The 57,671-nt window shown below is 43.3% G+C and carries 45 protein-coding genes and 1 pseudogene (2 of these 46 cut by a window edge); 31 read left to right on the top strand and 15 right to left on the bottom strand.

Annotated features, from left to right (window positions below; genetic code table 11):
- Positions 1–656 (bottom strand): peptide chain release factor 2 gene (gene prfB, locus M2137_RS05430; protein ID WP_280765447.1). Its coding sequence is split into 2 segments (ribosomal slippage): positions 1–592 and positions 594–656, totalling 1,122 coding nucleotides (it extends 467 nt beyond the left edge of the window); the frame shifts between segments, so codons are not numbered across the junction.
- A 438-nt stretch (positions 657–1,094) separates the two neighbouring features.
- Here prfB and M2137_RS05435 point away from each other — a divergent pair.
- Genes M2137_RS05435 through gldN form a run of 5 tightly spaced genes read left to right on the top strand, consistent with a single transcriptional unit; the run spans position 1,095 to position 7,237 of the window.
- Complete coding sequence (locus tag M2137_RS05435; RefSeq protein WP_280765448.1) at positions 1,095–2,042, top strand: type IX secretion system membrane protein PorP/SprF; 948 nt, start codon at positions 1,095–1,097, stop codon at positions 2,040–2,042.
- Between the two features lie 3 nt (positions 2,043–2,045).
- Positions 2,046–3,476 (top strand): SUMF1/EgtB/PvdO family nonheme iron enzyme, encoded by a 1,431-nt coding sequence (locus tag M2137_RS05440; RefSeq protein ID WP_280765449.1) that lies wholly within the window; start codon positions 2,046–2,048, stop codon positions 3,474–3,476.
- A 28-nt stretch (positions 3,477–3,504) separates the two neighbouring features.
- Positions 3,505–4,596, top strand: coding sequence for a gliding motility protein GldL (gldL, locus tag M2137_RS05445; protein ID WP_280765450.1), 1,092 nt, complete (start codon positions 3,505–3,507; stop codon positions 4,594–4,596).
- Positions 4,597–4,601: 5 nt separating this feature from the next.
- A complete protein-coding gene (gene gldM, locus M2137_RS05450; RefSeq protein WP_280765451.1) occupies positions 4,602–6,167 on the top strand; it encodes a gliding motility protein GldM in 1,566 nt (521 codons plus the stop codon).
- Between the two features lie 14 nt (positions 6,168–6,181).
- Entirely contained in the window at positions 6,182–7,237 is a 1,056-nt protein-coding gene (gene gldN / locus M2137_RS05455) for a gliding motility protein GldN (RefSeq protein WP_280765452.1), read from the top strand.
- Positions 7,238–7,323: 86 nt separating this feature from the next.
- Here the strand turns inward: gldN and M2137_RS05460 are convergent, their stop codons facing one another.
- The 4 genes from M2137_RS05460 to mutY form a co-directional block, all read right to left on the bottom strand.
- Positions 7,324–7,689, bottom strand: a complete 366-nt coding sequence (locus M2137_RS05460; RefSeq protein WP_280765453.1) for a helix-turn-helix domain-containing protein — start codon at positions 7,687–7,689, stop codon at positions 7,324–7,326.
- A gap of 4 nt (positions 7,690–7,693) precedes the next feature.
- A complete protein-coding gene (locus M2137_RS05465) occupies positions 7,694–7,987 on the bottom strand; it encodes a type II toxin-antitoxin system HigB family toxin (RefSeq protein ID WP_280765454.1) in 294 nt (97 codons plus the stop codon).
- Positions 7,988–8,137: 150 nt separating this feature from the next.
- Positions 8,138–9,124 (bottom strand): tryptophan--tRNA ligase, encoded by a 987-nt coding sequence (gene trpS, locus M2137_RS05470; RefSeq protein ID WP_280765455.1) that lies wholly within the window; start codon positions 9,122–9,124, stop codon positions 8,138–8,140.
- Positions 9,125–9,449: 325 nt separating this feature from the next.
- Entirely contained in the window at positions 9,450–10,556 is a 1,107-nt protein-coding gene (mutY, locus tag M2137_RS05475) for an A/G-specific adenine glycosylase (protein WP_280765456.1), read from the bottom strand.
- Between the two features lie 156 nt (positions 10,557–10,712).
- On the opposite strand from mutY, the gene M2137_RS05480 reads away from it, so the two are divergent.
- From M2137_RS05480 to M2137_RS05585, 22 genes and pseudogenes are all read left to right on the top strand, one after another.
- Entirely contained in the window at positions 10,713–10,991 is a 279-nt protein-coding gene (locus M2137_RS05480) for an HU family DNA-binding protein (RefSeq protein ID WP_280765457.1), read from the top strand.
- A 231-nt stretch (positions 10,992–11,222) separates the two neighbouring features.
- On the top strand, positions 11,223–12,797 hold the full coding sequence (locus tag M2137_RS05485; RefSeq protein WP_280765458.1) for an Rne/Rng family ribonuclease: 1,575 nt from the start codon (positions 11,223–11,225) through the stop codon (positions 12,795–12,797).
- Between the two features lie 217 nt (positions 12,798–13,014).
- Positions 13,015–14,934, top strand: a complete 1,920-nt coding sequence (gene dnaK, locus M2137_RS05490; protein WP_280765459.1) for a molecular chaperone DnaK — start codon at positions 13,015–13,017, stop codon at positions 14,932–14,934.
- A 217-nt stretch (positions 14,935–15,151) separates the two neighbouring features.
- Entirely contained in the window at positions 15,152–15,691 is a 540-nt protein-coding gene (locus M2137_RS05495) for a helix-turn-helix domain-containing protein (RefSeq protein ID WP_280765460.1), read from the top strand.
- A gap of 11 nt (positions 15,692–15,702) precedes the next feature.
- Positions 15,703–16,962, top strand: coding sequence for a site-specific integrase (locus M2137_RS05500; RefSeq protein WP_280765461.1), 1,260 nt, complete (start codon positions 15,703–15,705; stop codon positions 16,960–16,962).
- Positions 16,959–17,696 (top strand): hypothetical protein, encoded by a 738-nt coding sequence (locus M2137_RS05505; protein WP_280765462.1) that lies wholly within the window; start codon positions 16,959–16,961, stop codon positions 17,694–17,696. The genes M2137_RS05500 and M2137_RS05505 overlap by 4 nt, the downstream gene beginning before the upstream one ends.
- Positions 17,697–17,709: 13 nt before the next feature.
- Positions 17,710–19,179, top strand: a complete 1,470-nt coding sequence (locus tag M2137_RS05510; RefSeq protein ID WP_280765463.1) for a hypothetical protein — start codon at positions 17,710–17,712, stop codon at positions 19,177–19,179.
- 157 nt (positions 19,180–19,336) lie between these two features.
- Entirely contained in the window at positions 19,337–19,687 is a 351-nt protein-coding gene (locus M2137_RS05515; protein WP_280765464.1) for a helix-turn-helix domain-containing protein, read from the top strand.
- Positions 19,684–20,076, top strand: coding sequence for a hypothetical protein (locus tag M2137_RS05520; protein ID WP_280765465.1), 393 nt, complete (start codon positions 19,684–19,686; stop codon positions 20,074–20,076). The genes M2137_RS05515 and M2137_RS05520 overlap by 4 nt, the downstream gene beginning before the upstream one ends.
- A complete protein-coding gene (locus M2137_RS05525) occupies positions 20,030–20,755 on the top strand; it encodes a hypothetical protein (protein WP_280765466.1) in 726 nt (241 codons plus the stop codon). Before M2137_RS05520 ends, M2137_RS05525 begins: the two co-directional genes overlap by 47 nt.
- Before the next feature lie 208 nt (positions 20,756–20,963).
- Positions 20,964–21,551 carry a BfmA/BtgA family mobilization protein gene (locus tag M2137_RS05530; RefSeq protein ID WP_280765467.1) on the top strand — a complete coding sequence of 196 codons (588 nt, stop codon included), beginning with the start codon at positions 20,964–20,966 and terminating at the stop codon, positions 21,549–21,551.
- Positions 21,552–21,553: 2 nt separating this feature from the next.
- The gene (locus M2137_RS05535; RefSeq protein ID WP_280765468.1) at positions 21,554–22,525 is read left to right on the top strand and encodes a DUF5712 family protein; all 972 of its coding nucleotides are present in this window, start codon (positions 21,554–21,556) and stop codon (positions 22,523–22,525) included.
- 385 nt (positions 22,526–22,910) lie between these two features.
- Positions 22,911–23,219 (top strand): helix-turn-helix transcriptional regulator, encoded by a 309-nt coding sequence (locus M2137_RS05540; protein WP_348524207.1) that lies wholly within the window; start codon positions 22,911–22,913, stop codon positions 23,217–23,219.
- A 2-nt stretch (positions 23,220–23,221) separates the two neighbouring features.
- Positions 23,222–26,452, top strand: a complete 3,231-nt coding sequence (locus M2137_RS05545; RefSeq protein WP_280743860.1) for a helicase-related protein — start codon at positions 23,222–23,224, stop codon at positions 26,450–26,452.
- 8 nt (positions 26,453–26,460) lie between these two features.
- Positions 26,461–29,916: a TaqI-like C-terminal specificity domain-containing protein gene (locus tag M2137_RS05550; RefSeq protein ID WP_280765469.1), complete on the top strand. Its 3,456-nt coding sequence runs from the start codon at positions 26,461–26,463 to the stop codon at positions 29,914–29,916.
- Positions 29,916–31,550 carry an AAA family ATPase gene (locus M2137_RS05555; RefSeq protein ID WP_280765470.1) on the top strand — a complete coding sequence of 545 codons (1,635 nt, stop codon included), beginning with the start codon at positions 29,916–29,918 and terminating at the stop codon, positions 31,548–31,550. The genes M2137_RS05550 and M2137_RS05555 overlap by 1 nt, the downstream gene beginning before the upstream one ends.
- A gap of 14 nt (positions 31,551–31,564) precedes the next feature.
- Positions 31,565–32,929, top strand: a complete 1,365-nt coding sequence (locus tag M2137_RS05560; RefSeq protein ID WP_280765471.1) for a DUF4062 domain-containing protein — start codon at positions 31,565–31,567, stop codon at positions 32,927–32,929.
- Positions 32,929–34,353 (top strand): hypothetical protein, encoded by a 1,425-nt coding sequence (locus M2137_RS05565; protein WP_280765472.1) that lies wholly within the window; start codon positions 32,929–32,931, stop codon positions 34,351–34,353. Before M2137_RS05560 ends, M2137_RS05565 begins: the two co-directional genes overlap by 1 nt.
- 30 nt (positions 34,354–34,383) lie before the next feature.
- Positions 34,384–35,703 carry an ATP-binding protein gene (locus M2137_RS05570; protein ID WP_280765473.1) on the top strand — a complete coding sequence of 440 codons (1,320 nt, stop codon included), beginning with the start codon at positions 34,384–34,386 and terminating at the stop codon, positions 35,701–35,703.
- Between the two features lie 174 nt (positions 35,704–35,877).
- Positions 35,878–36,651: a metallophosphoesterase gene (locus M2137_RS05575; RefSeq protein WP_280765474.1), complete on the top strand. Its 774-nt coding sequence runs from the start codon at positions 35,878–35,880 to the stop codon at positions 36,649–36,651.
- 319 nt (positions 36,652–36,970) lie between these two features.
- Positions 36,971–37,503: pseudogene (locus M2137_RS05580) on the top strand (Fic family protein).
- Positions 37,504–38,239: 736 nt separating this feature from the next.
- Entirely contained in the window at positions 38,240–41,317 is a 3,078-nt protein-coding gene (locus M2137_RS05585; RefSeq protein ID WP_280765475.1) for an ATP-binding protein, read from the top strand.
- A gap of 7 nt (positions 41,318–41,324) precedes the next feature.
- Here M2137_RS05585 and M2137_RS05590 read toward each other — a convergent pair whose 3' ends face one another.
- From M2137_RS05590 to M2137_RS05615, 6 genes are all read right to left on the bottom strand, one after another.
- Entirely contained in the window at positions 41,325–41,969 is a 645-nt protein-coding gene (locus tag M2137_RS05590) for a DUF5715 family protein (RefSeq protein WP_280765476.1), read from the bottom strand.
- Between the two features lie 32 nt (positions 41,970–42,001).
- Complete coding sequence (aroE, locus tag M2137_RS05595; RefSeq protein WP_280765477.1) at positions 42,002–42,745, bottom strand: shikimate dehydrogenase; 744 nt, start codon at positions 42,743–42,745, stop codon at positions 42,002–42,004.
- 16 nt (positions 42,746–42,761) lie between these two features.
- Positions 42,762–43,502 (bottom strand): bifunctional demethylmenaquinone methyltransferase/2-methoxy-6-polyprenyl-1,4-benzoquinol methylase UbiE, encoded by a 741-nt coding sequence (gene ubiE / locus M2137_RS05600; protein ID WP_280765478.1) that lies wholly within the window; start codon positions 43,500–43,502, stop codon positions 42,762–42,764.
- A gap of 4 nt (positions 43,503–43,506) precedes the next feature.
- Positions 43,507–44,457 carry a phosphoribosylaminoimidazolesuccinocarboxamide synthase gene (locus tag M2137_RS05605; RefSeq protein WP_280765479.1) on the bottom strand — a complete coding sequence of 317 codons (951 nt, stop codon included), beginning with the start codon at positions 44,455–44,457 and terminating at the stop codon, positions 43,507–43,509.
- Positions 44,458–44,594: 137 nt separating this feature from the next.
- On the bottom strand, positions 44,595–45,560 hold the full coding sequence (locus M2137_RS05610; protein WP_280765480.1) for a PhoH family protein: 966 nt from the start codon (positions 45,558–45,560) through the stop codon (positions 44,595–44,597).
- 400 nt (positions 45,561–45,960) lie between these two features.
- Positions 45,961–46,734, bottom strand: coding sequence for an NIPSNAP family protein (locus M2137_RS05615; protein WP_280765481.1), 774 nt, complete (start codon positions 46,732–46,734; stop codon positions 45,961–45,963).
- A 105-nt stretch (positions 46,735–46,839) separates the two neighbouring features.
- On the opposite strand from M2137_RS05615, the gene M2137_RS05620 reads away from it, so the two are divergent.
- On the top strand, positions 46,840–49,827 hold the full coding sequence (locus M2137_RS05620) for a glycoside hydrolase family 3 N-terminal domain-containing protein (RefSeq protein ID WP_280765482.1): 2,988 nt from the start codon (positions 46,840–46,842) through the stop codon (positions 49,825–49,827).
- 57 nt (positions 49,828–49,884) lie between these two features.
- Here the strand turns inward: M2137_RS05620 and M2137_RS05625 are convergent, their stop codons facing one another.
- On the bottom strand, positions 49,885–50,055 hold the full coding sequence (locus M2137_RS05625) for a hypothetical protein (RefSeq protein WP_280765483.1): 171 nt from the start codon (positions 50,053–50,055) through the stop codon (positions 49,885–49,887).
- A gap of 262 nt (positions 50,056–50,317) precedes the next feature.
- Here M2137_RS05625 and M2137_RS05630 point away from each other — a divergent pair, with 262 nt between their 5' ends.
- Positions 50,318–51,073 (top strand): lysophospholipid acyltransferase family protein, encoded by a 756-nt coding sequence (locus tag M2137_RS05630; RefSeq protein ID WP_280765484.1) that lies wholly within the window; start codon positions 50,318–50,320, stop codon positions 51,071–51,073.
- Here the strand turns inward: M2137_RS05630 and M2137_RS05635 are convergent.
- The 3 genes from M2137_RS05635 to M2137_RS05645 all read right to left on the bottom strand — a co-directional run bounded on the left by M2137_RS05635 (position 51,063) and on the right by M2137_RS05645 (position 55,515).
- Positions 51,063–52,541 (bottom strand): capsule assembly Wzi family protein, encoded by a 1,479-nt coding sequence (locus M2137_RS05635; protein ID WP_280765485.1) that lies wholly within the window; start codon positions 52,539–52,541, stop codon positions 51,063–51,065. The genes M2137_RS05630 and M2137_RS05635 overlap by 11 nt on opposite strands.
- Positions 52,542–52,587: 46 nt before the next feature.
- Positions 52,588–53,013, bottom strand: a complete 426-nt coding sequence (mscL, locus tag M2137_RS05640; protein WP_280765486.1) for a large-conductance mechanosensitive channel protein MscL — start codon at positions 53,011–53,013, stop codon at positions 52,588–52,590.
- 162 nt (positions 53,014–53,175) lie between these two features.
- A complete protein-coding gene (locus tag M2137_RS05645) occupies positions 53,176–55,515 on the bottom strand; it encodes an alpha-L-arabinofuranosidase C-terminal domain-containing protein (protein ID WP_280765487.1) in 2,340 nt (779 codons plus the stop codon).
- A 370-nt stretch (positions 55,516–55,885) separates the two neighbouring features.
- Between M2137_RS05645 and M2137_RS05650 the strand changes: the two genes are divergently transcribed.
- A complete protein-coding gene (locus tag M2137_RS05650) occupies positions 55,886–57,361 on the top strand; it encodes a family 43 glycosylhydrolase (protein WP_280765488.1) in 1,476 nt (491 codons plus the stop codon).
- A gap of 6 nt (positions 57,362–57,367) precedes the next feature.
- Positions 57,368–57,671: the 5' portion of a glycoside hydrolase 43 family protein gene (locus M2137_RS05655; protein ID WP_280765489.1), read on the top strand. It continues 1,301 nt past the right edge of the window; 304 of the gene's 1,605 nt are visible here — the first part of the coding sequence; its start codon is at positions 57,368–57,370; the stop codon falls past the right edge of the window.

The raw sequence follows: 57,671 nt of genomic DNA on the forward strand, positions 1-57,671 counted from the left end.
AAGGAGTGACAAACACCGAGGCAAACGAAGTCATGCGTTTCCCCTGTGCATTGTAGGGCGAGACGCGCACCAGGCGGTGTACCCCGTTTTCGCCTTTCAGGTAGCCATAGGCATAGTCGCCTTCGATCTGCATGGTCACGGTCTTGATGCCCGCTTCGTCGCCCTCTTGCAGGTTGCTGACAGTCACCTTATGTCCGCTGGATTCTCCCCAACGGATATACATACGCATGAGCATGGAAGCCCAGTCCTGACTTTCCGTACCCCCCGCGCCGGAGTTTATCTTGAGGATGCATCCCAACTGGTCGGCCTCCTGGCGCAGCATATTGCGCGATTCCAGGTTCTCCACCAGCTCCAGGGCTTTGGCATACGCCTGATCGACCTCCTCTTCGGAGGTGATGCCCTCTTTCACATATTCGTAGGCTAATTCTAATTCTTCCGCAGCTGCTTTTACTTCATTGTAGAGTTCGATCCATTTCTTGAGTTCTTTGACAATCTTCATCTGAGCTTCTGCCCGTTTGTTGTCTTCCCAGAAAGTGGGATCCTGTGTGCGGAGTTCTTCTTCTTCTAACTGGATGGTCTTCCCATCGATGTCAAAGGTACCCCCTCAGCGCCTGATCGCGCTCCAACACATTCTGTAGTTGGTCTGATGTAATCATAATCGTTTTCTGTTTTTAATTCGGATGCAAAAGTACATAAAATAACCCGAACTTAATGTAAAGGATAGGTCTCGGGTATGGTGGAATGTGATTTTTAGCTTGCGGGTAGGGGAGGATATCTTCAATTGATTACCCATGCCACGATGATTTATTCCGAAAATGTTAAAATCTCGATTGTAAGCAAAATGACCTTTTTAGTAACAAATCCATACGTTAAAAAGTGTTTCTCCCGGGAGTTTGTCTCCGAAGTCCCGCCTTTTTGCGCGCAAAACCCTGCCGAAATTACAAATCGTAAATTAGGGGTTTCGCCGAAAATGGACAAATTAACGTTTGTTTACATTATGCGGATGGCGGTTTTTGGCAAATTCGCGTTTTTAATTCGTGGCCTGTACAATTTCCATAGCGATAGGCCGTTTTTATATAGGATTAATGAAACGCATGAGAAGATCTCTGTTAGGCATCCTGTTTGTCCTGTTATGCTGCACCGGTGTGGTGCGGGCACAATACGACGCGCAGTTTAGTCAGTACTTCATGGCCACCGGCTATTATAACCCAGGCTTTGCCGGACAATCGGAAAATCTGAACGTCTTCGGTATCCATCGTCAGCAATGGGTGGGTTTCGAAGGAGCGCCCAAGTCTTCCTTCGTGATGGCCGATATGCCGATCCGCTTTGCCGAGCGAACGCATGGCATTGGGGTGGTGATGTTTTCGGAAAAAATAGGTCTTTCGAATATCACCCAAGCTGGCGGGCAATACGCCTATAAGAAGAATATTTGGGGCGGCACCCTGAGTGTCGGCTTGCAACTGGGCATCTTCAATATGTCGTTTCAGGGCGATAGCGTGAGACTGCCCGAGAATGAAGTGGGTGCGGAAGCCGACCTGGCGATCCCGATCACCCAGGCCGAAGGGATGACCTTCGATATGAATGCCGGGATCTATTATTCGCATCCGACCTTTTACGCCGGTTTCGGCGTTTCCCATCTGATGGAACCCGAAATAGGACTGGACGAAACAGCTAAAACATACCCGGCGAGGATGTATAATTTTATGGCCGGATACAATATTAAGACCTCAAATCCGTTGATTGAGTTACAGCCGTCGGTTTTTCTGAAAACGGAAACGATCAATTTTCAGGCAGACATAACAGCTCGTTTAATCTATAATAAGATGTTCAACGGCGGTCTTTCGTGGCGTGTAAACGAATCGGTTATCCTCTTTTTAGGGGCTTCGATCGGGGCTTTCCAAGTGGGATATGCGTATGATTATTCCTATACGCCTGTCCGGAAGGCGACCCACGGCAGCCACGAGTTGATGGTGAAATTCAGCCTAAAGCTGAAACAAACAAAAACAGGAAAAAACAGACACAAGAGTGTTCGTATATTATAACATATGAAGAAAATATTGTTTGTACTGATAACAATGGCCATCCTGACAACTTCCTGCGGTAGCCCGATGCGGAATGCCGGTGGGGAGGTGACGGGAGTACGTACGGTAGCAGTCAATGAGCCTGCACCTTATGGTATGGTTTTGATAAAAAGAGGTGCTTTCGAGATGGGACCTGCCGATAGTGATGAGCTGTGGGGCATTACACCCGACACGAAAGGGGTCTCCTTCGATGCGTTCTGGATGGACCAGACAGAGGTCACCAACGCAAAGTACCGTCAGTTTCTATATTATGTACGCGACTCGATCATCCGTACGCGCCTGGCCGATCCGCAATATGGCGGGAACGACCTGTTTATGATCACCGAAGACCGCTATGGCGATCCGGTAGAGCCTTATTTGGACTGGAGCCGTCCGATACCCTGGCGTCGTGCCAGCGAAGAGGAGCAGATGGCCATCGAAAGTGTGTATTACACCAATCCGGTGACGGGCGAGAAGAAACTCGATCCGGCGCAGATGAACTACAAATACGAATGGTATGACTATACGGCAGCCTCGTTGCGCAAGAATCGCCTGAATCCGTATGACCGGGTACGCAATACCGACATCGTGGTTGACCCGAATGAGGTAGTGATGATCTCGAAGGATACTGCTTATATCGACGACGAAGGACGCGTGATTAACGAAACAATCACCCGCCCGCTCTCGAGCGAATGGGATTTCCTGCACACACGCATTGTCAATATCTATCCGGACGAGACGGCTTGGGTAAACGACTTCAATAATGCTTATAACGAGCCATACGTGCGGATGTATTTCTCGCATCCGGGCTACGACGACTACCCCGTAGTCGGGGTTTCCTGGGAACAGGCAACGGCCTATTGCGTATACCGCACCAATCTCTTTAAGGAATCGTTGAATCTGCCTGCCGGGCAAACGATCGAACCGTTCCGCCTGCCAACGGAAGGCGAATGGGAATATGCAGCACGCGCTGGCAAGAGCGAAAATAAATATCCCTGGTCGAACGATGAATTACAATCGGACAAGGGCTGTTTCTTAGGCAACTTCAAGCCGGGTGATGGCGATTATACGGCCGACGGCCACCTGATCACATCCCGTGTAGGCTCGTATGCACCGAATGAATTCGGACTCTATGATATGGCAGGCAATGTGTCGGAATGGACATCGACCAGCTATGCGGAAGCAGGGCCGGCTATGATGAGCGATATGAATCCGGAATTGCATTACGACGCGGCGAAAGAAGACCCGTATGCGATGAAGAAAAAGGTGGTACGCGGTGGCTCTTGGAAAGATGTAGCGCAGTTTATCCGTTCGGATATGCGTACGTTTGAATACCAGAACGAGACACGTTCGTACATAGGTTTCCGTTGCGCACGCACACAGATCGGTTTTGCCAAAGGGAAAAAAGGGAAATAAGAAATAAAGATTAAGCATAAGATAGAAAATGGGAAAATATAGAAGATATAAGAATCGAGTAGAGATGTTTCTTTCCAGCGAACGCGGAAAGAGAATCCTGAATTTTGTCTACAGCTGGGGAGCCTCTATTGTGATTATCGGTACGATGTTTAAATTGCTTCATCTTCCGTATGCCAACTGGATTATTGGTATCTCTTTGTCTGTAGAGGCGTTGGTGTTCTTCATCTTTGGTTTTGAAAAGCCGAACGACGACTACCATTGGGAAGATGTGTTCCCGGTATTGAAATCGAAAAACCCGATGGACCGCCCGGATTTCGTAGGGAAACGGGGTGGTGCTTTGATAGGTGCGGAGGCAAATGGTGAGGCGGATAACGCCGGATCGCCGATCCGCATAGCAGGCGGTATGAGCCACGGAAGCGGCAGCTTCAGCGGCGGAGGCAGCCTGAATATCGAAGGTAACCTGAATATTTCGGAAGCAGACACCAAGAATCTGTCGGATAGTATCAGTAAACTAAGCGAAGCCGCCGAGCAGATATCCAAAATGGCGGAACTCACCGAAGCTACCCAGAAGTACCTGGAACAGCTGTCGGGTGTTTCCGAAAATATGGAACGTTTCAGCCAGGTGACCAACTCACTGACCGATGTATCGGATACCCTGTTGAATTCCTACAAGCATATCACCGACAATTCGGACGGAATCAATCAGAACTCACGTGGTTATGTGCAGCAGATGGAAATGCTTAACCGCAATATATCCGGCTTGAATACCATTTACGAAATCCAGTTGAAGAGCATCAGCTCGCAGATTGAATCGATCGAACATATCAATGGCGGCTTGAACCGGATACGCGAAATGTACGATGGCTCGGTAGTCGATAGCTCGGTATTCCGCAATGAAACGGAAAAAATGACACGCCAGTTGACTGATCTCAACCAGGTGTATACCCGCCTGCTTCAGGCAATGACAGTCAATATGCCGGGAGCGCCAGCTAATCCGTACCAACAACAGGTGCCCCCGCAACAGGCGTATCAACAACCGCAACAATATCCGCAACAGGGATATCCCCAACAACCCCAACAGGGACAAAACTATCAACAACCCTATAACCCGAATAAATAAGCGCTATGGCAATAGGAAATAATCCGAATTCTCCTCGTCAGAAGATGATCAACCTGATGTATCTGGTGTTCATCGCTATGATGGCGCTTAATGTCTCCTCGGAGGTATTGAACGGATTCGAATTGGTGGAGGATAGTCTTCGGACGACCATCAACAACGCGTCGAACCGTAATGTGATGGTGTCGCAGGAAATGGATGCCTATTACACCATCAATCCGGAGAAAGCAGGCGACTCATACGCCAAGAAGAACCAGGTAAAGCAGGCAGCCGACTCGCTGTTTAATTATATTCAGGACTTGAAAGAGGCGATTGTCAAGACTGCTGATGGGAAGAATGGGGATGTAACGAATATAGATAAGAAGGACGATTTGGAAGCCGCGTCGCGTGTGATGCTGGCGCCGGTAGTTGGAGAAGGAAAAAGACTCCGGGAATCGATCGATGCCTACCGGGCATTATTGACCGCGCTGGTGGATGATCCCGCCAAAATGGAACTGATCGAATCGACGTTGAATACCAATCCTCCCCCAAAAGCAGGATTGAATACCCGCACTTGGGAGGAAGCATTGTTTGAAAGTATGCCGACGGCGGCAGCGGTGACCATCCTGACCAAACTGCAGAGCGATGTGCGTTATGCGGAAGGCGAGATGTTGAGTTACCTGTTGAGCAGCGTAGACGTGGGCGACTACCGCGTGAACCATATCACCGCTCAGGTGATTCCGGAGAGTCAGATTGTTATGCGGGGAAGTAATTACCGGGCAAATATTGTGTTGTCGGCGGTCGATACGACAAAGCGTCCGACAGTCTATGTAAACGGAGCAGAACTGCCTGTGGAACATAAAGGCCTGTTCACGATGAATACCTCGACGACAGGTACCTTCCCGGTGAAAGGATATGTCGAAATGCCCAATAGTGACGGAAGCATTTTGCGCCGGGAATTCGAAACCGAATACTACGTGACTGAACCGAATGCAACGGTGGCTCCGACCATGATGAATGTGATGTATGCCGGCATTGATAACCCGGTGCGCATTGCTGTGCCCGGTGTGCCTTCAGGCAATGTATCGGCTTCGATGACCAATGGTACGCTGACACGTTCGGGGGATACTTGGGTAGCTGTTCCGACTACCGTTGGTACGGAGGCAGTTATTACCGTGAATGCCCGCATGGCCGATGGTCGTTTGGCGGAAATGGCTAAGACTACCTTCCGTGTGCGTGCATTGCCCGACCCGATGCCTTATATTGAATATAAAGATGCGAATGGGGCTCTACGCACATTTAAGGGCGGACGTATTGCCAAACGTGACCTGTTGCAAGCAAAAGGTATTCTGGCGGCTATCGACGATGATATCATCAATCAGCCATTTACGGTGTTGCGGTTTACGGTTACCTATCCGGACTCATTCGGGAATATGGTTCGTTCAGCAACCGAAGGGGCTACTTTCTCGGCCGATCAGCGATCTAAAATCTCTGAGTTCTCCCGTGGAAAGAGTTTCTTTATCACCGGTGTAGTAGCTCGTGGCCCTGACGGTATCGAACGACAGATATCCCCGTTAGAAATAATTGTCAATTAAGAAAAAATAGATATATGAAACGTTTGTATTATATATTGGCTTTAGGTGTGTTGATCTCGTCGCAGACGATGGATGCGCAGGAGCAACCCGAACGCCGTACACCCCAGGCAACCCGTGGCTCACGGGCGCAGACAGAGCAACAATCGGGCTTGCCCGATCTGACGGTTCGTGCGCAGGATCTGAACGAACGCAACACCCAGGAGATTGGTAATGCCCGTTGGATGCGTGTGTTGTATCGTGAGATCGATCTGACCAAAGACGAGAATGCTCCGCTTTACTATCCGGTGCGTCCGTTGAATGGACAGATGAACCTCTTCTCAATGATCTTTCAACTGTTGAGCGAAGGCAAGATTAAGGTGTATGAATACTACGACGGGTATGAATCGTTTGCCGAGGAGGATGTGATTTCCTTCAAGAGTGTATTGGACAATGCTTATGTTTATTACGAAGAGGTGGCCGGGCGTGCCGGTGGACAGCCTTCCTATGTGGTTAATGAAAGCGATGTGCCTTCGGCCGAAGTGCAACGTTATTATGTGAAAGAGGCTTGGTATTTCGATCAGAACAATTCCCTGTTCGACGTGAAAACACTGGCTCTTTGCCCGATTATGACCGTTTACAGCGACTTTGGTGAAGAGACAACCCCTATGTTCTGGCTGCAATACGAAGATATCCGTCCCTATATCAATACGGCTTATATCATGACCTCCAACCTGAACAACGCGAAAACCTTCACGATGGACGATTATTTCCGCCGTCGTATGTTCAAAGGGGATATCATTAAAACGGAAAACCTGATGAACCGCACCCTGGCACAGATGTATCCTGAACCCGACTCCATGGCGTTGGCACGGGATACCATCGAGAAACAACTGGTGCAGTTCAATGAGCAACTCTGGTTCCAACCCGACACCACCCAGGTAACCGATGCGAAAGCAACCAAAAGCTCCGCTCGCGGACGGGTAGCTACCACCAAAGCCCCGAAAGAACCTAAGGAGAAAACCACCAAAGCCGCCGCTCCGAAAGCCGAAAAAGCATCTTCTGGTGCCGTGCGAAGTGTGCGGAGGAGGTGATAATGTAGCAGAAAATATAAACACAAAACGCCCTGTTCCGATAGTTTGGAACAGGGCGTTTTGTTGTAGTCTGACTAATATGTCACTCAAACCCCTAATACAATATCCGCATCAATATGGAGTGTCTTACTGATAGTGCGTGCCATCTGAAAAGTTGGCTCGCTTTTGCCGGACAGAATCTCGCTTATGCGTGATGGACTTACGCCAATAAGCTCCGAGAGGCCTTTTTGAGTCAGGTTCATTTCGTACATGCGAAGTTTGAGGATTTCCGTTAAAGTGGGTTTTGTTACAGGGAAATGTTCCTCCTCATAGTCTGCAACTAAATTAGATATTAAATCCAACTCAATGAAATTTTTATCACTGATAGGTGTTTCATTGCTTACAAGTGGCAGCAACTCTTTGATCCTTTCGCATGCTGCTTGATATTGTCTTTCTGTTATAATTTTTGTCATCTCTTCAAATATTTGAACAATCTATCCTATCATACTCTTTATGTGTGCCTATAAAACGAATGTAAACCTTTTGTGAAGCAAAAATAATTATCGCTACCAACCTATAATCATTCCCTTTAATATTAAAAACATACCTGTCATTCCCAACATAGTCGGCTGAATTAAAAGTCTGTTTAATGTCTGAAAGAGAATACCAAGTACTTGCTTTTGTCTTTGAATACCAGTCCCGCAAAGAGATGTTGGCTTCTGCATGTTTCCTTATATATTCTCTGATAGTTGCAAAGGTTATGATTCTCATATATACACAATTTCATACAAAAATAGAAAAATAATTCTGTTTTACAAAATTATATTCTATTTATAAGAATAAAGAAGTGCTTATATACAAAAAAAACCGACCCCTTTTGGGATCGGTTTTAGTTTATATCTTTTGATTTCCGTCTTTTCTTTACGGCCTAAACCCGATAATCTCCCGCACTTCGCGGAGGGTTTTTGAGGCGCTTTCGGAGGCTTTCTCGGCTCCCTGAAGGGCTACCTTTTCGAGGTATGCCTCGTTGGCCAGGATGTCGAGGATGCGTTCGCGGATCGGGGCGCAGAAGCGGTTGATGTCTTCTGCCAGTTGTTTTTTTAGATCGCCGTAACGAATGGCGCAACTGTTGTATAAATCATTGAAATGATCGTAGGTGGACTGATCGGACACAATCTCCATCATCGTGAAGAGGTTGGCAATGGCCTCCGGTTTTTCGCTGTTAGGCTCGGTAGGTCCCGAGTCGGTCACTGCTTTCATCACCTTTTTCTTGATCGTCTTTTCGTCGTCGATCAGGTAGATCGCGTTGCCTTCGCTTTTGCCCATCTTGCCTGATCCATCGAGCCCCGGTATCTTTACCGCCTTCTCGCTCATGTGGAATGAGGCGGGTTCCGGGAAATACTCCACGCCATAGATCTGGTTGAAGCGGCGGGCAAACTTACGCGCCATCTCCATATTCTGTTCCTGATCTTTTCCCACGGGCACCTTTACGGCACGGTGGATGATGATATCTGCCGCCATCAGGGTAGGGTAGGTGAGTAGCCCTGCGTTGACATTGTTGGGCTGCGACCGCACTTTGTCTTTGAAGGAGGTGACGCGTTCCAATTCGCCCAGGTAGGCATTCATATTGAGATAGAGATATAACTCCGGTATCTCGCGTACATCACTTTGCACATACAACGTCGCCTTTTCCGGATCAATGCCGCAGGCCAGGTATTCCGCCAGGATCGTCTTCACACTGTTACGAATATTATCCGGGGTGGGATGCGTGGTCAGCGAGTGCCAGTCGGCAATAAAGAAAAAACAATTGTATTCGTTCTGCATCTGCAGAAAACTCTTTACCGCGCCAAAATAATTCCCTAAATGCAGATTGCCAGTCGGGCGAATTCCGCTTGCTACCGTTTCCATATCTCTGTTTTTAATTTTCTGAATAGGGTGCAAAGATAACCACAACAAGCCGATTTGCATAATTCCATCCGGACAAATTCGAAGGTCAACGGCAATCGTTGTATAATTAGTATGAAATTTTCATATGTCAATAAATGTTAATCGGAGGAATTTTTACGAATCGACAACTGTCATTTTGATATTTCCGCGGGAGTTTGCGCGCGAAATGGCAGGAGTATTTTGACAAACTCCCGGGAGAAACATTTTTTAACGTATCATATTGTAAAGCAAAACGCCCGTTTTGCTTACACTTTGCATTTTAACATTTCTCTGTTGGGTCTGCCGCTTATGGGTTAAAAAACTTCTCCAGATAAATATGAATAAGGCGTGGAATGGCGAAGCGTTCGATGTCGTGGATGGGTGTTGTGATGAAGGCCTCGAAGGCCGGAGCCGGGCATTCTACTTCTATCCGGTAGAAGGTGGCGTAGATGACCTGGTGGGAGAGGATATGCTTCTCAACGGGGCGGTCGATGGCAATCGAGAGCTGTCCGGCTTCGGCAAAGAGATGGCGGAATGCATCGGTTTGTTGCAGTTCGGCAAAATCCATTGGTGCATCGCTCTCTATCAGCGGAAATTCATAGAGTCCTTTCCATATATCCTTGCCCTCGCGGCGGTGTAGCCAGGTGGTTTCTTGGTAGAGGATATGAAAGTAATGGAAATAGCGGTTGCGGCTCTTGGTTTTGCCGGCTTTGACGGGATATGCCTGCACTTTGTTTTCCTGCCATGCTACGCAGCGATCGGCAAAGGGGCAGGCGGGACAGTCGGGCTGTTGCGGCGTGCATTGCAAGGCGCCGAACTCCATAATGGCTTGGTTGTGTAGGCCGGCCTGGTCAGAAGACATAATCTCTGCCGCCAGCGCGGTGAATTCTTTTTTGCCCTGACCGCTGTCGATAGGTGTATTTATGCCAAAAAGGCGGGAAAGAACGCGGTAGACATTGCCGTCGACTACCGGATAGGGCTGGTTCCAGGCGAAAGAGAGAATGGCGGCTGCCGTATAGTCGCCAATGCCTTTGAGCGCTAATACCTCGCGATGCGTGGAGGGGAAACGTCCCTGGTGGCGGGTCATAATCTCCCGGGCGGCCGCGTGCAGGTTGCGTGCCCGGCTGTAATAGCCCAGTCCCTGCCAGTATTTCAACACCTCGTCCTCCTCAGCAGCGGCCAGCGACGAGACGTCGGGGAAACGTTCCATAAACCGTCGGAAATAGTCTATGCCTTGGGCAACGCGTGTTTGCTGCAGGATGATTTCCGAAATCCAAATGGTATAGGGGTCGTGGGTCTCTCGCCACGGCAGCTCTCTTTTGTGTGTAAAATACCAGTTGATGAACAAGTTGCTAAATTCCCACGCTTTCTTTTCGGGCAAAACAGGATTCTTTTTAGGTGATATTGGCGCCATAACTCTTTGATTGATGCAAACATACGCAGATAATCTGAGATGGGAAAGAATCTTTTTAATAAAAAATGGCAAACAAATTTTTTCGAACTCCAAATAAAAGCTATATATTTGCAGTCCAAAAAATTAAAGACATAATTCAATATAATATCAAAAGACATGACTAAAGCAGACATTGTTAGTGAAATTTCAAAGAGCACCGGGATTGACAAATCAACGGTTTTGGCTAGCGTAGAATCTTTCATGGAGATTGTAAAAGACTCTTTGTCGGATGGTGAAAACGTATATTTAAGAGGTTTTGGAAGCTTCGTAGTGAAGAAAAGAGCTCAGAAAACAGCTCGTAACATCTCTAAAAATACGACGATCATCATTCCGGAACATAACATTCCTTCTTTCAAGCCGGCGAAGACCTTCTTGAAACAGGTAAAAGACAAATAAAATTTAGTTTAATTATATAAATCAATAAAACGATGCCAAGCGGAAAAAAGAGAAAAAGACATAAGATGTCTACGCACAAGCGCAAAAAGAGACTAAAAAAGAATAGACATAAGAAGAAATAAGCCTGTCTATTTTTCTGGCAAACTCTGAAGAACAAACTTACAAGACATCTTTTAAGTTTGTTCTTCGCGTATTTAGCAATAGCAGAAATGTGATTAATCCAATTTATAAGTGACAAGTGAATTAGTAGTTGACGTAAGGCCCAAAGAGGTATCGATCGCTGTACTGGAAGACAAAAACTTAGTGGAGCTTCAGAAAGAAGCACGCAATGTTTCGTTTGCCGTCGGTGATATTTTTATCGGCAAGGTTAAAAAACTTATGCCCGGGCTCAACGCTGCTTTTGTCGATGTAGGTTATAAAAAGGATGCATTTCTTCACTATCAGGATTTAGGTCCCCATTTCAGCTCCCAACAAAAATTCCTCAAACAGGCTTTAAACAGCGACGCGAAGAAATTTCCCGCGATCGCCAAAATGCAGCTACTGCCGGAGATCGAAAAGAACGGCAGCATCAGCGAAGTGCTTAAAGCAGGGCAGGAGGTGTTGGTGCAGATAGCCAAGGAACCTATATCCACCAAAGGACCCAGACTTACTTCCGAGCTTTCTTTTGCCGGAAGATACATCGTGCTCATACCTTTTGCTGATAAGGTATCTGTCTCCACCAAAATCAAATCGAGCGAAGAAAGAGCCCGGTTACGCCAGTTGATTCAAAGTATCAAACCGAAGAACTTCAGTGTGATAGTTCGCACCTCTTCGGAAGGCAAGCGCGTAGCTGAACTCGATCATGAGCTAAAGACATTGGTGAAGCGTTGGGAAGAAAACATTACGAAGGTAGCCAAAGCCAAAGTGCCGTCTGTTATTTACGAAGAGACAGGACGTACGGTGGCTTTGTTGCGCGACATCTTCAATCCTTCTTTCCAGCACATTCATGTGAATGATCCCGATATCTACCGGGATGTACGCGATTACGTTAGTTTGATCGCTCCCGGACGGGAGGAGATTGTGCAACAGTATCGGGGGGAACTTCCCATTTTCGATAACTTTGCCATCACCAAGCAGATCAAATCACTTTTTGGGCGTACCGTTACTTACAAGAGTGGAGCTTACCTGATTATCGAGCACACAGAGGCTATGCACGTGATTGATGTCAATAGTGGAAACCGTTCGCGTGGCAGTGATGCCCAGGAAACGACGGCTATTGACGTAAATATGGCAGCGGCAACCGAGATTGCCCGCCAGATGCGGCTGCGGGATTTGGGCGGGATTATCGTGATCGATTATATCGATATGGTGGAACCTGCCAATCGGCAAAAATTGTTTGAGCATATGTCGAAGGCAATGGCCGGCGATCGTGCGAAGCATAATATTTTGCCGATCAGCAAATTCGGTCTGATGCAAATCACCCGCCAACGTGTTCGTCCCGAGATGGAGCTCGACACGAACGAATCATGTCCGAGTTGCTTCGGTACCGGAAAATCAAAACCGTCTATTTTATTTACAGACAGTCTGGAAGGAAAAATCGATTGCTTAGTGAATAAGCATCATGTGAAGAAGTTCACCCTGCATCTGCATCCATACGTGGCAGCATTTGTAAACAAAGGAATCATTCCACTCAGTATGAAGTGGAAATTCAAGTATTCCCTTGGAATGAAAGTGATCCCTGATCAGAGTCTGGCTTTCCTCGAGTATCATTTTTATGATCCCGAGAAGAATGAGCTGGATATGAAAGAAGAGAAGGAGATTAAATAAAACGATAAAACCCGGTACGCAACAGAAGCGTATCGGGTTTTTCTTTTTAAAGAGGGAACGGGTGTCTGCCGATATGACATTTTGTCGGTTTGTCTCCGGACTGGTGTTTGTGTAAACAAGTTTGGCACGGCATTTGTTAAATACTAAGTGACCCCATAAATGAGGTGGGGAAATTTGAATAAGAAAGATATTAACAAATAAAATAAAGAATAAGAAAATGGGAAAAATTATTGGTATTGACTTAGGAACAACCAACTCTTGTGTTTCCGTGTTGGAAGGTAACGAGCCGGTTGTGATTGCTAACAGTGAAGGAAAGCGTACGACTCCTTCAATTGTAGCATTTGTGGAAGGAGGAGAAAGAAAGGTGGGTGATCCTGCAAAACGTCAGGCGATCACCAACCCGGAAAAGACAATCTTCTCGATCAAGCGCTTCATGGGTGAGACATACGATCAGGTGACTAAAGAGATCAACCGTGTACCTTATAAGGTCGTGAAGGGTGATAACAATACACCGCGTGTGGATATCGATGGTCGCTTGTATACACCGCAGGAAATCTCGGCTATGGTGCTTCAGAAAATGAAGAAAACAGCAGAAGACTACCTGGGGCAAGAGGTGACGGAAGCGGTGATCACCGTGCCGGCATACTTTAGCGACGCGCAACGTCAGGCAACGAAAGAGGCGGGTGAAATTGCCGGTCTGACCGTTCGCCGTATCGTAAACGAACCGACGGCGGCCTCTCTGGCTTACGGTTTGGATAAGACAAACAAAGATATGAAGATCGCCGTGTTCGACTTAGGTGGTGGTACGTTTGATATCTCTATCCTCGAATTGGGTGATGGCGTATTTGAAGTAAAATCAACCAATGGGGATACCCACCTGGGTGGTGATGACTTCGACCACGTGATTATCGACTGGTTAGCAGAAGAATTCCAACGTGAAGAGGGACCGGACTTGCGTAAAGACCCGATGGCGCTGCAACGTCTGAAAGAAGCTGCAGAAAAAGCTAAGATCGAATTGTCGAGCTCGACAAGCACGGAGATCAATCTGCCGTATATTATGCCGGTAGATGGTATTCCAAAGCACTTGGTGAAAACCTTGACGCGTGCTAAATTCGAACAGTTGGCAGACTCGTTGATCCAGGCCTGTATCGAACCTTGCCGTCAGTCGCTGAAAGATGCTAACCTGAGCACATCAGATATCGATGAAGTGATTCTGGTAGGTGGATCGACCCGTATTCCGGCTATTCAGGAGATAGTAGAGAAATTCTTCGGCAAGGCTCCATCAAAGGGAGTGAATCCTGATGAGGTGGTGGCTGTAGGAGCTGCTATCCAGGGTGGTGTATTGACCGGTGAGGTGAAAGATGTGTTGTTGCTCGACGTGACGCCGCTCTCCTTAGGTATTGAAACCATGGGAGGTGTGATGACCAGATTGATCGACGCCAACACGACTATCCCGACCAAGAAATCGGAAACATTTACGACAGCGGCTGATAACCAACCGTCGGTAGAGATCCATATCCTGCAAGGTGAACGTTCTTTGGCACGTGATAACAAATCATTAGGACGCTTCCACTTAGATGGTATCCCTGCTGCTCAACGAGGAGTTCCTCAGATTGAAGTGACCTTCGATATCGATGCCAACGGTATATTAAACGTATCAGCCAAAGATAAAGGAACAGGCAAAGTGCAAAATATACGTATCGAAGCCTCCAGCGGCTTGAGTGATGATGAAGTAAAACGCATGAAGGATGAAGCAGCTGCCAATGCCGAAGCGGACAAGCAAGAAAAAGAACGCATCGATAAGATCAACCAGGCGGACAGCACCATCTTCCAGACGGAAAAACAATTGACCGAGCTGGGTGATAAGCTCCCTGCCGACAAGAAAGGCCAGATCGAAGCCGCCCTTGCTAAGCTGAAAGAGGCGCACAAAGCCCAGGATATCGCTGCTATCGACGCCTCAATGGCCGAACTAAACAGCGTATTCCAAGCCGCCAGCCAGGAAATGTACAACGCCGGCCAACAGCCCGGCGGTCCCCAACCGGGAGCCGACTTCGGAGGCCAGCAACAATCCAGCAACAACGACGGCAATGCCAACGACGGCAACGTCACCGATGTTGACTTCGAAGAAGTGAAGTAAGAGGCGATTAGGAATAATCAACAAATAATAGAAAATCCCTGTAAACAAATAGTTTACGGGGGTTTTTGTTTTTACAAATTTATAAATAGCCATTGTTTTTGATGGTTTTTTATCATACATTTGTACCATTATTGTACCGGAACTTAATTAGTGATGAAGTGGAACTTATGAGCACTTATGACTACTAATGAGTACTTAAATGGCGATAAAGATACCGATGAATAAGATTCAGAAACAATGTGCAGTGTGTGGACAGCCTTTCGTTCCGAAGACGGTTGATTCTATTTATTGCTCGAAAACATGCGGCAATGCAGCATATCGTGAAAAGAAACGGCAAAAGCGAAAAGAAGAAGAAAAGCAAGCAGTCGTAGCTAAAATACCAGATGACCGTCTCTATATTTCCGTTCCCGAAGCAATTGCGCTTTTCGGCGTTGCCAAGAGTACACTCTATCGTCTTATTCGGCAAAAGCGAATTCCTGCTATCAACTTAGGAGCTCGTCTAGTCCGAATTGACCGAGCAGCGATAGAGGAAATATTTCCTATTCGCCAAACACCTCTTAAAAAGGAGAAACCGACAACAAAGCTTTATAGTCTTGAACCGCAAGATTGTTATACAATCGGCGAGATTGCCAAAAAGTTCGGCATATCGGATAGTACGGTATATAAGCATATCCGTAAATATTCTATTCCAACTCGACAGATTGGCAACTATGTTTATGCTCCAAAAACTGAAATAGATAATTTGTATAATCAATAACAATATACCACATGAAACAACTTTCCAATACAAAAGTAACTGTTCGGCTTCGTAAGGCGGAAGACCGCAAAGAGTGGTATGTTTATATTGAAAGCTATCCGGTTTATGTTCCCGGCAAGCAAACTCCGCAACGTGTTCGTGAATATTTGAATCGTTGTATTACTACGGTTGAATGGGATAAGAAGCGCACCGCCCGCACCGACGCAGACGGGACAAAAACCTACAAACCCAAACGTGATGATAATGGAATAATCGTTTGCCGAAGCGAAAAGGATCAAGAAACTATGCTATATGCTGATGGGATTCGTAAGCTTCGCCAACGAGAATATGATAATGCTGATCTATATAGTGATACAGAAAGTGCACAAGTTGAACAAAAAGAGCGTGCGCAGCAGAATTTCATAGAGTATTTTAACGCCACAGCCAAGAAACGCCACGCACAAAGTTCTGACTCTATTCGTGTAAACTGGAAACGGACCTACGAATTAATAAAGCTCTTCGCCGGAGATACATTGCCTTTTGCCAAAATCGACAATCGCTTTGCCGAAGATTTTAAGTTATATCTGTTGTCTGCTCCCTGCGGAGGAAATAAAAGCGGAACTATTTCTCGCAATACTGCTGTAACTTACTTCTCCATTTTCAAGGCGGCATTAAAACAGGCCTTTGTTGATGGATACCTGACAACTGATTTATCGGCAAAAATCAAAGGCATACCGGAACAGGAGTCAAGGCGTGAATATTTGACCGTTGAAGAACTTAATATCCTCGCTGGAACGCCATGTGAAAGAGATGTCCTTAAACGGGCAGCATTGTTTTCAGCTCTTACCGGATTACGACATTGTGATATTCAGAAATTACGATGGAAAGAAATTAGCATGAATGGCGACCAAGCCCAGCTTCACTTCACACAACAGAAAACAAAAGGTGTGGAATATATGCCTATTTCGCAACAGGCACTTGATTTGTGTGGCGAACCTCGTGAGTCGGAGCAATTTGTTTTCGAAGATTTACCTGATCCTGCTTGGATTTCTAAACCCTTGAAACGTTGGATAGAAGCCGCCGGAATCACGAAGCGGATTACGTTTCATTGCTTCCGGCACACGTATGCCACGCTTCAATTATCCAGTGGTACAGATATTTACACCGTCAGCAAGATGTTGGGGCATACCAATGTAAAAACTACCCAGATTTACGCAAAGGTTGTGGACGAGAAGAAGAGCAAAGCAGCACAAGCAATTCAGTTAAACACTCTTAACAACACAGAAGAATGAAACAGAACAGTCTTTTGCAGTACATTATATTATATGTGATCGTGGCTTGCGTTGCTTTGGCGATTGCAGCATTAGCACGCATGTTTACTGTTTCGGTCGGCTTTGATAGCTTTACAGCTTTCATAGTCTTTATTATAGCATTGGCTATTCAGGCGACAGTATATTTAAGTATCCATGTAGCACTTCAAAATATAATGTTGCCGTGGATCGGAAACGGATTGGCAAAGATCCCCTATTTTCGCAAGAAGATAGAACAAAGACAAGTTTCTCAGATTGTTGCTGAACCACAGATAGAAGAAAAGAAATTTGAAATTGATATACCGGAATCGAATGTCTCTTTAGACGATATTCGGAATGAACAGCAGAAAAACATAGCCAAAGAACAAGAGGATATTCTGAATGTTGGTTTGGACTATACCCGAAAGTCGTTTGCTCTTTATCTTTCCGATGAAGATCTTAATGTTCTTTGCCGGAATGTCCGTGCATACATGAACAAGTTAGAAGAGAAAGAATTGAAGCCGGTTAAAGTTAAAGAACTGACAGCCATCGACCTCCGCCATTTCGGGTGGAATATCTGGAACTACTTCAAGCCAAGAAATCAGATGGATATTGCTAACTTCCTAAAAAACGTTTTTCCTGATGTTTTCAAGGGAGTAGAAGTGAAAAGTATCAAACGGCATTTGAAGGATGATGAATTGAAGGGAGTAATCAAGATACAGGAGATTTTAACATAACAATAGACAAAAAATGGATGAGAGAACCATCAAATTTCAACAGATAAGTGACACTATTTTTGAAGATGACAATGCTGCATTAAAACTAATCTCATTATTTGAATCTGGGAAGGTTGATTTTAAACTTGCGACAGCTATAGATAATGTAATAATGGATGCAAATATGCTCCGAGAGAGTAATGGGGAGTTTTTAGTTCATTTTAATTTGCTTCCAGAATGGGAAGATAAGTTCAGAATGGATTACTTCTTTGAGAAGCCAGCAATACTCGCAACACATGGAGTTAGAATATTAATAAACAATACAGATGTTACCGCATTCAAACAATCAATTGGAGAAGGGATAAAAAAAGCATCTATAAAAATCAATGCATTTCGAGGAGATTTAGATGATAATAAATGGAAAAACTCCAAACAATCAGCTTATTATCGATATGATTGTGATGAATTCAAGGCTTATTCTAGTGGTGTATTTTATGATATGACAACGAGTAAGGATCAAAATTCTTCGTGGAAAAATTGCATTAAAATAGAAATTGACAATCGAACAATATTGTTTTTTCATGTGAGAATCGAAGATAACCTTGGATACTTTGTGTTCAAAACAAATGATCCAATTAATCATGATGATTTCCTACACATTATTAATGCAATAAGAGCAGCATTTTCTCTAATCTCTGGTTTTTATATTGCTGATAGTGCTTATTTCTTTTCTATGCAAAAGGGGAAGAAAGATACCTTAACCTATCGTTATGAAAATTTTAATGATACAATACATACAAAAAGGCCTCTACTAGACAATCATTCATATCAAGATATCTCTCGAGAAGAATTGCATTTGAACTCTGATCAATTCGCATATCTTGTAAAGTTGCTGTATGAGAATGAAGAATTACTTCGCTCCTGTATATTACTTACGCAAGCCAGTAATATAAATGGTTTACCTAAAGGATGTCTGGCTGCAGTTGCATTAGAAACTATTACCAATGTAATTGTACCTAAAGATAAAATTGCTAAACCGTTAATAGAAGATACGGAAATCAGTAGTCAACTAAAATATGAATTGAAAAAAGCACTAAAAAAAATCAAAGGGAAAGTGACAAAATCTACATACGATTCCTTAGATAGCAAATTGGGTAAAATAAATGAACGGTCAAACTCTTCGAAACTAGGCTCCCCTTTTGGGGCTCTGAGCATTGATTTAGATGAAGAAGATCTATACTGTATATCGTGCAGAAATCGTTTTCTGCATGGTTCTTTACCTACACCAACGACAGATTTTTTCAAGTCATTAACGGATGATGAATTATTGAATCTTGTCTGTAATCGTTTGATAATGCTATCCACTATGCTTATTTTGAAAAAGATAGGCTACGAACATGATGTTGTTGATTGGGGATATACAGAAATTGCAATAAGAAGAATGATGATAATGGGAGAATCTGTTAGTGGGATAGGTCGAGCGCATAGAACAATTTGCAATTAAAACCAATAACCATACTTTTATCTTTTTTATGATTTGCATCTACCAATAACCAAAAAATATCAGCACTTTTAGTGTTTCCAAGGTGTTTCTCCAGTGTCGTCTAGACACCGCAGAAACACTATTTTTATTTGCACCGTAACAATTAAAATCAACAGTTATGGAAGTAAATGAAATTTCTTTTGAAAACCTGCCCAAGGCAGTAGCACATTTAGTCAGTGAGCTGGCTGAGATCAAATCTTTAGTTGAAAAGGGGCAAACACCTATTGCTCCTCAGAAACGAATCCCAATTGACATTGAAGAAGCTTGCCGGATTATCGGCAAAGCGAAACCTACCGTGTATGCCCTTGTTCGCAAACGGCTAATTCCCTGCTATAAGAGTGGTAAGAAACTTTATTTTTTTGAAGACGAACTACTAGAATGGATTTCTAAAGGCAAAAAGAAAACTTTGCAGGAGATTGAGTCCGAAGCAGAGGCGGAATACAATAAGCGCAAAAACATACAAAGATGAACCTGTTCGACTTATTAGCCAATTTCTGGCGAGTGGACGAACAGGAGAACTTCAGCGGCAACGATACCCGGTTGTATTTCTTCTTGATTCATTTGGCTAACCGCTCCTATTGGTCGGAATGGATAGAGTGTTCCAATAAACGATTGGCAGCCAATGCGAATATATCTTTGGATGTTCTGAAATCTTCACGAGACCGACTAAAGGCAGCCGGTCTGTTGGATTATACCTCTGGGGGTGGACATAGAGTTAAAACTAAGTATCAGATTTTAGCACCTAAGTCCGACCTTAAACTCCCGCCCTACAATATAAAGACTAAAGACAAAAACTCTAATACAAATTCTTATGGAAAAAGGAAAGGCTCAGTCTTTACGGGAAGTGATTTCGACTAATCAACAATTCTTTCAGGCATTGCAGAAAGATGCTCAAGAGATGGTCGCCCATGAAAAAGAAAAGATTCGGCGACAACGTTTGCCTTTGCCGTTGGCTTATGCCGACTTTCGGAGTTTGTTTTGCGAGTTTGGTACAATTTGTTTGCACAACCGCAATCAGGCTAAGAATTTTGTCATTGACAAAAACAACGAACCAATGATAGAACAGCTCTATTGCTACATAACCAACAATTCTGCTTTCTCCGGTGATTTGAATAAGGGCATCATGCTACAAGGCAAATATGGTTGTGGTAAAACGATCCTGCTGGAAACATATTCGTTACTCCATAATCATATTTCGAGAAGTTTTTTTCTGAATCAGCCACTGTTTACGTTTATCAAGTCTGTGGAATTGCAGGAGCAAATTGTAAAGCAATCGGCAAGCGTATTTGCCCGGCGCCCATTAATCATTGATGAATTTGGACGAGAATCCAAAACGGTTCAGGATTATGGGAACGTCAGCCGACCCATATCCGAATTGCTGAGTTTGAGAAGTGATGTCGGTGTCGTTACACATGGCACCACGAACTTCACTTTTGCTACACTTTCGTCCGATGAGTTCTATGGCGGAATGATTGGCGACCGCCTCAAGATGATGTTTAATTTTATCACTTTGAATGGTGAAAGCCGTCGAGTTTAAGCTTTCATTCTAATGGCTCACTATTCGCGAGCAATGTAGCAAGAGGGAACTGGACAAGTCCTGTTCTATCCTCTTGCCCTACGGGGTTACTTGCTGTTAATCAGCAAGATATTAAAAACGAGTTTTATAAAGACTCGTATAAATAAAATCGCTAATATCCTATTGATTAAGCGATTAATAAAATGAATTCTTATAAAAAAGTTATAATATGGCGCAAAATAAGAATAAAACAGCATTAACGACGATTGGAATTGACCACGCCACCAATCGCCAGATAGATAAACTTTGCAAGCGATACAATCTTAAAAAAGGAGAGACTGTGAAGCTCGCTTTCGAGTATATGGATAAGGCCTGTATCAATCCGTCCGAGCCGCCGGAATCGGTTAAAACGGAATTGGCAAAAATCAACAAGCGACAGGATGACCTGATGCGTTTTATCCGCCACTTTGAAGAAAAAGAACTGAATCCGATGATTCGGGCAACTCATTCGATAGCTGTCCGTTTCGATGAAGTAGTCAAGACATTGGAAGAGCTGATAAAATCAGAACTAACTCTCATATGGAATAAGCATTCAGATATCCTGCAACGAATAAGTGATACATTTGGGAAACATGCAAATATTGTCAATACCCAAACAAAGCAAATAGCCTCTTTAACTCAGATACAAAAGCAGGATAATAAAAAGCTCTTAGAATTAATAGCTTTATACGCAGAACTTACAACTTGTGGTGTGATGGATAGCAAGCGAAAAGAGGCTCTAAAAATAGAAATTAGCAAATTAATCAATCCTGAGTAACCATGAATATAGACTTCCCGCCACCATCCGCCGGAACATACAACAATGCCGGAGGTTGTCGCCAGTTGGCAAATTACCTCGAACATGAAGATTTAGAACGTATAGAAAAAGGTATTTATACGGAAGGATTCTTCAATCTGACGGAAGACAATCTATATAAAGCCCAGATTATTGAGGATATTGATACAAATATCGGGCAGTTGCTGAAAACGGATGCCAAGTTCTACGCTATCCACGTTAGCCCCTCAGAAAAAGAACTAAAAACGATGGGAAATACCGAACAAGAGCAGGCAGAAGCTATGAAACGATACATTCGGGAAGTCTTCATTCCCGAATACGCAAAGAATTTCAACAAAGGATTATCAGCGGAAGATATAAAGTTCTACGGTAAAATTCATTTTGACCGCAACAGGTCAGATAATGAGCTGAATATGCACTGCCATTTGATTGTCAGCCGGAAAGACCAATCGAATAAAAAGAAGTTGTCGCCACTAACCAACCACAAAAACACAAAGAAGGGAGCAATAAAAGGCGGTTTTGATAGAACGAACTTGTTTCAGCAGGCAGAAACAGGTTTTGATAAGCTTTTCGGCTATCAACGGGATTTACAAGAAACATTTATGTACTGTAATACGATGAAAAACGGCAGTATAAAAGAGAAATTGCAAATGCAGGAGCAAGAATTAAAACAATCCTCAAATCCTTTAGTGTCTGAAATAGAACCGAATGAAAAGCAACACCGCACCAATGTTGGTACGGACATGCAGCCAAACGTTCAAACGTATGACCAGCCAAACAGCCAGCCAGCCGCTAAATCGATTAATCAATTAAGCGATAGCATTAGCGGAAAAAATATTCTCTCTTCCTTATTTTCCATACTCCCCACCGCTGCAGATGTTGGTAATCCCAATCCAGAAGATGGACAACCATTGAGAAAACCCAAGAAAAAGAAAAAAGGCAGAAGAATGGGATAATGAACTCCTTTTTCATTTGGTATACAAAGGTATATTCCAAGAATAAAACGCCAACACCAAGCCGCAATCGGTTTTACGCGAAATCTCCACACCTACGCTACGCTTCGGGTAGTATTTTCCGTAAAAGTGTTGCCTTATTTATTCTTTCCATAGAAGAGGTGTTTACAAAATGTTAAAGGAGAAAATATGCGGTCATGTCTATATAGGGCTGTTTATCTGTATTGTATCATCGTATCCTATATCTTATAACAGGAAAGTTTTATTGAAATCATTCCTGTTTTTGCCCGTAAAAACAAGAAAAATGCTTATGCACGTATATGATGTTTATAACTTTTTTGCCACATACAAATGCTGTTTCTCAAATATTTAGTAAATTTGTCGAAGTATGTCAAGTCAAATACTATCAACGATGTTGTTTGCAGAGAAAATTCGTCAGCTACGTGAAGATAAGCAGTTATTACAGAGGCAGGTTTCCGCTGCTCTTGAAATAGATAATGCTTTATATTGTAAGATTGAGCGTGGAGATCGTCTTGCAAAGAGGGAGCAAGTGGTTAAGTTAGCTCAGCTTTTTGCGGTTGACTCCAAGGCATTACTAGTCCTTTGGCTTGCTGATAAAATCAATGCAACTGTGGTCGAAGAAAAAGAATTGGCTTTAGATGCATTGAGTATTGTTGAACAGAGCATAAAAAAATAGATATGTCTTCTAAATTTTTCACAAACGAGAATGAAAACACCTTGCTCAATAAAATCAAAGGTATTTTTGAACATAAAAACATTCATTTTTTCGATGCACTTGTTGGCTATTTCAGAGCTTCAGGTTATTTTCAGGTACGCCCTTTTGTTGATAAGGCAGCCGAAATTCGCGTTTTAGTTGGAATCAACATTGACGAGGCTGTTTACGATGCAAACAACAAGGGATTACTCTTTACAGGTAATGAAGACAAAAGCATTGACACTTACATTGAAAATTTGAAAAAAGACATTCAATCAGCAAAATATGACAAGACAATCGAGGATGGAATGCTACAGTTTATTCAGGACTTGATCGAGAAGAAGGTGAGTATAAGGGTTTACCCGAAACAAAACCTACATGCTAAAATATATATCTTCCGAGAAGTAGAAAAACACACTCATGGTTATGGTTCAGTTATTACGGGATCGAGCAACTTGACCGATAACGGACTACAACACAATTTTGAATTTAATGTTGAATTGCGAGATGATGCAGATATTGATTTTGCCACTGAAACTTTCGAACGGCTTTGGGAGCAAAGTATAGAGATTGAGAAGGATTTTGTTGAAAAATTAAAAACAGAGACTTATTTAAACGACTCGTTTACTCCTTTTGAAATCTATTATAAGTTTTTGATTGAATACTTTGGGAAGAGCGTTGAGTACGATCCTAATTCATTACGGGACTTACCCAAGGAATACAAGAAACTTTCATATCAGGCAGATGCTGTAAATGACGGTTATGCTAAATTAGAAAAACACAATGGTTTCTTTCTTTCAGATGTCGTAGGTTTGGGAAAAACGGTGGTGGCAGCGCAAATTGCCAAAAACTTCTTCTATCACAATGGTTTTCCTGATTATCTTTCAAAAACGTTAGTAATCTGTCCTCCTGCTTTGTACGACAACTGGCAAGAAACATTTGACAAATTCGGTATAAACGATTACAAAATTCACACCAATGGAAGTTTGCATAAAATCCGCAATGCCCGAAATTACGATTTGGTAATTGTTGATGAGGCGCATAAATTCCGTAACGATTCAGCGGAAATGTATAATGCTTTGCAGAAAATCTGCAAAACGCCAACCCGCAGAGGAACGCAGAAAAAGATAATGCTAGTATCCGCGACTCCGCTCAACAATCGTCCTGAAGACATTGCAAATCAGGTTTATCTATTTCAAGACAAAAAAGACTCAACGCTTGAAATAAGCAACTTACAACACTTTTTTGCTCCGAAAATAAAAAAGTATAAAGAATTAAAGAAAGAAAGTAATGTCAAGAAAATGGCAAAAGAGGTGAAAGCACTGTACGAAGAAATTCGTAAATACGTGGTTGAACCACTTACTGTTCGCCGAACTCGCACAGACTTACTTGAAAATGAAGAATACGCTAAAGATTTACGCGAACAAGGAATTACATTTCCCGTGGTAAAACAACCCATAAAAATACTCTATCAGCTTGACTACGATTTGGAAATGCTTTACGACAAAACGATAAAGATATTACGAGATGAACTGACTTACTATCGGTACCAGACTATAAAATTTCTTATCCCTGAAAAGAAAAAGAAATATAAAAATGCCGAATTAGCTTCATTGCAGTTGAAATTTATTATGAAGACTTTGTTGGTGAAGCGACTTGATAGTAGTTTTTTTGCTTTTCGTTCTTCGCTCGAACGCTTTGCTCAGGCTACAGCAAATATGGTTAAGATGTTTGATGATAATCTTGTTTTTATAGCCCCAAACCTTGATGTAAACAAATACATTGAAGAAGACCGCGAAGAAGAACTTCTACAACTGCTTGTCAATTTGCAAGATACAGACCCAAGCATTGAAATATGCACTGCTACTGATTTTGAAGATGGATTTGTTGAGGGATTGAAAAGCGATTTTGACATTTTACAAAATCTTGTCAAAGAATGGAAGAAAGTTAAAACGGATCCAAAGTTGGATATCTTTAAAGATTATTTGAGGAACAAACTTCTATCCTCTCGAATAAACAAAGAAGGGAAGTTGGTTGTGTTTTCTGAGTCGCAAGAAACGACTAATTATCTGTATGAGGAGTTAAAAAAAGAAGGTTTTGATAAAATATTGGCTGTAAACAGCAAAAATCGTAAAGATAAATTTCCACTTCTTAGAGAAAATTTTGACGCAAATCTCAAAAAAGAGTTGCAGAAAAACGACTATGATATAGTGATTTCTACCGAAGTGCTGGCGGAAGGAGTGAATATGCACCGTGCAAATGTCATTGTGAACTATGATACACCTTGGAACTCAACACGTCTCATGCAACGCATTGGGCGCGTAAATCGTATTGGAAGTACAGCAAAGGAAGTTCATGTTTTCAACTTTTTCCCTACTACAAAAGTTGAAAATGATATTGAACTGCAAAAGAAGGCAATTCTTAAACTACAGGCATTTCATAGTGCCTTAGGCGAAGATAGTCAGATTTATTCTGATGAAGAAATTGTTGAAAGTTTTGGGCTTTTTGATAAAATGGCACAAGAAGAAAAAGATGAAAAGTTAAAGATTCTACTTGAACTTCGTAAGTTCAAAGAAGAAAATCCCGAGCTTTTCAAGAAAATAAAAAACATGACGCTTCGGGCACGTACCGGCCGTGAAGATAAAGAACTACATGATACTACTATTGCCTTTATTCGTAGTGAGAAGCGTAATTCGTTCTTGTTAGTTAAAGAAAACGATGAACCGCAAGAACTTACATTTTTGCAGGCAGAAGAAATTTATCGCGCTCATAAAGAAGAGAAGCCTCTACCACTTACAGAAAATCACCATGCACAAGTGGAAAAGAGCATTACTCTTTTTAGACAGCAATTAGAAGCAGAAAAACAAGCAGAGCGTACTATTGTTATCTCACAGAGTCCTGCCGAGAAACAAGCATTGAGCTATCTGGATGCAATAATAAAACTTCAACTTGCAGATAAACGCGAAGAAGAATTGTTGATATTGACAAAAGAAGCTGTTAGTTTGGGGAAATTTCAAAAACTTTCAAAAGAAATCAGCGCTCTATACAAAAATATTAAAAAAGTTTCAATGCTGCCTGTAAAACAGCTTGAAGCGATACTAAAAATAGCTCAAAATTATCCTTTGCAGGAAAACGAAGATAAACTAGAGACAGAAAAACCAAAGGAAAATAAAAACTTTGTACCTGAAATAATTATCAGCGAAAGCTTTAAGTAGAAACAATTATGACACAGCAAGAACTTAAAAAAGCATATAATCGCCAAGATTGGCATATTTGGTTGCAAGATATTTTCGGTTCTCAAGTACAATTCGAGACACAAGCCGAAAAGATTGAAATAGACAAAGAGCAACTGAAATCTATACACCGTTTTGCTTCCATAAAGCTTGCCTATGGCAAAAATCTTGCTGTGTTGGATATCGAAACGCAAGCAAGCGTTCAAATTGCCCGTAATCGAATTGGATTAAACAAGTCGCTTGTAAAACTTATCGACCACGCCCGCTACCACGGTATCTTAGCGTTTTATCATAGCGAAGACAAATCACAAACCCAATATCGTCTTTCCTTTATCAGTAGCGAGCCGACCATTGACGCGAACGGAAATTTCAGCATAGAAAACACTCCGCCGAAGCGATTTACATATGTGCTTGGCGAAAACGAAAAAACAAAAACACCCGCCGACCGTCTGAAAATGATTGCCGACAAACGCGGAAATACTTCGTTGGAAGATATTAAAAATGCTTTTTCGGTCGAAACGCTTACCAAAGAATTTTATAATGAACTGTCCAATTGGTATTTTTGGGCATTGCAGAATGTGGTTTTCCCCGATGACTTGGATAAGTTGAAACTAATAAAAATAGATGTGGATAAACGGAATGACGAAGAAAAGAAATTGACTGAACTTCGCAATTCCACTTCTGTCATTCGCTTGATTACCCGCTTGATGTTTGTTTGGTTCTTGAAGCAAAAAAACTTGATTAAAGATGAACTTTTCAACACACAGGAGCTTGATAAAATACTCAACTATAATGATAAAACAGGAAGTACATTTTATAAAGCCATTCTTCAGAACCTCTTTTTTGCTACGCTCAACACCGAAATGAGCGATAAACGAAAGTTTGTCAATCGCCAAGCTGGTATTCAAGGTTTTTACCGATACGAACGTTTTTTTAAAAACAAAGAACGCTTTATCGAACTAACCAAAGATATACCTTTTCTAAATGGTGGATTATTTGAGAATCTCGACAAAAATGTGGGAGAAGAAAACGAGATACGAATTGACTGTTTTTCAAATAGACCGAGCAAGGAACTTTTGTTAAAAGTTCCAGATTTTCTGTTTTTTTCGGAAGAAGAAACAGTTGATTTAAACAAATTCTACGACACTAAAGGCAAAAATTACAAGGTACGTGGGTTAATTGATATACTTAAAACCTATAATTTTACCATTGAAGAAAACACGCCGACTGATGTAGAAGTAGCTCTTGATCCCGAATTACTGGGAAAAGTATTTGAAAATTTGTTGGCAAGTTTCAATCCTGAAACACAAACCACCGCTCGCAAGCAAACAGGTTCTTTTTATACGCCACGAGAAATCGTAGATTATATGGTAAATGAAAGTTTGGCTGCTTATTTGCAAGAAAAAGTAGGAGATGATTGGGAAAATAATATCCGTACAATTTCTGCTCTCAATGATGTAAAAATCCTTGACCCTGCTTGCGGATCGGGAGCTTTTCCGATGGGAATTCTGCTTAGAATGGTGCAAATTCTACAAAAGCTTGACCCTAAAAATGAACTTTGGAAACAACGCCAACTTGATATTGCAGGAAAAATAGAAGACGAGCGAGCACGAGAAGCTGCCATTAACAATATTGAAGAAGCTTTTGAAAACAATGCACTTGATTATGGACGGAAATTGTTTTTGATTGAAAACTGCATTTTCGGAATTGATATTCAGCCGATTGCTGTGCAAATTTCAAAACTTCGTTTCTTTATTTCGCTTATTTGTGAGCAAACTCCCAATCCTGAAAAGCCGAATTTGGGAATACGTCCTCTGCCTAATTTAGAAACCAAATTTGTAGCGGCAAACACGCTGATAGGACTTGAAAAGCCAAAGCAAAGAGCACTGGGAATGGATTTGATAGACCCGCTCGAAGAACAACTTGCCACAGTACGCCATAAGCATTTTAGCGCACGAACGCCCGAAACAAAACGCAAGTATCGCGATAGAGACTACGAGCTGCGCACCAAAATAGCCGAAAAACTGAAAGAAATCGGATTTAACAACGATACTGCAGAAAAAATCGCGGCGTGGAATCCTTACGATCAAAATGATTATGCAAGATGGTTTGATGCCGAATGGATGTTTGATGTAAAAGACGGTTTTGATATTGTGATCGGAAATCCGCCATGGGTATCTTTAAAAGGGAAACAAGGGATTACAGAAACAAAACGGAATAATTTAAAGGTATTAATGCAAGAATACGATGATGCCAACACATATATGCCAAATTTATTTGAATTTTTCATTTTGTTCTCATTGAAAACAATTAAAAATAATGGTATTCTTACATTTATTGTACCTGACAGAATGGGCTTTAATATTGCTTTTTCTGCATTAAGAAAAAAAATATTATCTAAATTCAAACTACTTGAAATTGTGTATAAGTGGAAATTTGAGATGATAATTGCTGATACAATGACCTTTATAATAAAAAACGAACGAAGAGATAATTACTCTTTCAAAATAAAAACAAGACCTGATAATCAAGTGCTATTTTATTCCAATAAAGTAATTTTACAAACTCCACTATCTGAATTTAGGGGATTTGATAATATTTCTATTCAAAATTTGGTAAACACAATAATGTGTCGAGGGAACCCTTTGTCTAATTATTGCAAGTCGACTTCAGGATTTGGGGGGAAATCAGAATTAATTACAGATGATAGGATTAATAACACACAAATTGAAGTGGTTAGAGGTAGAAGCATTGCGAAATTTTGTTTGTTGAAAAAATATTATTTTGAATTTCGAGATGAGAATATTACGGGAAGGACTCGTGATGAAGTAAAATTGAGGAAGAAGGAGAAAATTTTATTAAGAAAAACAGGTTCAGAAATAATTGCAACATATGACAATACTGCTATTTACCCTGAGCAATCGTTGTATTTTCTATATGACTTTAATGACAGTCCACTTTTTTTGCTTGGAGTATTAAATTCTAAATTAATCAACTGGTATTATTGCAATCGCTTAGTAACAAATGAAGATAGTACTCCGCAGCTAAAAAACATTGATCTAGACACCATTCCTATTCCTTCAATTTCTACTAATCAACAACAACCTATAATCTCCCTTATAAACTATATTCTTTATCTTAAAAATAAAGATAACTCGGTAATTTCAGAAATAGGAACCAATGAAATCATTTCGTCTTATTTCGAAAAAGTAGTTGATGCCTGCGTTTACGAACTTTATTTCGAGGAAGAAATAAAACAACAGCAGGTGGACGTGTTGGAGCTTATCGGGCAGTCGATAGACAAAGTTGCCGACTTGCCAATTGAACAGCAAATTATCCGCTTATTCGAGGAATGGAACGATTATAAAAACGAAGTCCGCAACCGAATCATTTTGCAGGAAACACGAAGCGAAAGCGTAGCACAAATTATCAAGTCGATGAACTAATGAAGAAAATAGACAAAATAAGAATTCAGAATTTCAAAGCATTTCCCGAATTTCAGGAATTCGATTTGAAAGGGAAAAACTTGCTCATTTATGGCAATAATGGTTCGGGCAAATCGTCCTTATATTGGGCTTTATACACCCTGTTGCAAAGCTGTGAAAAAACAGTTGCGCGGGTAAACGATTATTTTGTCGTATATGATGAGGCAAATGATAGAACATTTGAAAGCCTGCGCAATATCTTTTCACAAGAACCCGATTCTTTCATAGAAATAGAACTGCAAGGCGAACCGCCAATCAGGATAGCTCACGGAAATATCGGAGCTACGCAAACTGCAAATATAAAAGAAGCCAACAAAGCGAGTGATTTTATCAACTATAAACTATTGCATAATTTCTATAATTCAACACATAAAAGCCAATTGAATATTTGGAGCGTTTTCAAGCATGATATTTTCCCCTATTTTTCGTTCGATGGAAAAGCATTCTCTGAAAACCTGAATAACTTATATAATAATCTACCTAAAACGGGCAATCGTTTTTATCGTCGAAATTCTTCTTATTATAATCAATATCAACAAAAAATAGCAAAGTTCAATAATGAGCTACAGACATTAATCGTAAAAATAAACATTCAAGCGAACAAGGTGTTGAAAGATAAATTTGAGATTAATGACATTGAAGTACTTCTCGAATATGCGGAAAATTTGAAATGGGATGAGAATTATAGTCGTCGATTTTCTGACCCTGAAATAAAATTGAGTATAAAGGTAAAAAAAGATGGTGGACTTGTTCCAAATCATAGACCCCAATCTTTTTTGAATGAAGCTGCTTTGACGCGAATCGCCATATCTATTCGTTTAGGAGCTTTACAAACTCGTCTTGAACAGAGCGATTGGAAAATTTTAGTCTTAGACGATATGCTGATAAGTTTAGATATGTCGAACAGAATGATAATCTCAAAAATCATCTTAGAAGACAACGACCTTTCTGATTTTCAAAAAATCATTCTTACACATGATAAAGGATTCTTTGACATATTAAAATCTAAAACAGATTCTTCTGAATGGGAGTATTTGGAGTTCTATAAGGATGAAAAAACTATTAACTCAAGACCAAGGATTAAAGTCAATAAGACGGAATTCGAAAAAGCAAAAGAATATTTTGAAGAAAGTGAATTTGATGCTTGTGCCAATTATTTGCGAAAAGAAGCGGAAAAGATCCTCAAACACTATCTAAATAAGGAACTAAATAATCAGTTTGAGACATTATCAAATTTAATAGGTCAAGCCAAGAATAAAATAGATTCCGATCGGCTTGCAAGATTTAACAAGTTATTCAAAAAAGGGACTTTACCATTGGAGAAGTTAAAAATAGATTTTGAAGCAGATACCGCATTAACACTTGCCGAAAAAGGACAATTAAGAACTCTTAGAGCTTATTTGATAAATTTCTTGATAGAGCAAAATGAGCAAGAAATTCAAATATCGGCGAAACTTGACGAATTGAGGTCGATAAAAGACAGAATACTAAATCCCGGCTCGCATAGAACTTCGATGCCATACTACGAACAAGAATTAAAAGATGCGATACAAATTGTGGAGCAACTTTATGTTTTGTTGAATCCTGCACCTTAAAAGTCTAAATCAAAATGAAGTATCTTAAACCCAACATATTCATAAGTTCTACCGTAAAAGACTTGCCAAATGAAAGGGAAGCAGCAAAGCGAGCGGTCGAAAAGCTTCAGGCAATTCCTGTTATGTCTGAATTTACTATGAATGCTGTAAATAAGCCTTCGGTTGATGCTTGTATTGATGAAGTAAAAAAAGCCGATTTTTATATATTGATTTTGGGAGGAAGATATGGTTGGGAACTTGAAAATGGTATTTCAATTACAGAATTGGAATATGATACAGCATACAAGGAAAATAAACCGATATTTGTTTACAATACCATTTATGAGAAAGAACCAAAACAAGCAAAATTTGCAGAAAAAGCAGGCTCACAACGATTTTGGAAAGTTGTAAATAATGCCTTTGAGCTGGAAGATGAAATATCAAAATCTTACAAACAGTACATAGAAGAACAAAATTACGCAAAAAGTTGCTCAACGGAAACTGTTTACAGCAACCTTCTGTCTGTTGAATTTCCGAGTAAGTTATATCGGGCAGAATTAAACATTGATAGAAAAGCAATTATAGACGGCTCAAAAACAACGGGAAAATGGTTAAAGAAAAGTGCTACGCAGTTTGATGTACTTATCTCAGCCATACACCAATATGGATTAAAAGTTCCAAATGATTGGATTTTGTTTGAAAATTCTATTATTTCGTTTCACGATTTAAGCGAAAGAACTTTGGGACTTTCTCAATTAGTAGATTTGGGAACAGTTGAAGAATATGACACCTGTGATTTTTACAATACGAATGATGACCATCTAAATGTTTTTAAAAATTTACTCCGTAGATGTCTTTCCCGAAAGATGCACCACTTGGGCGTTAGATGGTATAATGACGAAAAATTATATGTTTATACTCCGCAAAACGAATTAGCGACAAGAATAGAGAAATGGAAAGGAAAAGTAGAAGCAACTCGAACGGTTTTTGAGGCAAAAATGCAAAAGAAAAATCCCGAAAAAATATCTTATTGCAAACACTTTGCCTTTAAGGCTAATTTTTATTTATTTGATGATCAATGGTATATGTCCATAAATCCAGAGTGGTTTATTTCTCGCGATGGCTCAAAAAAAACATATTATGGTTTTGAGCAAATAAGTTTTTTGAAAAGGAAAGAAAAAAATGCCCAAGTTTACTCTCATTTAAGGTTTATTTTTTATCAACTTGTTATGCAAAAACAAGCAACCTTATTTGAGCAACCGTTTAATTATAAATTCTTGCATTTTAAGGAGTTGTTAAAAGAACAAATATATCCGGCATTACAAGAGAAAACTTGGTTAAATAACGAAAACAATAAGACAAAAGAAGATTTTGATACCGTAAATACACTATTTGGCTGATGAAATACCACTTTATAGAAGAACCGCTTTTAGAGTTTGGCAAAGATGAGCATTTTTGCCCTCGGCAAGGTATTGCCAATTATGATGTTTATGATACAAAATTTACGGCACGCAAAACCGAAATACTTATTGGAATTGTTGGCGTAAGCGAAGATGTTGAAAAATTGAACGCTTGGCTTGAAAGATGCAAAAGTTTTATTCCCTCAAAGGCAAACACTAAACAACCACAATTATTTACTTCTTTTTGTGGATTTAACGAAAACACCGGTTTCCGTTCTAAATTTATTACTTCAACGGAAATAACACGAGTTATAAACAACACAGATATTCGGGAAATATTGAAAATTAAGAATAGAAACGAATGTGTAACGCAGGCAGTTGAATTATTTTCTAACCATATAAGGTTTATTGCTCAAAACAAATTGGTTGATTTAATAGTTTGCATTGTACCCAAATCTTTTGAAAACAAAATTGTTATCGAGAAAAAGACAGAAGAAGAAATCGAAGAAAGGTTAGATGCAGAAGAAAAGCCCGAATTAGAGATTAACTTCCGCAGAGCACTAAAAGCCTCAACAATGTTTTTGGGAAAACCTTTACAGTTGATTAGAGAATACTCATTGTCTAATCCAAGCAAAGGGCAAGACGAAGCAACAAAAGCGTGGAATTTTTGTACTGCGCTTTACTACAAAGCAATGCAAACTGTTCCTTGGAAACTAAAGAGAGATATAAACCTGCCAATGGTTTGCTATGTTGGAATTAGTTTTTATCGAAGTCGTGATAAAAAGTCAATCCAAACAAGTTTAGCACAAATTTTTAACGAAAAAGGAAACGGCGTAATATTGCGAGGTACTCCTGTAGAAATTGATAAAAAGGATAGGCAACCACATTTATCAGACAAACAAGCATATGATTTGCTATTATCTGCATTAAAAGAGTATAAATTTGCATTAGACACTCAACCAGCAAGGTTGGTGTTGCACAAGTCATCTAATTACAGTATTGATGAGTTGGATGGATTTAGGAAAGCCATTAACGATGCTGGAATAAGTTCTTATGATTTTGTTACAATCAAAGAAACTGATATTCGCTTTTTTAGAGATGGTTTTTATCCACCACAAAGAGGTTCAATGTTTTCTTTGTCGGAGACTTCACATATTTTATATACGCGAGGGTCGGTAGATTATTATAAAACATACCCCGGACTTTACATTCCAAGTCCTTTGGAAATAAGAACTGTTGAGTTTGATTCTTCGCCAAATGTTATTTGTGAAGAAATTTTAGCATTATCAAAAATGAATTGGAATAATACCCAGTTTGATGGTAAGTATCCTATTACTATTGCTTGTGCACGAAAAGTCGGGGAAATTATGAAATATTTAAGCGAAGCAGACAAGCCGCAAATTAGGTACGCATTTTATATGTAAAATGGATTAGAAACTGTAAACAAACATAGTATGCCTGAACAACAAAACATAGAATACAAATCCTCTTGGCATGACGACTATCTAAAATGGATATGCGGCTTTGCTAACGCACGAGGTGGACAGATTTTCATAGGCAAAGACGATATTGGAAATGTCGTTGATGTGGAAGATTATAAGAGACTGATGGACGAGATTCCCAATAAAATCAAAAATAATATGGGAATAACAGCTGAAGTTAATCTTTTGCAAGAAGACGGCAAGCATTACATTGAAATAATCGTTCAGCCTTATTCTGTTCCTATTTCATTGCGAGGTAGGTACTATTATCGTAGCGGAAGTGTGAAGCAAGAACTGACCGGAACCTCACTTAATGAGTTTCTTCTCAAACGTTCTGGTTTGACTTGGGATGAAGTTACAGAGCCAAGAGCAACCTTTGATGATATTGATGAAAGATCTTTCCGAATGTATTTGGAAATGTCAAAAGAGAAAGACCGTTTGCCGGATGTGGAAGGACTAACAATGGAAGAGATTTTCGATAAGTTACGTCTGACTAAAAACGGAGAGCTCACACGTGCCGCAATAATCCTTTTTGGTAAAGACCCAAGACGCTTCTCTACGAATGCCTTTGTGAAGATTGGACGTTTTAAAGGAGATGCAGATTTGCGATTTCAAGATGTTGAAGAAGGAAATTTAATCGTTTTACTGAAAAACGTACTGGAGCGGTTAGACCATAAATACCTTACTCGTTCCATTGAGTTTAAGGGCATGCTTCGTTTGGAGCATAGTGAATATCCTATTCCGGCACTTCGTGAAATGCTTCTCAATGCACTGGTACACCGTAAATATATGGGTTCATTTATTCAGATACGAGTATATGATGATAAGATAACTATTTGGAACGATGGTACGCTACCTGAAGAGATTACGTTGGAGTCACTCAAACACGTCCACTCGTCCTATCCCCGTAATCCGTTGATTGCTGATGTTTGTTTCAAAGGGGGACTTATTGATTCTTGGGGACGTGGCACAGTTCGTATCATTGAGACCTGCAAGGAGGCAGGGCTTCCTGAACCCGAACTGACTGAGCGTGATGGCGGATTCTTAGTTACTCTCTTTAAGGATAATCTTACTAAAGAACAATTAGTTAAACTTGGGCTTAATGCAAGACAGATAAAGGCAGTTCAGCATGTGAAAGAAAGAGGAAAAATCACTAATAAGGAGTATCAAGAAATGAATGAAGTATCAAGAAATACGGCAAGCAGTGAATTAAAAGAGTTAGAGAATGAATTTGGCATTCTGATTAACAAGGGTCAAGGGGCAGGAAGCTTCTATGAGTTGATTGCACAATAATTGCACAAATTGCACGGCGATTGCACAATAATTGCATCAATCGGTTCACAGACAAATTGGCATAAGCGAGCAACAACAAATGAGGCAAATGCATATTAGCGGAAATGTCGGTTTGGTGTCAGATGTGTCGGATAAATGTCCGAAACGTGGCGGATAAATTCATAGAGGAAAGAAATGCTTAATACTATACAATTTGAGAATACAGATGCCTTGCTTTTTTGTGGCGATATCCACGGAGAGTTTGAAACGATTGTCTATAAGCTAAATCAATATGACAATGCTATTCTGATTGTCTGTGGCGATATTGGTATGGGATTTCATAAGGATGAATATTATTTGACTTTATTCCGCAAACTCAATCTTAGGTTGTCAAAAAAGAATAATCACTTGGTCATGTTTCGTGGGAATCATGATGATCCGGATTATTTCAATGGTAGTTTCAAAAAGCATAAACACATTCACTTATTAGAAGATTACAGTATTGTGCAGGTTGATGCAACAAATGTGCTGTGTGTCGGTGGTGCAACTTCTATTGATCGTACATATCGGATAGAAAGAGAGCGGAAAACAGGAAAGAAAACCTATTGGGGTGGCGCTGAATTACCTTGTTTTGATGAGAAAAAGCTAAACAAAATTAATAGTTTATTTCCTAATGATATTGACATTGTGGCAACGCATACCGTCCCTTCTTTTGCCTATCCAACCACCAAGCAAGGTATTACTGCTTGGTTGGAGATGGATGAAAGCTTAGAGCAAGTCATTGATCGGGAGCGAACAACGATGGATCTGATATTTGCAAAACTGCAAGAACAACAAAAGAACATAATAGATTGGTATTATGGACATTTTCACGAACATAGAATAGAGCGACATTATGATATCAATTTCAGATTATGCGATTGCGGCGAAATAAATGAATTTCGAGAGAAAAGAATGGACTATGAGTAGATACGTTCACTATATTTGCCCGTTCATTGACAATGAACAGCACTTCAAAATGAACAAAAACAACTAAAAACGATAATGTAACCGATGTTTTGCACATCCTTTATCAGTATCGTATTTGTACCGTAGAAGTATAATTGACTGATACTCATATATGCTCAATTTCGAAGAAGTGAAGTAAAAGACGATTAGAAATAATCAATAAATAATAAAAACAGGCTGCAAACCAAGTGTTTGCCGCCTGTTTTGTTTTTGAGTGAATTGTTGGAGTCTGTTGTTTTTGACTGTTCTTTTAATTATATTTGTATTATAGTTATAATCGATGAGTAATAACACAAAAATATCAATCCGCTTCTTTGATGACCGTGAGGTTCGTGCCATTTGGGATGAAGAGAGTCATAAATGGTGGTTTTCTGTTTTGGATATTGTTGCAGTCCTTAATGAACAGAATGACTACAATAAAGTCCGGAACTACTGGAAGTATCTCAAAGGTAAACTTAAAAAAGAAAACAATGAGTTGGTTAGTGTTACTAACCAACTGAAGAAATGCCTGAAAATTCTTTCGATGAGATTGTCGATAAATATGTGGAAATGAACATTGCCCACCCATTCATGGAAGGTAATGGACGAAGCACCCGCATTTGGTTGGATTTGATTTTGAAGAAGCGACTGAGGCTATGTGTGGATTGGAGCAAGATTAATAAGAAAGATTACTTAGGAGCCATGGTAAAGAGTTCTACTGATAATACAAAACTAAAGAACTTATTAAAGAATGCCCTTACAGATGAAATTGACAGCTGTGAGATGTTTATGAAGGGAATCGATTATTCATATTATTATGAAGAAAATGAGTAATACCTTTCTACACCACACCATGACTTTGGGTGGGAGCTTTTCCCAAAACGATTTTGCCTCCCGAATTTTTATTGCCGAAGCGCATCGTTAATTCTGCCGAAGCGCATCAGCTAAATTGTCGAAGCGCTTCGGCAGGCTTGCTGATGCGCTTCGGCAATAAGAAACTCCCTGAATTTTGTAAATATTCTTCCGTAAGGGAACTCAATAAGAAAAGGCGGCTTACAAGTAAGCACGCCTTTTCACCCCCACATTAAAAACACAAATTTTGTGTTAATAACCAAATCTGATTTATCGCTGACTTATAAAATGTTATTAGTAGGGTCGATGTGTAAAGTTGATTAATATGTAGCAAAAATAACGGATGCCATTGACTTTCAGAGTCGGTATTCCTGCCAAAAAGATACTGTATATCTATCTATCTTATTTCTTTGATAGAACCGCCAATGTTTTTGAGATAAATAACAGAAAAAAAAGACAGAGCGGGTTTATCTCTGGACAAACGAAAAAGAATTAGCCTGGGGTGCGAACAAAAGGGTATGGATGTTTGTTGAAGAATAATTATAGAGTTAATGTGTTTTAGAAAAGTAGGAGGGTCAGGTTAGAATTTGAAAAACAAGTGTTACATTTGCATAGTAAGACAACAGTGAACTAACACCTGGCGTTTATTAGAAGCACCATGATGAGAATTTTTTTGCCATATACTATCAGGTTATTATTTGTTACTCTTTTATGCTTTTTGGCAAGTAGTAGCATAAAAGCGGCGGTAATTCCGGCAGATGCTGATACCGATTATATATTATTGATCAATCCGGACGCTGAAACATGTGCCTGGAGCGCGATGTACATCCCCCGTATTGTAGCGGATATGGGTGAGAAATACCCGGATCTTCCTGTCTATGTGGAGCACATGCTGGCGCTTAGCCTGACAGGTACCGACGATTTGGTCGCTTTTCAAGAGCAGTTGTTTGCCAAATACCAAAAGCCTCCCACGTATCTTATCCTGCTGGAGGCCGATAGTTACAGCGTGATGCATGAAGCCATCGATGCCCACTGGGGAGAAGATATTCCTACGTTGTTGCTTGCCCGAAATGATTACATCGGTCCCATAGATACCTATATCACACGCAAAGATATTCATCGTGTAAATCGTATAGCGCTTGAGCCGATCGCGCGCGAACGCGATAATCTGACAGTTGTTTATCATCCGTTTTACATCAAGGAGACCCTTGGCTTGATGAAAACCTTGCTTCCGCACTTGAATAAATTGATTTTTATATCCGACACGCGTTATATCAGTGCCCAGAACCGCGCGGATCTGGAAGAGCTGGTGTATACCACCTATCCGGATCTGAAGATAGAACACTTTATTTCCGACGACCTCTCTACCGATGAGATGGTTGGCCTGTTGAGCCGGGAACCGAAGGAGACCGGACTTTTGTTTTTTGCCTGGTATAATGCCGATAGTTCGGATGACGAAAGTGATATCTTCCTGCAGACGAATGCGTATCGTATCTTTTACCTCTATGCCAACTCACCCTTTTTTACGTTAAACGATGTAGGCGTATTGGAAAGTGGTATGGTGGGTGGTTATTATACCCATTTCGAGCAGGTCTATGCCACGCTCATGCAGGCGATCGACGGTATGATGGCAGGCGAAGTACACTCTTCCTTTATCGTTCCACCGGCACCTCACCCGACGTTTAATTACCTGGCGATGCTCAATGGCGGCCTGGCGCTTTCTCAGTTGCCGGCAGATGCCCATATCTATATGCGTCCGCAAACCTTCTGGGAAAAGAACAGTACGCTGTTTGTGATCGTGTTATTGTTGATGACGCTGACAGGTGTCGTTGTCTATTTCTTCAGCCGCCGAACCCGTCGGATCGAGACACGGGAGACCAAACTGCGTGCCAGCTATAGCGACCTGATCAATAATATGCCGATCGGTTACCGCCAGGAAAGACTGATCTTTGACTCCAAAGGCGAGCCGGTCGACTATGTTGTTTCGGCCGTAAATCCAAGTTATGAGGAGCAACTCTCGTCCCGCGAGGAGATTGTAGGCAAAAAGGGAAGCCTGGCTAATCCTGAAATGTTTAGCGAAATGCTGAATATCTACAAAAGCATCTTGCATGACAAGCATACGCGGGTGAATATGGCCTATTATTTTGATGCGACCGATCGTTATTTCAGCCTGATTATCTCGCCATCGAGCGATCCGGGTTATATGGATCTCTTCTATGTCGATACCAGCGAATTGCATAAGACACAGCAATTGTTGCGTACGGTGAACAGCAAACTGATGATGTCGCTGGATGTAGCGAATATCACTCCCTGGAAATGGGATATGGAGCGCCGCCTGATCCTTTGCGATGTCAACAAACCCATCGAGCGTTATGCGGAAGGCATTCGGGAAGAGGAACAATTATGTATCCCCGAAGAGCGTTATTTCAGCCGTATCCATGAGGAAGATATCGAATTGGTTCAGAAAATGTTGAAGGAACTGATCGAGAATGAGGCCTATAACCACACGGTTAAATGCGAGTTCCGTATCTATAAAACCATGGCAAAAACCTCGTATGACTGGGTAGAGGTGCGTGGCGCGATAGAAAGACGTAGCGAGAGTGGCAAGGTTATTTCCCTGCTTGGCACATCGGTTATCATCACCGATCGTAAGAATATCGAACAGGAATTGTTGCATGCCAAAGAAAAGGCGGAAGAATCGAATCGTTTGAAATCAGCCTTCCTGGCCAATATGAGCCACGAGATCCGTACGCCGCTGAACGCGATCGTAGGCTTCTCCAATATCCTCGCGTCAACGGAAAAAGACGAAGACCGCCAGGAATATATAAGTATTATCGAGAATAATAATACGCTTCTGTTGCAGCTGGTAAGCGATATTCTGGATCTTTCCAAGATCGAAGCCGGCACCATGGACTTCCATTATTCGGATGTCGACCTGAACTTTATCTTGTATGATTTGCAAGAGGTGACGCAGGACAGAGCCCGGAAAGATGTGAAGGTGGAGTTCGACAATATGATACCCGACTGCTTTATTCGTACGGAGAAGAAGCGGATCACACAGGTGTTGAACAATATGCTTTCCAATGCCGCCAAGTTTACCGAAAGCGGTAGCATCCGCTTTGGTTATAAACTGATCGAGGATGGTAAGCTCTATTTCTATGTGTCTGATACGGGTTGTGGTATCTCTCCCGAACAGCAGGAAAAGATATTCGGACGCTTTGTGAAACTGAACCACTTCGTGCAGGGCACAGGCCTTGGCTTGTCACTTTGCCAGATGATCGTGATGCACATGGGTGGTACGATCGGTGTGCAGTCGAACGAAGAGGGACAAGGCACTACCTTCTGGTTCACCCTGCCGTATGTGCCGGTTGCGCACGCGGAGAATATCCTGGAAGCGAAAAAAGAGGAAGAACCCCAGAGTGATAAACTGAAAGTCCTGATCGCAGAAGACAACCAGAGCAATTTTGAACTGTTTGAAGCCATTCTGCGCAATGATTATGAGATCATCCATGCCTGGAACGGGAAAGAGGCTGTCGATATGTTCCGGGAGCATACACCGCATATCGTTTTGATGGATATCAATATGCCGAAGATGAACGGCTATGAAGCGACCGTAGAACTCCGGAAGCTTTCCCAGGATGTGCCTATCATTGCCGTGACGGCTTACGCCTTCTCTACGGATGAAAAGCAGATCCGCCGCAATGGATTCAACGGCTACTCACCCAAACCGCTCAATCCGCAGAAGCTGAAACTGCAAATGACCGAATTGTTGAAGTCGCAGGATAGCATCATTTGATTTTCTTTTACCGGGCGGTTATATGGAAACAACCCTGCTTCCTTTCATGCTTCACGTAGCATTTCCCCTGTTTCTGCAAGTCGCGGAGCACCATGGCTAAGACCATTTTCAAGTCTTCCTGCTCAATATTCAATGCGTCTTTTTTGTTGATTTTTGTGTAGCGCACCCAGGAAATATCAAAGGTTGTGCCATAGAGGTGAGCAGAGTTCGACGATGAATTGATATTGCCTTTTTGCAGTTTATCGATGTCGTCGACGGTGCGGGTCACGCTGGTTACCTTCACCTTGTAATGCGGAGCGTTATGGCTTTGCAATGAATCAATGAAGTTTTTTCCGATCGTTTCCAGTAATCCGGCCGCTTCAGGCACCAGGTAGGGGATGGAGTGGGTTAGTTCCTCCACCTCATAGTATTTATTTGTCTTGATTTCTATCATCTTCCGGGAGGCTTTTTTCGCCTCTTCCCGTGAAGAGACCGGGCGGATGCCCAGGCGTTGTGCCGCTTCCAGGTGGAGCGGGTTCAGGTCGTTGAAGTCACGGTTATAGCTTCCTTTATACCAGATACGGCGCAGTTCTCCCCGCTTTTCGCCACAGGAGGAGGTAAGGGTCATCCATGATAAACAGAGGATGAGCCATACGAACGGTTTTATTTTCATCTATTTTGAGAAAGTTTTTTTGTTTCTTATTCTTATTGTTGCCAGATATTCCAGGCGGCAAATGCCTGCAACAGCAACATCTCCAATCCGTTTTTCACGACAGCACCCTTCGCCTCTCCCTTTTTCATGAAAAGCGTTTCGTCGGGATTATAGAGCAAATCGTAAAGCAGGTGATTGGGTGTAAGCAGATCGTACGGAATATCGGGACATTCGTCCACATGCGGATACATACCGACCGGTGTCGTATTGACAATCACTGTATATTGTTCCATGGTTTTCGGCGTGATCTCATCGTAGGTAATGCCGAATTCGCGGGGCGAACGGGATACCAGCGTGGAGCCGATGCCCAATTGTTTCAGTCCCTGAAAGATGGCGCGCGATGCTCCTCCTGTCCCTAATATCAGCGCTTTGCGATGTGACTGATTGAGAAGCGGCTCGATGGATTGCTTAAACCCGATAATATCCGAGTTATATCCCACCAATTTCTTTTTTCCGAACATCCCCTTTTTGAATTTAATGACATTCACTGCGCCGATGCGCCGCGCGTCTTCGTCGATATCGTCTAAGTAGGGTATCACCTGCGTCTTGTAGGGGAGCGTCACATTCAGCCCTTTCAGTTCCGGATTATCCCGGAGTACATTTTTTAATTCCTTGATGTTTTCGATTTCAAAGTTTAGATATTGCGCATCGATACGCTCTGATTCAAACTTCTGATTGAAAAAGGTCATGGAGAAAGAATGTCCCAGTGGGTAGCCTATCAGCCCGTATTTATCCATGTTTTACTTTGTTTCTTTATTTTTTTCCCGTGTACATCGAGCAGATGCCCCAGGTCATTTTTCTTATTTGTACCTCCTTAAAACCAATCTCTTCCAATAGTCCTGTCATCACCTTACCCTGCGGCACCACCTCGATGGAGGCGGGCAGGTAGGCATACGCCTTTCCCTCTTTGGAGAACAGTCGCCCCAGAAAAGGAATCACCAGACGGGCATAGATAGCGAACAATTGCTTCATCGGGAAATGCTCCGGCGTGGTCAGCTCCAGTATCATCAGATGTCCGCCCGGTTCCAGTACCCGGTGCATCTCTTCGAGCCCCTGCCGGATATCGGCGAAGTTGCGCACACCGAACGCCGCCGTTACTGCGTCGAAGCTATTCGCCGCGTAGGTCAATGCCAGGCTGTCCTGTCGATCGAACACGATCCGGCCTGTCATGCCCGCCTTATCCACCTTCTCCTGTCCGATCCGCATCATCTCTTCCGAGAGGTCGGCGCCTGTGATAACCTCAGGCTGTAGCGCCCGGCACATCGCTATGGCCAGATCGCCTGTGCCGGTGGCAATATCCAGGACGTGTCGGGGCTGGAACGGTTTCATGTAGCGGATGCCTTTGCGTCGCCATCCCCGGTCGAATCCGAACGAAAGTATATGGTTCAATCGGTCGTAGGCTCCGGCAATATTGTCGAACATACGCTCTACCTGTACGCCCTTCTCCTCTGTCTGGTTGTAGGGCAGTATCTCTTCCGAACCATATTGTCGCATAGACTTAGCGTGATTGCAGGTAGTCGGTTACGTTCTTTTCGATGCGCGCGAGCAAACTGTCGGTATCTTCTTTTACGAAGGTTTCTCCGGTGATATGCTCATATAGCTCGATATAGCGATCGCTGATGCTAGCCACAATCTCCGGTGTCATCTCCGGTACCACTTGTCCGGCTTTCCCTTGGAAATTGTTATCCATCAGCCATTCGCGTACAAACTCCTTCGAGAGTTGTTTCTGCGGTTCGCCTTTGGCAAAACGCTCTTCGTAGCCTTCGAGGTAGAAGTAGCGCGATGAGTCGGGCGTATGGATCTCATCGATCAGGTAGATCTTTCCGTCGCGGTGTCCGAACTCATATTTGGTGTCGACAAGGATCAGTCCCCGTTCGGCAGCGATCTCCGTGCCGCGCAGGAAGAGCTCCATGGTGTATTTCTCCAGCGTTGCATACTCCTCTTCAGAAACCAATCCCTGCTTTAGGATCTCTTCGCGTGAGATGTCCTGGTCGTGTTCGCCAATCTCCGCTTTGGTGGTCGGCGTGATGATGGGGTGGGGGAAGCGTTGGTTCTCCACCATACCATCCGGCAGTTCGACGCCGCATATTTCACGGGCGCCCGCTTTGTACGCACGCCAGGCGCTTCCTACCAGATAACCGCGTACGATCATCTCCACCGGATAACCGGTACATTGAACACCCACCGTGACCATCGGATCCGGCGTGGCCAGCTTCCAGTTGGGGCATATATCCGCCGTTGCATCGAGAAATTTTGCTGCGATCTGATTCAGCATCTGCCCTTTGAAAGGGATCCCCTCGGGCAACACCACATCAAAAGCCGAAATGCGGTCGGTAGCTACCATCACCAACAATTCGTCGTTGATATTATACACATCGCGTACTTTCCCGTGATAGACACTCTTCTGTCCCGGAAATTGAAAGTCTGTTCTTGTTAATGCCTTTTTCATAAACCTCTTTTTAAAATTGATAGTTGATAATTGATAATTGATAAGCAACGTTCACTTGGCCGAAGGTGCAGAGCAATTGACAACTGGCAACTGACAATTCTGGTTATTTATTATTTTGTGTTTTTATCCATTATCCATTATCCATTATCCATTGCCTTTTGGGCTTTCTTTTTATCGAACTTCTCATACGCCTCCACAATGCGCTGCACTAATTTATGACGTACGATATCCTTTTTGGTAAACTCGATCCGTCCAATGCCGGGAACCCCCTTCAATACGTGCATCGCCTGGATCAGTCCCGATGTAGCCGAGGGCGGCAGGTCGATCTGTGTCATATCACCTGTGACCACCATCTTGGCATTCATGCCCAAACGGGTCAGGAACATTTTGATTTGGTGGGTAGTCGTGTTCTGCGCTTCGTCGAGGATGATCACCGCATCGTTGAGTGTGCGCCCGCGCATAAAAGCCAACGGAGCAATCTGGATCACATTATTCTCCATATACTCCTTCAGTTTGGCTGCCGGGATCATGTCCTGCAGGGCGTCGTACAAGGGTTGCAGATAGGGATCGAGCTTGTCTTTCATCTCGCCGGGCAGGAATCCCAGCTTCTCTCCCGCCTCCACAGCCGGGCGGCTCAGGATAATCTTGCGAATCTGCTTGTTCTTGAGGGCGCGCACGGCCAGAGCAATGGCAACGAATGTCTTTCCCGTTCCGGCAGGACCGGTGGCAAACACCAGGTCGTTCTCCTCGAATGCCTCCACCAGACGTTGCTGGTTTTCGCTGCGTGCCAGGATCGGTTTGCCGTTCATTCCGTGGATAATCAGGTTCTCCTGTTTGGCAACGACCGGCGTGTTTCCTTTGATAATATCGAGAATCACCTCTTCCGTCAGCGAGTTGTATTCCTCGCAGTATTTCTCCAGCTCCCGGATCTTCTTCAGGAAAATCTCCGATTCCTCCTCTTCGCCGATCACCTTCATCACATTGCCCCGTGCTACTACACGCAGCTTGGGAAACAATGTCTTGATCAGTTGCATATGTGTGTTGTTCACCCCGTAAAAGATCACCGGGTCCACATTTTCTAATATATAGATGCGTTCTATCATGCTGTTCTGATTCCCCTGTTCTCTTTTCTGTGACAAGGGGATACAAAAATAAGCATATTCTCCCTTAGTTGTTCCCGCGAGGGGAGTCTTTTATCGGGTTATCGTTTTCTTGACAAATAAGCGGCAGGGAGGTTTAGATACGTAAGATGTGAAGGTAATGGGGGATAGGAGATAGAAGGAATATTCAAATTCTTTCTTTTTTGGAGATCATTCAAATTGACATTTTGTCAAAGCGGTGGGACTTTTTTTGCAAAATGGCAGGACTTTTTTGACAAACTCCCGGGAGAAACATTTTTTAACAAACCGAAGTGTAAGCAAAAGAGGGGAAAATCGTTAAAAACTGACCCTTTTTGCTTACACTTCGATTTTTGGATTTTGGACAGAAAATGCCTCTCCCTCTTTACAATTCGGAATAAGGCAGCGGCGAAAGCAGAATGCTTTTGTTGGCTGTGGCCGTATGGGCATATTCGGGCAGCCCTCTGATGCGTTGCCAGTCGGGGTGGGCACCAAATTGGTTCCAGGCTTCGGTGCGCGTAGCGACGTCTTTATACCAGGTGAGGTAGATCAGGGCAGGCATGCGGGGGCCGGCCAGTATGTTTCCGTAGCAGACCGAATTGATGCCTGTTTTGTCGAAAATGGCGATTTCATCCTTGTTGAACATAGCCACCTTGCGGCGGTTGGCCTCTTCGTTGGGACTCCAGTAGAGGCGTATCTCGAACAGCGTACGCTCTCTTCCCGGAACGCGGTGTGCCGGGATCTTATCGAATGCCTCGCACAGGAATGTTTCCATATTCTCATAGAGCGGAGCCGGAGCCGTTTCCTCGTAGAAAGGTTGTGCTTTTTCCCGGAAAGCGGTGTCTGCCCATATGCCTTCTTTCACCTGTAGATAGGTGGCCATGTCGGGGTAGATAAACAGGTAGTAACGCATATCTTTCTCCCCTCTCTGGTGGGGAGCAAAGGCGCCCACCTTGATGCCGAAGCGCCGGAAGGCAGGAATAAACGTGTCCCGGTAGAAGGCATCCAGCCGATCGCCTTCGCCTTTCAGCGTGTAGAATCGCCACTCGTAGATCTCTTTGCCTGCAGCTTTCTTTGCCGGGGTGGATGAACTCCAGCTTTTGACGGCCGGGATAATTGCTAATGCACTGGCGGTTTTTACGAATCTTCTTCTTTTCATGGTCTTTACAAATTTGTTTTTAGCGAGATAGAATTATGTCGGAACCAAAGATATACATATAAGAAGAATTATGTACCTTTGAATAGTAAAAATGATGAATGAGCAATGCGAAGACTGATAATTCTGTTAAGCTTTTGTGGATGTGTGTTTTCCGGATTAACCCAAACCGTCCCGGAACTATATCGTAAGGCCGACAAAGAAAAGATGAATCACTGGGTCGATTCCGTATTTGATACCCTGACCTTAGACGAGCGAATCGGACAACTTTTCATGCCGGTGGCCAACCCGACAACCGATAATCGTAACATACAACTTCTGATGCGTTATGTGAATGAAGCCAAGATCGGTGGGATCTTGTTTCATAAAGGCGATGCCGTGACGCAGGCAGAAGTGACCAATCGGGTGCAGAAGGCCTCCAAAATACCGATGCTTGTCTCCTTAGACGGGGAGTGGGGTCTCTCGATGCGGCTCGACGGCACGACGCGGTTTCCCAAAAACATGATGTTGGGTGCGATTGAAGATATAAACCTGATCGAAGCTTATGGCGAAGAGGTGGGGCGGCAATGCAACGAAATGGGCATCCATATCAATTTTGCGCCCGATGTGGATGTGAACAGTAATATGGCCAATCCGGTAATCGGCATCCGTTCGTTTGGGGAAGACCCCGACGCTGTGGCGGAAAAGGGCATTGCCTACGCCCGCGGGATCGAGAAGAAAGGGGTTCTTTCGGTTGCCAAGCATTTTCCGGGACATGGCGATACCTCGGATGACTCGCACCACACCCTGCCGGCTGTCCGCCATTCGATGGAACGTTTAGACAGCGTGGAATTATTGCCTTTTAAGCGTTATATATATGAAGGCTTCGCGGGCGTGATGACCGGACACCTCTATGTGCCGACACTCGATAAGACACCCAATCTGCCCTCTTCGCTCTCGAAGCCGATCGTTACCGGGCTATTGCAACAGAAACTGGGCTTTCAGGGGCTTTGTTTCACCGATGCCCTGGCCATGAAGGGGGCATCGACCAAGAGTTCCGAGAATCCTTCCGTCAAAGCTTTATTGGCGGGGAATGATATATTGTTGGCTCCGGCTTCGTTGTTTACCGATGTGGACGCGGTACGGAAAGCCGTTCAGGAGGGGGTGTTGGATCGGAGCGAGATAGAAGCGAAATGCCTTAAGGTGTTACAATATAAATACATTACCGGTCTGCACAACTATCAGCCGGTTGAACTGAAAGGCTTGTCGGAGCGGTTGAACACGCCTCACGCCGCCTGGTTGGTGGCGAAGCTTAATGCCGAAGCGATCACCCTGATGAAGAACGACGACGATTATCTTCCGCTGAAAGGGATCGGGAAGAAGAAGATAGCGGCGCTGTCGCTGGGTGATGGGGTAGAGACGCCTTATATGCAGATGCTTGGCAGGTATGACAAGATTGATCGTTTCCAGCTATTGCTTACCAGTACGGAAGCACAGGTGCGCGAGGTCTACCGACAATTGGAGAATTACGACGTGATTTTATGCGCTGTGCATACAATACGCGTTGCCGAGAGTGAGCAATTGCGCCAGTTGGCTACCCGGAAAGAGGTGGTTCTGACCTTCTTTACCCTGCCTTATTCCTGCCGACAGTATCGCCAGAGCATCGACCGATCGAAAGCGGCTGTTATGGCCTACGAAGCGACGCCGCTCGCTCAGGAATATGCTGCCCAGCTTATTATGGGCGGGATTGCCGCCAAAGGCAAATTGCCGGTCTCTATTCCCGGTCTTTATTTTGCCGGAACAGGTCTTTTTACGGAGAAGAGCCGCCTGGGTTATCAGGAGCCCGAAGAGGTAGGATTGGATCCGGTGCGACTGGATGTGATCGAATCGATCGTACAGGAGGGGCTCGACGAAGAGGCCTATCCGGGTTGCCAGGTATTGGTGGCGAAAGAGGGGATGGTGGTCTATCATAAAGCCTTTGGCTATCAGGATGAGAAGAAAACGGAGCCTGTCACCCTCGAATCGGTCTACGACCTGGCCTCTGTCTCGAAAGCGGCCGGTACGTTACTGGCGGCTATGAAGGCATACGATGAAAAGAAGTTTACACTCAACCAGAAAGTATCGACCTATCTCCCGGAATTGCAAGGAACCGATAAGAAAGATATCACCATCCGCGAACTATTGTATCACCAGTCGGGACTGGTCTCTACGATCAATTTCTACCTGAAAGCGATCGATCAGGATAGCTATAGTGGCAGTCTTTATAGCGGATCACGTCGGGCAACCCATCCGGTTCGTTTCGACGCGAAGACATTTGTGCGGAATGATTTCACCTATTTGCCGGATTTGGTCTCTACCACGCCGAAAGAGGGATTCGCAACACAGGTGGCCAAAGATTTCTATGTGGCGGAGGCGTTTCAGGATAGCATCATGACCTCTATTATCGACTCCCGCCTGGTGGCAAAAGGACGTTACCGCTATAGTTGTATCAACTTTATCCTGTTGAAGATGCTTGTGGAGCGCGAAATGGGCCAGTCGATGGACGAGTTATTGCAAAATGATTTCTTCTCCCGCTTGGGAGCGCAAACGATGATGTATAACCCTGTCGGAAAGATAGAGATGCAACGGATTGTGCCGACGGAAGACGATCAGTTTGTACGCCGCCAGTTGTTGCGAGGGTATGTACACGATGAGGCAGCAGCTTTTCAGGGGGGCGTATCGGGCAATGCGGGACTTTTCTCGACGGCGCACGACCTGGCCAAGGTGTGTCAGCTCTACCTCAATCAGGGAGTATATGGCAGGGATACCTTGATCACACAGGAGACTGCTCGCCTGTTTACGCAGAGCAAATCACCCAGTTCGCGTCGCGGATTGGGATTCGATAAGCCCGATCGGGGAAATGTGCGCAACTCGCCTTGCGGTGCGTTGGCGCCAGCCAGTGTCTTTGGGCATACAGGCTATACCGGAACCTGTTTCTGGGTCGATCCCGATAACCAACTGGTCTATATCTTTTTGACCAACCGCCTGCATCCGAGCCGGGCCAATACCAAACTATTCTCCTTAGAGACCCGCATGCGCATTCAGGATGCAATCTACAAAGCCATCGAGCGGAAATGATATAAAAAAGGCTGTATCCTTTGGGAGATACAGCCTTTCTATTTCTTTTTCGACTAATTATCCTACTTTCTTGTTTAGGAAGATATGGCATAAGTAACCGATGATGATTACTACTAATCCTGCCACAAGAAGTGCGTTGCTCATACTGTTGGTAATCGCCGGTATTGCCAAGATAGCAACCCCGATCAGGAGGATAATCACTCCAAGATTTTTAATCAATGCGTTCATGGTTTATCGATAAATTTTATTATTGTTTCTTTTTTCTCTGGCAAAAATAGTGAAAGCTGAATGTAATACCAAGCGTGCTTGAATATTACTGAAGCGCATCCTATTTTCTGCAAATAAAGTAATAATAACCCGATTGCGAAAATATTTTAGACTAAAAATGTTGAAAGAGTCTTGTTTAGCTTCTCGATTGAAAGAATTTCTTGGCTTTTGGGTTGCTATTATTCTTTAGTTGTCGTTATCTTTGCCTTAAACACAACACAAGATGCTACGACTATTCTATATCCTTTATACCTGGTTGATCTTTGTGCCTATTTTTCTGGTACTGACCATTCTTACGGCACTGACAACCATTCTGGGGTGTCTGTTGGGCGGAGAGAAGATCTTTGCCTATTACCCCGGTATGATTTGGTCGCGCCTGACCTGTTATCTCTCGTTATGCCCGGTGAAAGTCAAAGGACGGGAGCATATCGACCGGAAGAAGTCTTATGTGTTTGTTGCCAATCATCAGGGAGCCTTCGATATTTTTCTGATATATGGATTCCTGGGGGTTCCTATCAAATGGGTAATGAAGGCCGGTATTGGGAAGATACCGCTGGTAGGTGCGGCCTGTCGCGCGGCGGGATTTATATTTGTCGATAACTCCACGAAGAAGGCGGCTGCCCAAAGTGTGGCTGAGGCGCGGAAGAGTCTGCGCAATGGCGCTTCGATCGCGGTGTTTCCGGAAGGCTCGCGTACCTACACCGGCAAAATGATACGCTTCAAGCGTGGCGCTTATCAGATGGCCGACGAACAGCAGTTGCCCATTGTGCCTATCACCCTGAATGGCCCCTATTATGTGTTGCCGATTGGCAGCTTGAATCTGCGCCGCCACCGGATGGAAATGATCATACACGAACCTATTTCGACCGAAGGGATCGATACCTCCCTGAAGGGATTGCAACATCTGGCAGATGAGACAAGGGAAATCATTGCGTCTGCCTTGTGGCCGGAGTTCCGCGATGAAGAGACTACCGAATAATCCCCTCCTTACGAATCCCTAAACTGAATCCGTAACTCTGTTTTCCGAACATATCGCCCGTGTCGCCAGCCAGCGATCCACAAAGACTCCATCCTTCCCAATGAGGGTGTCTGTAATCTATTTCTACCAGAAAAGAACAACCTTGTTTCATCTTCAGGTAGGGAGCCATATGAGTTCCCCATCCTTTCATGACGGTAAACATCGCGCGGTAATCGAGCGTGGGTAACAGGCTGCCTTTCGCCCCTATATGCCAGTCTTTCACACGTGTGCAGAGGAAGCCGGGGCTGCCATTCTGGTTATAGATCGGTGAGGAGAGGAGCGGAGAGCCTGTTCCTCTGCCGAAATAGCTGTTCCCTGTGGTGTATTCTCCGTTGTTGTAATAACAGTCGTTCCCTCCGCCACGACCGGGATGCGCGTCGTGATCGAACTCGATATAATGGAGTGGGCCACTCTGGTTTTTGGTATTCATATATTCCAATACAACGCTCTTCAGCCAGGGAAACGCCGGCAGATCCAGCTGCAAACCCCATAATCCGTCCGTTTTGTTATAAAACAGCATGCCTGACTTGTCGTACGATAAGTGCTGGTAGTAGGCCTGTATTCCCCATTTCTCTTTTTCATACCCCAACTGGAAGTCGTACGAGAGATGATGCGACCCCAATACATTGATTTGGTCGGAAAGGCTTGCCCCCTCTCCGCCGCTTTTGGCAAAGAAAATACGAATCATATCATTAAACGACTGGGGCTGCTTCCCTAATTTCTCGTTGGTAGAGGTGCCACCCCATTGTGCGATATGGCGCAGGCCGGCTGTGGCGTAGAAAGGTATCTCTCCTTTGGCATCTTTGAAACGGAGATGGAAGGACTTATGATGCCACAACACGTTTTTAATGTAAGTGAAGCGGTTGGTATCGATCGATTGTTCCAGAAAAGCGGTGTCGAACGAGCGGCCGAAGGCGATATTCCCCTTTATGTGCAATCTTTGCATAGAAAAAGGAATAGGAACGAAATCGATTAGCGAAATATTGATTTCCGGAACAGGGCGGGCATTCGACGAGAGGATGAGGTCTCCCGTACTCAGATCTTTGTCCCAAAGCGAGGAGTATTCCTGTTTGCTTCCGATGCGAAGGGAAAGTTTTTTATAGCCCAGTTCGGTATAGAGCTGTTGGAGATAGACATTCCGGTAGCGGGGAGTGACCAGAACCGCATCGATATGATTGGTCCAGTAAAACCCTTTTCCGAACAACAGCTGGTGTTTGATTTGAGGACGCAAAAGTAGATTGCCCGACTCGGTGGGAACCACTCCCCAGCGGTTGCTGGTGGTCCAGAAAGGCGTGAGATCGCCTGTTGCCGCCGAGCCGGCCAACTCTATTTGATAGGTGATAGTCGTGGAATCATCAACGGTTGCCTGCCCATGAGTCATCTGACTTCCGGCAAGCAACGCCACTATAATCAACAAGGCTGATTTCATGCTATATTTGTTTTATAAGACCACAAATATAGCAAAATCCACTTATTTACTTCTTCTCTTCCTTCAATAGGTCGCGGATCTCCGTAAGCAATTGAATATCTGCCGGAGGTGCAGCCGGAGCGGCCGGTTCTTCTGTTTTCTTTTTGTGGAAGCTGTTGATGGCTTTCACCATCAGGAAGATAGCAAAGGCAATGATCAGGAAGTCGAAGGTAACCTGTAGGAATTGTCCGTAATTGATGGTTACTGCCGAAGCAATCTCTGCGCCTCCTTCCAAAACGGCCTGTTTCAAGGTGATCTTCAGGTCGGTGAAGTTGACACCACCCACCAATAGTCCTACGGCCGGCATAATAATATCGCCCACTAACGAGGAGACGATCTTCCCGAAGGCACCTCCCAGAATGATACCGACAGCCATATCCACCACATTGCCGCGCATGGCAAAATCTTTGAATTCTTGCAACATCTTTTTCATATACTACTTTCTTTTAATGTGTTTCGTTTTATGATATAACTGAAAAACGACCCGTTTGGTTCGCTCTATAAACCTGAAAGACCTTGTTTTTCACGCAAAGAGATTAAAAAAAAACCACAGTTCCAAGCCGGAACTGTGGTTTTTTATGCTTTTTACTTCTGATTATTTTTTAAGCGTAATGACTGTATAGGAGTATTTGGGGAATGTGTATTTCGCATTTTTGCGGGCGATGGTCGCCTTCGAGGGCTTAAATACAACATTGTCCTTATTGTCATACGTATTGAATTCCGTCAGTGCGCAATCGCCGATTGTTTGCACTTCCGCACGGGTGCCGAAACGGAAATTCGCAATATTGATCACTGCGCTCAAAGGTTGATCCGACATATTTGCCACGTAGATTGTCATTTCGGTTTTTGCATCGTTGATTTTCGCTGTTACGTCCAACAAATCTTCGTTGCTGGTAGCCTTCACTACGTTCGGTTTCCAGGTCTTCATCATCATCTCGTCGATATGTGCTGATGGCTGGAACCAAATGGCATCCGGTGTATAATGAACGCGTCCCTGATCCCACATATAATGTAATCCGTGAGGTTGGAAGGTATTGGCTGTTCCCAGCATCTGGAAGCAGTCGCCATAGCGTTGCAAGGTGTTCCAGTTGTGCGCATGCGCCAATCCGCGGTCCCAGTCGCAACGGCTACCGTTTTCTTCCATCGGGTGCAGGTTCAGCTTGAATCCGGGGTGGTCTTTCGCCAGTTCTCTTTGCAGGTTGACACCCATCTCGTTCAGGAAAGCATCGCCTCTGTCGGCAAAGTTACGGGCACCGGAATAGTGCGGATCCCAAGCCAGTTTGTCTCCTTTACCTTGGGCAATGAACCATCCGGCGAGTTCCGAAGCCAGACGATACTGGCTGCCCAGGTTCTCTTCCTGTTGGCGAAGTTGCTGTTGCAGGGTGCGCAGCTGACGCGGTTCGCTTGTGGTGCGTTCCAATTCGGCCAATTGCGTGCGCAGACGTTCTACCTGTTGTTTTTGCTGTTCCGAACCACCGCGTACATATCCGCTGCCTCCAATATTCAGCGAAGTCATGATCGACATGTTTGGATCTACCTCCCAGGCTGCCTTGGCAAATTTCTTCATGCATTCCACATACCCTCTGGAGATACCCCGTTCGTTGTCTACCTGGATGTATTTCAGATTGTAAGGCTTCGGATGTCCGTCGGCTGCACGAATCGCTCCCCATTTCGAGGTAACCGGTCCGTTTACATACTCTACAAAGTCACGGATGTCTTCATACGACTCGTTCATGCTCATCCCGATGATGGCGATGGCATCGATGGCTTCCGCCGCCTGCAGCATTTCAATAAACCCAAAGCTATGTGTTGCATAGGCGTTGAATCCGCTACGGAAAGTAATCCGGCGTTCGTCGATCGGTCCGCGCATCAGTTTCCAACGATACAGATAGGTGTCTGCCCCTACGTCCACCATGGAACCGTTGTAACGGAATGCTGTGATGCCCTGTTTCTTCAAGGCTTCGGTGAACTTTGTCTGGATAGGCCATCCGCCTTCCACGCGTCCCCAGGTGCCCGGTTGCAGGAATGCAAAACCAAGATCGATGGTGCCGGGAGCTTTCAGAGAGATACCAAAGCGGCCGTTGATGGTGGTGCCGTTAGCAATCAGTTCGTAGGTTACCTTTTCATATGAGCCGTCTCCGCGGAGCTGATATGATTTTTCTGCTAAAACCTTGTTGTTTTCGTCGCGAAGAGAGAGGAAGATCGTTGTCGGTTTCTCTGCTTTTATGCGCAATACGCCATCATACGATTTGCCATTCTCAAACATAATACCAGAGCGGTACAGCCCATGGTTGGTGATCCCTACTTCGCCACTACCGCCTGTAAAGCTGATGCGTTGTGTCTGGCGACCCATATAGGCCTTGCCGTCGCGCACCAATTCGTATTTATACTGCGGACTGCCCTGCGTCAATTTCGACCAGTATTTCGATACCTGCTCGTTGCCACTGATCCGATCCATCATAATACGCTGAATGTTGGGAGGCAGGGAATCGTACACTAAGAAACGTCCCGGGAAAATCCAACCGGACAGGTTGTGAGGGCTACCAAATTTTCCGGCAGAATAGATGTCGTTCGAGTTGAAATCGTACTTTTCGTTCAGGTTATTCCAGCTGATACGGGTGTAAATGTCCGATTGACTCAATAGATGAGGAATACCTCTTTCGTCGATCACCACATACACCTTAGAATAGTCTTTCTTGTCAAGTTTCAGGAAATCCACGTCGATGTTTTCTTCAAAAGCCTCTCCATGCAACAACTGGCTGAACATACCGCCATTGGTCTGGTTGTTGAGGTCTTCAATGTTCGTTCCGTTAAACAATTTCGTAACGGTAGCTACTTTTTCGCCCGCATCAATATCGATATTGACGGGCTTGCTCTGCGCCGACAAACTGGTTGCCGCCAACAGAAAAACAGAAATTAAGAATAGATTTTTCATGATACAGACTTATTTGTTTCACAATGATAAAGATGTTCAAGGAGGTTGCGATAAGTGTAAGCAATACACATTATGCAAATATAAATAAATCTCTTGAATATCAAATTATTTCGGCATAAATTTGTAACTGCTTACCCATCTTCCCTCTGTCATCCTTATTTACGGAATTTGCTCTGTTCTGACAAAACGCTTATTTTTCCGGCGTCATTTTGTTGGGATAATTTGCTGGTCGACCATGTTCAGCCCTGTTCGGCCAGCAAATAGCCTTGCGCTTTATTAGATTTATGAAAAAAGTCCCTATATTTCGAGATAATTCTCGGGCGATTTTGAGAATCTGTTGTTATCCTCTTCAGTACCTAATCATGAAAATATGAAAACGAAAAAAATGCTCTACTTGCTCCTGTTGTTCCCTTTTGCATTGGGAGCTCAAAATTTTAATCCGATTATTCCGGATAATGTCGCGGACCCTTCCGTGTCGAAATTTGGTGATACCTACTACCTGTATGGAACAACAGATATCGATAAAGGATTAGATCAAATGGGACCTCCCGTTGTCTGGAAATCGAAAGATTTTGTAAACTGGAGCTTTGAAGGGACTATCTTGCCCGAAATAGAATGGAATAAACCCTATCCTTTTACCAATAAAGATGGAGAAAAGCGATACGGTTATTTTCGGTATTGGGCTCCGGGAAGAGCGATCGAAATAGATAATCTGTATTATCTGTTCCCAACAATCGTATCTCCTGATGGCACTTGTCCGGTTTATACTTTGGTGTCGGAATCGCCTGATGGTCCTTTTCGTTTTCAACATGGTGACGGACTCTTTGCCGGAGAGGTTCCGGCGGGCAAAACAGCCAGCAAACCCTTTTTGCCGGATATCGACGGGGAACCGTTTATTGACGATGATGGTAGTTGTTATATGTACTGGCGTCGCTGGAAAGCGTCGCGTGTAAACAGTGATTTCTCAGAGATTGAAGGTGAAATCCTTACTCTTCCTACCCTAAGAAAAGCCTACTCTGAAGGACCTACTATGTTCAAAAGAAATAATATCTATTATTATGTGTACACCCAAGGGGGTGATCAGAACTATCGCAATGCATATATGATAAGCAAACAGGACCCTCTTACTGGCTTTGAAACCCCGGCAGGCAACGATGTGTTTATCTATACATCACTTGAAAATGGCGTATGGGGACCCGGTCATGGGAATGTGTTTTATGATGAAGCATCTGATACCTATATGTTTGTTTACCTGGAATTCGGTGAAGGTAGCACCACCCGGCAGGTGTTTGCCGATAAAATGGAATTCAATGCGGATGGAACAATAAAAACGATTGTTCCGGGCTTTAAGGGCGTCGGATACTTAAACAATAAGCCGGATAAGCGAATCAATATCGCTCTGCAGGCAAAAGCAACTGCCTCAAGCCATAAAGAGGCGAAGATATCTACTAAAGAAATATTGGCCGGCTTTAATGATTCGCCGTTGGATGAGTTCACTACTTCGACGGCCTCCCGCGAATTTACTTATGAACCACAGAATGCGATCGATGGATCAAACGGAACCCGTTGGATGGCTTCAGGAGATGATAAGAGGCCTTTCCTAATGCTTGATTTTGGAGAGGTGAAAAAACTGAACAGCTGCGAAATGGCTTTCACTTTCCCCGCCTTTGGGCATGCCTGGATACTTGAGAAATCATTGGATGGAAAAAAATGGGAAGTATGCGCCATGCAGAATGAAGTAGCAGTGCGATCTCCGCATATTGCCGAAGATTTAGGCGAAGCAAGGTATCTAAGGCTGAAAATAATTAAGGGAGATCCGGGTGTTTGGGAAATCAAAGTATTTTAAATGATTATGAAACGAGTATTATTTATTGCCGTATTGTTTATTCTCTTTTTTCAGGTAGGTGGGATTGCGCAGAGTGATAATAGGTGGGAGATGCGGAGTTCCTGGGGTGATCAACGGGATGGCACCTATCTAAATCCGATTATACCGGCCGATTATAGCGATATCGATTGTATCCGGGTGGGCGATGACTATTATGCTATCACCTCTACGTTTCAGTTTAGCCCGGGTATGACAGTGATACATTCCACCGATCTGGTCAACTGGGAAATATGTGGCCATGCGGTAGACGACCTGACTCAAATCGGCCCCA

The organism is Parabacteroides sp. PFB2-10, assembly GCF_029893085.1.
Taxonomy (GTDB): Bacteria; Bacteroidota; Bacteroidia; order Bacteroidales; family Tannerellaceae; genus QVMG01.

Excerpts from the sequence above, each read along its gene's own strand:
- M2137_RS05435 (WP_280765448.1), top strand. The coding sequence starts at position 1,095 with ATGAGAAGATCTCTGTTAGGCATCCTGTTTGTCCTGTTATGCTGCACC.
- M2137_RS05440 (WP_280765449.1), top strand. The coding sequence starts at position 2,046 with ATGAAGAAAATATTGTTTGTACTGATAACAATGGCCATCCTGACAACT.
- gldL (WP_280765450.1), top strand. The coding sequence starts at position 3,505 with ATGGGAAAATATAGAAGATATAAGAATCGAGTAGAGATGTTTCTTTCC.
- gldM (WP_280765451.1), top strand. The coding sequence starts at position 4,602 with ATGGCAATAGGAAATAATCCGAATTCTCCTCGTCAGAAGATGATCAAC.
- gldN (WP_280765452.1), top strand. The coding sequence starts at position 6,182 with ATGAAACGTTTGTATTATATATTGGCTTTAGGTGTGTTGATCTCGTCG.
- M2137_RS05460 (WP_280765453.1), bottom strand. The coding sequence starts at position 7,689 with ATGACAAAAATTATAACAGAAAGACAATATCAAGCAGCATGCGAAAGG.
- M2137_RS05465 (WP_280765454.1), bottom strand. The coding sequence starts at position 7,987 with ATGAGAATCATAACCTTTGCAACTATCAGAGAATATATAAGGAAACAT.
- trpS (WP_280765455.1), bottom strand. The coding sequence starts at position 9,124 with ATGGAAACGGTAGCAAGCGGAATTCGCCCGACTGGCAATCTGCATTTA.
- mutY (WP_280765456.1), bottom strand. The coding sequence starts at position 10,556 with ATGGCGCCAATATCACCTAAAAAGAATCCTGTTTTGCCCGAAAAGAAA.
- M2137_RS05480 (WP_280765457.1), top strand. The coding sequence starts at position 10,713 with ATGACTAAAGCAGACATTGTTAGTGAAATTTCAAAGAGCACCGGGATT.
- dnaK (WP_280765459.1), top strand. The coding sequence starts at position 13,015 with ATGGGAAAAATTATTGGTATTGACTTAGGAACAACCAACTCTTGTGTT.
- M2137_RS05495 (WP_280765460.1), top strand. The coding sequence starts at position 15,152 with ATGAATAAGATTCAGAAACAATGTGCAGTGTGTGGACAGCCTTTCGTT.
- M2137_RS05500 (WP_280765461.1), top strand. The coding sequence starts at position 15,703 with ATGAAACAACTTTCCAATACAAAAGTAACTGTTCGGCTTCGTAAGGCG.
- M2137_RS05505 (WP_280765462.1), top strand. The coding sequence starts at position 16,959 with ATGAAACAGAACAGTCTTTTGCAGTACATTATATTATATGTGATCGTG.
- M2137_RS05510 (WP_280765463.1), top strand. The coding sequence starts at position 17,710 with ATGGATGAGAGAACCATCAAATTTCAACAGATAAGTGACACTATTTTT.
- M2137_RS05515 (WP_280765464.1), top strand. The coding sequence starts at position 19,337 with ATGGAAGTAAATGAAATTTCTTTTGAAAACCTGCCCAAGGCAGTAGCA.
- M2137_RS05520 (WP_280765465.1), top strand. The coding sequence starts at position 19,684 with ATGAACCTGTTCGACTTATTAGCCAATTTCTGGCGAGTGGACGAACAG.
- M2137_RS05525 (WP_280765466.1), top strand. The coding sequence starts at position 20,030 with ATGGAAAAAGGAAAGGCTCAGTCTTTACGGGAAGTGATTTCGACTAAT.
- M2137_RS05530 (WP_280765467.1), top strand. The coding sequence starts at position 20,964 with ATGGCGCAAAATAAGAATAAAACAGCATTAACGACGATTGGAATTGAC.
- M2137_RS05535 (WP_280765468.1), top strand. The coding sequence starts at position 21,554 with ATGAATATAGACTTCCCGCCACCATCCGCCGGAACATACAACAATGCC.
- M2137_RS05540 (WP_348524207.1), top strand. The coding sequence starts at position 22,911 with ATGTCAAGTCAAATACTATCAACGATGTTGTTTGCAGAGAAAATTCGT.
- M2137_RS05545 (WP_280743860.1), top strand. The coding sequence starts at position 23,222 with ATGTCTTCTAAATTTTTCACAAACGAGAATGAAAACACCTTGCTCAAT.
- M2137_RS05550 (WP_280765469.1), top strand. The coding sequence starts at position 26,461 with ATGACACAGCAAGAACTTAAAAAAGCATATAATCGCCAAGATTGGCAT.
- M2137_RS05555 (WP_280765470.1), top strand. The coding sequence starts at position 29,916 with ATGAAGAAAATAGACAAAATAAGAATTCAGAATTTCAAAGCATTTCCC.
- M2137_RS05560 (WP_280765471.1), top strand. The coding sequence starts at position 31,565 with ATGAAGTATCTTAAACCCAACATATTCATAAGTTCTACCGTAAAAGAC.
- M2137_RS05565 (WP_280765472.1), top strand. The coding sequence starts at position 32,929 with ATGAAATACCACTTTATAGAAGAACCGCTTTTAGAGTTTGGCAAAGAT.
- M2137_RS05570 (WP_280765473.1), top strand. The coding sequence starts at position 34,384 with ATGCCTGAACAACAAAACATAGAATACAAATCCTCTTGGCATGACGAC.
- M2137_RS05575 (WP_280765474.1), top strand. The coding sequence starts at position 35,878 with ATGCTTAATACTATACAATTTGAGAATACAGATGCCTTGCTTTTTTGT.
- M2137_RS05590 (WP_280765476.1), bottom strand. The coding sequence starts at position 41,969 with ATGAAAATAAAACCGTTCGTATGGCTCATCCTCTGTTTATCATGGATG.
- aroE (WP_280765477.1), bottom strand. The coding sequence starts at position 42,745 with ATGGATAAATACGGGCTGATAGGCTACCCACTGGGACATTCTTTCTCC.
- ubiE (WP_280765478.1), bottom strand. The coding sequence starts at position 43,502 with ATGCGACAATATGGTTCGGAAGAGATACTGCCCTACAACCAGACAGAG.
- M2137_RS05605 (WP_280765479.1), bottom strand. The coding sequence starts at position 44,457 with ATGAAAAAGGCATTAACAAGAACAGACTTTCAATTTCCGGGACAGAAG.
- M2137_RS05610 (WP_280765480.1), bottom strand. The coding sequence starts at position 45,560 with ATGATAGAACGCATCTATATATTAGAAAATGTGGACCCGGTGATCTTT.
- M2137_RS05615 (WP_280765481.1), bottom strand. The coding sequence starts at position 46,734 with ATGAAAAGAAGAAGATTCGTAAAAACCGCCAGTGCATTAGCAATTATC.
- M2137_RS05620 (WP_280765482.1), top strand. The coding sequence starts at position 46,840 with ATGCGAAGACTGATAATTCTGTTAAGCTTTTGTGGATGTGTGTTTTCC.
- M2137_RS05625 (WP_280765483.1), bottom strand. The coding sequence starts at position 50,055 with ATGAACGCATTGATTAAAAATCTTGGAGTGATTATCCTCCTGATCGGG.
- M2137_RS05630 (WP_280765484.1), top strand. The coding sequence starts at position 50,318 with ATGCTACGACTATTCTATATCCTTTATACCTGGTTGATCTTTGTGCCT.
- M2137_RS05635 (WP_280765485.1), bottom strand. The coding sequence starts at position 52,541 with ATGAAATCAGCCTTGTTGATTATAGTGGCGTTGCTTGCCGGAAGTCAG.
- mscL (WP_280765486.1), bottom strand. The coding sequence starts at position 53,013 with ATGAAAAAGATGTTGCAAGAATTCAAAGATTTTGCCATGCGCGGCAAT.
- M2137_RS05645 (WP_280765487.1), bottom strand. The coding sequence starts at position 55,515 with ATGAAAAATCTATTCTTAATTTCTGTTTTTCTGTTGGCGGCAACCAGT.
- M2137_RS05650 (WP_280765488.1), top strand. The coding sequence starts at position 55,886 with ATGAAAACGAAAAAAATGCTCTACTTGCTCCTGTTGTTCCCTTTTGCA.